We start from the raw sequence: 57,671 nt of genomic DNA on the forward strand, positions 1-57,671 counted from the left end.
GCAGCCAGCCCTGGTCAGCGGCCCGATCCTGCCTGGGTACGGTTTGGAACAAGCAGGTAGATTCCAGGTACCTTCTAGGTACATCATAGGTACCTCATAGGTGTAAACACATACGAAGTACCTGGAAGGTACCACTGAGGTCCGAATGATCTGCTAATGCATACCAAACCACAATCCCCCTCCAATACTGTTCTGCAGCTATCCACAAAAACCAAATACGCATAAGATCTTAACCTGCACATCATCCTCACATCCTTTTACACCTTGCCCACAGATCTTTTACAAAAAGACCATTACCTATCGCTGTGCGTTGAAAGAAGTGTGGATAAGGTGTGAAGAGTAGTATATATACATATGCTACCCCTTAATACAAAAAAGCCCCTGCAGTAAAAACTACAAGGGCATATCCAAAATTAAAACTGAGTATTAAAAGTTAAAATAAGATTTAGCATTGTTATAACAGATATCCTGAACAACTTGTCCAATCCACTCCGTATTATCAGGCAGCTCCCCTTTCTCTACATCCTCACCAAACAGATTACATAAAATACGTCTGAAATATTCATGACGAGGGTAAGACAGGAAACTTCTGGAGTCGGTAAGCATACCTACAAAACGGCTCAACAGCCCCATGTTAGACAAGGTATTGATCTGTTTGATCATCCCATCCTTCTGATCAAGAAACCACCATCCTGACCCCCACTGTACTTTACCAGCAACAGTTCCGTCGTTATAGTTTCCGATCATCGTAGCCATTAACTCATTATCTGCCGGGTTCAGATTATATAAAATGGTTTTCGCTAAACGGTTCTGCGAATCCAGATTGTTTAAGAACCTGGAAAGCTGCTTAGCCTGACTAAAGTCACCGATCGAATCAAAGCCTGTATCTGGTCCAAGCTGACTCAACAATCTATTGTTATTGTTTCTTAAAGCACCCAGGTGATATTGCTGTACCCAACCTTTTTCGTGATCCCAAAGTGCAAATTCAAATAGCATTGCCGATTTAAACTTCAAAACCTCTTCCAAAGTCAATACTGCATTACCTCTTATTTTCGTAAAAATTTCTTTTACTTCTTCAAAAGTATAGTCCTCCGCATAAATTTGCTCCAAACCATGATCTGAAACTGTACATCCATTTGCAGCAAAAAAATCATGACGGGATTTAAGTGCTGATAAGTACCCATCCAAATCATTGATCATTGTTCCTGTCAATTCCGCAAGTTTATTGATGTATGCATTTAATCCAGCTACGTCATCTGCATTCATCGCTTTATCCGGTCTGAAAGCTGGTAATACTTTAATGTCTACTCCATCATTTTTAATTTTCTGATGGAATTCAAGACTATCCAAAGGATCGTCTGTAGTACATAAAGTCTCCACCTTCATTTTACGCAAAAGGTTCTGCACTGAATACTCCGGTGTTTGCAACTTTGCGGTACACTCATGATATATACGTTCTGCATTATCAGCTGACAATACTTCATGTATATCAAAATAACGCTGAAGCTCCAGATGTGTCCAATGATATAATGGATTTCTTAATGTATAAGGTACTGTTTCTGCCCATTTTTTAAATTTCTCCAGATCGGTAGCACCACCAGTGATGTAATATTCATCAACACCATTTGCACGCATAGCACGCCATTTGTAATGGTCTCCATATAACCACACCTGTGTTATATTTTCAAAATTGATGTCATTTGCAATTTGCTCTGGAATCAAGTGATTGTGATAATCTATCACAGGCATATGTTTCGCATATTCATGAAACAGCTTCTCTGCCGTTTTCGTCTCTAAAAGGAAGTTCTCGTCTAAAAAATTCTTCATCTAATGCTATTTTATATATAGTATATATGTCTCAATATTTATCAATAGTGTCTTATAAAGACACCCCTCTTTTCCATGGAATAAAATCATCTTGAATATGACGCACCGCACTTACCGTAGTTGTACCACTTGCCACTCCAATTACATATTCTAAAATACGGCTTCCTGCCTCCTTAATGGTTTCATCACCCTCAATAATAGGTCCTGTATCCAGATCAATAATGTCGCTCATTTTATTAAACAACTTCGTATTGCTCGAAATTTTAATTACCGGAGCAATAGGGTTTCCTGTTGGCGTACCTAATCCTGTAGTAAAAAGCACTACGTTGGCACCCGAACCTACCTCAGCAGTAGTAGATTCTACGTCATTACCCGGTGTGCACAACAAGTTCAGCCCAGGTTTAGACACCTTCTCAGGATAATCCAATACTGCAACTACAGGCGACGTACCACCTTTTTTAGCTGCCCCTGCAGATTTAATGGCATCTGTAATCAATCCATCTTTAATATTTCCAGGAGAAGGGTTCATATCGAACCCTGATCCCGCTTCCGTAGCTCTTTTGCTATACGTCTTCATCAGGTACTCAAAACGCTCAGCATCTTCTTTATCCACACAACGGTCGCTCAGGTTCTGTTCAACGCCACAAAGTTCAGGGAATTCAGCAAGAATTACTGATCCACCAAGGGCGACTAACAAATCAGAAGCATAACCAATTGCCGGATTTGCCGATATACCAGAGAAACCATCTGACCCACCACATTCCAATCCGATACACAAATTGCTTAATGGCGCCGGTTTTCTTTCATTTGCATTAGCTTGAATCAAACCAGCAAAAGTTTGTTTAATGGCCTGTCCCAGTAATTCAGATTCTTTGCCTATTGTTTGCTGATCAAGGATGTAAAGCGGTTTATCAAAGTTTCGGCTCCTCTTTTCAATCTCTTCTTTAAGAATACTCACCTGTGCATTCTGACAACCTAAACTTAAAACCGTTGCCCCTGCTACATTAGAGTGGGTAATATAACCAGCAAGCAGGCCACAAAGTGTTTCAGAATCCTGACGTGTACCACCGCAGCCACCTGTATGTGTCAAGAACTTAATTCCATCTACATTTGGGAACATACGGTTCTGCTTTGTAGCATTCTCCGAATAAGTAAGCTGAGCATTTAAAATATCATTTACACTGGCTCCTTTTTCATAAAGTGCCATTAGTTCTTTAGCCTGCGACTGGTAAGTTTCATTTCTTCCATACCCCAGGTTATTCATCAATGCTTCCTGCAATACTTCAAGATTTCTGTTTTCACAAAATACCATAGGTATAACCAACCAGTAATTTGCAGTACCTACCTGTCCATCATTGCGATGAAAACCGTTAAAGGTTTTATCTTTCCATTCCGTGATGTCTGGTTTTTCCCAGTTGATATGCGCATCGGTAGTATTAAACTCTGTAGCCGCATGTTTGATATTACCAGTCGTAATAATTGAACCTACCGGAATATCTATCTGAGCCTTGCCTACTAAAACACCATACATAATCAGCTGATCGCCAACCACTAAATCTGTAGTTGTAAATTTATGTTTCGCAGGTACATTATCTGTTAACAGGTAAGATTTTCCTTCGTAAATAACTTCTTCCCCTTTCACAAGGTCCGTAAGCGCCACCAGCACATTATCCTTTGGGTGAACCTTTAATATTCTCTGTTTCATTATTTTGATACTTGTAAAGATTGATCGAAGGAAGCTAATGCGTCAGCCATTCCATTCTTCAATATATTGTTATAATTTTCTTTAACCGCTGCGTTAAAACCCTCAAGCTCATTTAGATCAGCAGTCCACAATCCACTGTCTGCCAACACTAAATCTACATAATCAGCTTCGTGATTAATTGCTTTATCATAAAAGTACGCGGCTTCGGCATCGGTAATTACATACTCATTGCCTTCATAATTACCGAAATACTGATTGCCTTCTTTTCTCGAAGCTTTCATAAACAAAAGGAATGCGGCAAAACCAAAGGCTATATGCGTTGGTACTTTAGCATTTAATTTATAATAGTTCAACAGCACCGGCAGCACGCGTATCTTCATCTTCATGGTGTACTGGAAAGTGATATTGATCCATAAATGCTCAATATTAGGATTTGCAAACCGGTCAATAACAGTATTCGCAAATGCTACAGCTTCTGCCTCATCAACAGGATAAGGGATTGCACCTACAATTTCCTGCATCATCAATTCTTTTACATATTTACGGGTTACTTCATTACTCATTGCTTTAGTAACCGTATCAATACCTGATAAATAGGCAATTCCAGAAGTAAGCGTATGCGATCCGTTCAGTAAACGTACTTTTAACTCTTTAAAGATTTCGATATCCGGCCTTACAATTACGCCGTGATCTGCAGCCTCTAAGCCCAGCAACGCCGAAACTTTTTCATCACCTTCAATTGCCCAAAGACGATAAGGCTCGGCCATGATGATCAATTCATCTGTATAACCTAGTGTCTTTTCCAGTTTAACCAAAGCCGCAACATCGGGTTTACCAGGGACAATACGGTCTACTAACGAATTGCAAAAACGGATATGACTACTTAACCATGTTGTAAATTCAGCTTCAAGTTCATTAAATGCGGCCAATTCAAGTACAATGGCTTCCAGCTTTTTTCCATTATCAGGAATCAATTCTGTAGCAATTACTGCTAGATCTGCTTGTTCATTTGTCCCTAAAGCTTTATAACGAGCGTATAAAACGGCGAGCAACTTTGCCGGAAAAGATAGCGGTGGCTTTTGATCAATACTTTCTTTTACCAGTTGTATTCCAACTTCTGTAGTGTTGGATACAATAATGTTTAGCTCGGGAGATGTGGCGATACCTAAAATCACCTCCCAATCCTGATCGGCAGTAAGAACGCGGCTGAGGGCAGATGAAATGATGTTTTCTTCGACTGCCTGCCCGTTCTCAATTCCCCTCACACATATCGTATATAAGCTATTCTGTTCATCGAACTCTTTTGTACCGCCTTTGCTGGTCGACTTTACAACGGCTACCCTACCATTAAAAAGACCGTTACGGTTTGCTTTATCGATAAAATAATCTGGAAGGCCACGCAAGAGCACTCCTGTTCCAAATTGCAATACTTTTTCAGGAAGGTTAAATAACGCTTCTTCAGGAATGATTAAGCCAACAGAATTGATGTCGCTTAAAGTATCTTTTGATAAGTTCATATTTAATTTTAATATGGTCGTGGAACAAGTCTACACAAATATTATAAGTTAAAAACGCAGTTTTAAGGTAATTATTTACGCAAACGTTATCGGTAACGATTGCGTTTAGTCTATACTTTTTTTAACCAGACCTGGTATTTCGTTACCAGTAAATTTGCCGGCCAAGTGCCATACCACGAATACCCCACTCGCCGCTCTTTTTCTATTTCCGCTACAGTTTTCACTTTTACACTATTTCTGCCGGAAAAAAAAGGTTCATTTGTATCAATATCATAAAATCTAGCCCATATTACGGAACCAGATTTAGCAATTAATACCTTATCTTTTTCTTTAGGATCTTTCGGATCTTCAACAAAAACAAATTCATAACCTTCTATCTTCGACTTCTTAAACCAATCAACAGCACTGTTGACTGCATTTTTTATTTCTTCAGATGGCTTTTCAATCCGCATCAGGAATTCAGTGATCCCTACAGATTCCATTCCACTTAAGGAGATCAGCTCAAATGCTCTTGCCTTTGCGGGCTTCAGGGTCTTTTCATCATATTGTGCGCACCAAACCGTTAACGTACCATTTACCGTTACCTGCGTTTTCAAAATACAGGAAATCCCTTTTTGAACTGCTAAGTGAGCTTTGTTTTTGTAAACATCATTGAGCTGATCAAAATCATTAGTTCCTTCCACAATGTCCTGTAAAATATTCAGCACATTGATCATGGCATTATCGTTATAGGTGATCTCTCCTCGATAAGTGCTGCGATCAGGATAATATTGAGACCATCCACCGTTACCATACTGAGCTTCCAGCAAATAGTCAACTCCTTTTTGTACCGCGGCCAGGTACCGGGGATCTGGATTGGCTTTAAAAGCTTTAATCAGATACCTGATTTCTTTTGATGTCGCCTTATTATCTATTGTAGCATCGCTACGCAAAGAATCTGCCTTAATTGCAGCTCTTTCGATTTCTGCAAGTGCCTTATCATAGTTTATAAGCTCCTTACCCACTGCTTTAGGCCAGCCACCGATACTTCGCTGGTAAGCCAGCATGTTTTCTGCAATGGGATCAATCGGGGAGTTCTTTTGATTCCTATCCAATTGCCCGCAAACACCCTTGTATAAAAACCCTAGCCCTGTGGTTAGAAAACAAATCAATAAGGTACTTGTCTTCATATAATTTTATTTATTATTTCTTTATTTTCAATACACCTGATGCCGCGCCATATCCAAATTCTGTTTGTGACTTTGCTTTTTTGGTGTCAGTTTCCGACAATTTAATATCTGCATTTTTATCGCCATTTATTTTGATCAGCAAATCGGCCTTATCATAACCTATATTACTCAGTCCAATAGATTTTCCATTTTGAATGTAAATTAAAGGTTTTGCATTTTTAACATCAAGATGCGCATTGGTGATCTGTATGTTTTTTGCTTCCTGAATATCAATCCCTTCTTTGGCTTTAATGGTTAAATTGTCCAGATAAATATCGGTAATATTCATTTCAGGTAACCCTCTTACAAAAACAGCCTTTTCTGCACCATCACAAACCACGTTGCTAATGTAAAACTTCCTGAAAACAGGTGTTCCATCAGTAACAGGTAACAATTCTACTTTTGGGGCTTCTCTTTTTTCTCCTGTTAATGGTACCGGATCAACAGCAGCATAATACATATCAAACAGAATCGCCTCTCCGGGGATGTCTTTCATATTGATATTCCTGGCATGAATATTTTCCACTACGCCACCACGTCCTCTTGTAGTTTTAAAACGCAAACCGATATCTGTTCCAATAAATGTACAGTCAGATATAAATATGTTTCTGGCTCCGCCAGACATTTCGCTACCGATTACAAAACCACCATGTGCATGATAAACGGTACTGTTACGAATGATTACATTTTCCGTTGGCATAGCGCGCTCACGACCCGCAGCATCACGTCCGGATTTGATACAAATTCCATCATCACCTACATCGAAGGTACTGCCTTCTACCAATACATTTTTGCAGGATTCCAAATCCAGACCATCACCGTTCTGCGCATACCATGGATTTTTAGCATAAACATTACGGATGGTTAAATCTTCGGTCATTAAAGGGTGCAGGTTCCATGCCGCTGAGTTCTGAAAAGTCACACCTTCCAATAAAACTCTTTTACAACGGGTCAATACCAATAAGTTAGGGCGTAAAAAGTCTTTAATCCCTTCATAAAAAGCAGCGTCTTTTTCTTTTGTGATTACACCGGCATCCTTAATTTCAGCACCTTTAAGTGCCTTTTCTGAAGGATACCATAACTTTTGATTCTCACTCAGTACACCTCCTGACGCTACCAACTTCCGCCATTGGCTTTCGGTAAGTTTTTCTTTTTTCACCATTCTCCAGGCGTCGCCGCCCCCATCTATGATGCCATAACCGGTAACCGCGATATTTTCCTGTTTAACAGCCCATATTGGCGACTGGTTACGCATTTGCGGCAATCCTTCCCAATTCCCTTCTACAATAGGATATTCATTAAAATCCTTAGTAAATTGTAATAAAGCATTTTTTGCCAAATGTAGGTTTACATTACTTTTTAATTCAATCGGCCCTGTCAGCCACAAACCTTCGGGAATCAATACGACCCCACCACCACGTTTATTGCAATCTGTTATGGCCTGATTAATCCCTTTGGTGTTTAAGGTTAATCCATCATTCTTCGCCCCGTATTTAAGAATACTGATGGTATCTGCTTTAAAAGAGGTTGCGGCAACTACCGGGAGGTTATCGAAAGAATAAACACTTTGGGTATTTTTATTTTGCGCAATGGAATTAAACGACAAGACAAACAGGGGCACGGCGAATATAGCAGAGGTTATCTTTTTCATATTTAAACGCATGATTTATATTTGATTATTATTCAACAAAAACAAGTCTACGCAGTTTTGCATAAGTTTAAAACTAAAAGGCTGAAAATAAATGTGCAATCGTTGCCAAAAACAAAATTAGAATGTGCTTTTCAGCCTCAATTTAGCATCATAGCCCCCAAATAGATCTCATCTATTTTGCGGGATCCCAACCGTTGAAAATCTTAATCGTTGTATAATTCGCAGCCTCTTCATCCGTTAGTTGATGTGACCAGTCCACTCTTTTTGAGGCTACTGCTCCTTTGCCCCTATTCTGATACTCTGCATAAAAAGCAGTCTTTTCATTGTTTTGGTTACTCCAATTATGCCAGCCTTCCGGCTTTACAACCGGACTGAGTTCACAATTTAAAAATACCGTCTTTGCGGTCGGGCGCCAGGGCCGACCAAGATAAACTGTTGCTTCCGGCGCTGAGCCTTCGATTTTGCAGTTTTTAAACACATACCCATATTTTGATGTGTCTGGTGTTGATGCTGCCGTAATGTAACCTGCCCGCTTACAATAAATGGTACAGTCTTCAAAAACCGCTGTTGCCGAGCCAAAAATAAAATCGACCGTACCACTGATATAGCATTTATAAAAGTATTGCCGGCTTCCTTTACCGTAGGTATACAGCGTGTCCTGAAATCCGAGCATTCTACAGTTAAAAAAACTTACCTTATCGCCAGCAATCCATAAAGCCACAGCTTGCCCAACCGGTCCTGCAGTATTTTCAAAGGTGATGTTTTCAGCTGAAAAACGATCGCCGTAAATATAAAATCCAGAGGAACCCGAAGTCCCCATTTCTTCACCAAACCGATTCTTCTTTTGTGCGTAGTCATCGTAAGTAATAATGGTTTGATCAAGACTCTCGCCCAGCATTTTCACCATTCGTTTAGAAGCCGAAAGATTCAGTTTTTCTTTGTAAACTCCATTTTTAATAAAAATAACAGTAACCTCGTTTCTAAAATCAGGAACTGCATTTATGGCTTCCTGTACAGTTTTAAAGTCTCCGCTGCCATCCTTTGCGACTACAATCCTGCTTCTTTCATCAGCAAATGCAGTATAAAAGAACAATACACTCATAACAGTTATTAACAAATGCTTCATCAAAATATTCGGTTTTTATGGCTAGGATAATCCTCAACAAATTACATTGTTTCCGGCATAAAATTTTGAAGCATACCTGTAAAATTTGTGCAATCGTTCCCAAGAAGCCGGTGACAGAGCGATATTTTATCTATAATAAGCTTATATTGCATCTTATTTTTGTTTTATGTTCGAGCCACCTACCTTAAAAGATATTGCCAATGCCTTAGGTCTTTCCACCTCTACTGTTTCCAGGGCTTTAAGAGATACTTATGAGATCAGTGCTAAAACAAAGAAACTCGTTTTTGATTACGCAGAAAAGATTAACTACCAGCCGAACCCCAATGCCTTAAGTCTAAAAGAACGCAGGAGTAAATCCATTGGCGTAGTCGTAAGTGAGGTGGCCAATCATTATTTCTCGCAGGCGATTAATGGGATAGAATCTATTGCGTACGACAAAGGTTATCATGTGATCATTACCCAAACTCATGAGTCTTATGACCGTGAAAAAATAAATGTCCAGCATCTTGCATCCCGATCTGTTGACGGGCTTCTGGTTTCGCTTTCAGCAGAAACAGCTGATACTGCACATTTAAAATATTTACATGAACGAGGCATGCCTATGGTATTTTTCGATCGTATACCGAACGACATCCATACGCATAAAATCACTGCGAACAACGAACAGGGGGCTTTTAATGCCACCACTCACCTGATACAATCAGGGCGTAGAAAAATTGCGCATCTAACCAGCTCCGATCATCTTTCTATTAGTATTGAGCGTTTACGTGGATACACGGAAGCCTTAAACAAACATGACATTAAACTCAATCCGGATTATATAAAACACTGTCCGCATGGCGGAATGTTTCCTGAAGAGACAGAGCAAGCGGTTTTAGAACTTCTGAATCTTAAAGATAAACCCGATGCCATATGTATTGCCGGTGATCGTTTATCTATTGGTTGCCTCGAAGTATTGAAAAAATTAAATGTTAAAGTTCCTAAACAAATTGCCCTCGCAGGCTTTAGTAACTCTGATGTATTGAATCTTTTTGAATATCCGATCAGCTCTGTGAGACAACCGGCATTTGAAATGGGAGAAACCGCAACTGAAATGCTGCTACAACTCATTGAGAGCAAATATCCGGTAACGGAGTTTCACAATAAAGTCATCGATACTCAATTATTTGTCAGGTAACCAGAAATATTAAAAGCTTACTGTAAAGGTATGCAGGTCCTCTATGTAATCGTACTGAATATCCCAGTTGTAACGTTTGCAAATTTCTTTAACTATTGAAAGTCCCAGACCACTTCCTGGGGTTTGGATAGCCGCGGAACTAAAGCGTTTAAATAGTTTTTCTGTTTCTAATGTAGAGGATCCGGTATTGGAAATAACCAGACGATCTGTTTTTAAGCTGATATTGATTTGCGCTTTCGGACCGGTATGCCTGATCGAATTCACAAGCAGATTGGTAAGCATAATTTCCACTAATATCCTATTGCCTTCTACAAAACAATCCTGGGAAAGGTCAAGGTATAGCAATTTATCTTCCAGCATATCAGAAAGCAATTCAAGGATCTCCTGAAGTGGCTCTGCCAGGTTAATTTTTTCTTTCTCTAAAAACTGTTGATTTTCAATTTTAGCAAGCAGCAACAGGTTTTTATTGATCCTTGAAATTCTGGAAAGGGCATTATTTGTCTCTTCTATAATGACAGATTGCTCCGCTGTAATTGCATCACTCTGAATGAGCAGATCAAGTTTTCCCTGCACTACCGCAAGTGGCGTTTGGAGTTCATGTGAAGCATTCTCAGTAAATTCTTTTTGCTGTCTAAACACCGCGACATTACTTTCAATCAGTTTATTGATACTGGTATTCATCACCTCAAATTCGGTAATATCACTCTTTTCAAACGGAATAGTTTGTTGCTGGTTAAGATCAAAGGCCTTAATCTTTTCCAATGTCTGGTAAAAAGGCATCCATAATTTTGCAGATATCCTTTTGTTCAGCTTAATGAAACCGATTAACAAAATGATAAAGAACAACACAGTTATGGCTGTTATTGCGGCTATCGTTTCATAACTTTCCTCTATATTCGTTTCTACTGTAAGACTATATGGCTTGCTACCAATATTAAAATAGGTAACCAATCCATGATAGCGGTCGTACCCCTTGTCGGGCATATAGGTATTTTCGCGATAAAGGTTATAGGTACTATCAGGCTTTAAGCCATTAACCTGCTGCAATTTAGTTTCTGGCTGCAGACTATTCCACAATTTAACAGACTCTTCCAACTGCTGTTCATTAAAATTCAATTTTAGCAGGTTCTTTTTAGTTGATTCCGCTACAATAAGGTTATGCTCGTTTATTTCGTGAATCCAGATCTTGTCTATGATAAAAAAATAGACTGGTATACTGCAAATCAGCACTACCAGTGCATAGGTTGCAAAGGCTTTAAGTGGTTTATCCAGCAGTTTCATATTTCCCATTTGTAACCGTTACCATAAAGCGTTTTCAGGTAATTGCCTGCTCCTGCTTCCTGCAATTTCTTTTTCAGGTTCTTGATATGCGCATATATAAAATCATGGTTATCGAGCATATCCGCCAGGTCGCCCGACAAATGTTCCGCCAAAGCGCTTTTTGAAATCACTTTATTCTTATTCCCAATAAAAAACACCAGCATATTGAACTCCTTTTTGGTAAGAATTACTCGCTCATCGTTCACAAAAACAGTTTTTGCCAGCAAATCAATTTTTATTTCATTCTGTTCAATGACATTTGAATTTCCGAAATTCCGTCGTCTGATAATGGAATATATTCTCGCAGCAAGTTCAGGCAGATGAAAAGGCTTTGCTAAATAGTCATCCGCACCCAGTTGAAGGCCCATAATCTTATCTTCCAGTGAATTCTTTGCTGAAATGATAATTACACCATCTTCTTTATTTTGTGCTTTTAATTCATCCAGTATCTTCATACCATTTCCACCTGGCAACATCAAATCAAGCAAAATGCAGTCGTAGGTATAAAAGTGAATCTTATCCAACGCCTCCTGATAATCAATGGCCAGTTCGCACAAATAGTTCTGATCAGAAAGATAGCTGATCATATTTTTTGCCAATTCTGGTTCATCTTCTATAATCAATACTTTCATTAGCTGATATATTTAAAATGATTTGATGAAGTAGTTAATGTATTAAAATTTATAACTGTATCCAAGTCTAAAAACCTGCGTTTCAAAATAATCTGTACTGATCAACTTAAAACCGTTTCCAATGATTTCCTTTTGGGGCCTCAAGGTGTTAAACAAGTCTGTTCCGTTCAAAAACAATTCGCCTTTCCCCTTTTGGATTTGTTTTTTCGCACCCATATCGACAGAAAATCTAGAACTGATTTTTCCTTGTGGAATGATATCAGGAGCCAGATAAACGGCAGAAATCTGAAACGTTGTATTTTTCGGCATTTTAAACATGCCATTAAATTTCGTATTCCAGGAGGTAACACTTTCTTCGGGCATCGTATAAACCGTTGGAACGGGGTATTTATTTTCTATCGTAAAGGCATCAATTACATTTCTGTATAAAGCGGCACTGGTATTAAAAGTAAACCAAGGAGTTAATTCTTGCTGAACTGTTATTTCTGTTCCAGTCTGGCGACTTTTATCCGCATTCTGAAAAATGTTATAAATCAATGTACTGCCAGGTACAACAGTGGCAATCCTGCTGATGGTGGCATCAATCATTTTATGATATAGTGCCGAGTACACGCTCCCTTTATCCCATGTTAGTTTATGTCCCAACTCTATGTTTTTAGTAAACTGTGGCCTCAGTGTTGGGTTACCAACCTTAATCACCTCAGGTTCATCATACTTAGGAAAAATACGGATATCGACCTCATTTGGCCTGTCTACCCTTTCATTGTAAAACAAAGAGATTTTATGTTGTCCATTCAATTTATAAGCCAATCGCAGGTTGGGAAATGGCCGGGTATAATCGTAACCGTCACTTTTATAAGTATTGTGATTTGGATTCACATCATAATTTACCTTTACATACTCCAATCTTACCCCAGCTTCAAGCTCAAACCTATTACTCTCAAATACATAATTACCATATAACGCAGGAATAGTTTCTTTATAATCTGCCCAACCGCCCGCATTTACGTCCAATGGCGAATTGAGCCCAGGGAAAAATTGCATATTGGTCGGAATAGTTCTTCTTCGGAATTTAACCCCTCCTTCTAACCTTCCATGTTTTAATGGTTTTACATAATCAATGTTTAGATCAGCCACATGCTCATCAGACAGCAGTTTAAAGGCATCTTCTCCGGTAAAAGTGAGCATAGTATTGGTAAAGAAATACTTTTCATCTTCCCTATGAAAAGTATAATTGAAACTCGCATTTAGTAAATGTCCGGGTTGTTTAAACTTGTGCTGATAAAGCGCTGCAGCAGTCGCAGTATATTTCACCTCATCTTCCAAAAACTGCCACAACCTGCTACGTACACTAAAATCTCCATTAAAATAAGGAATATCCCCTTTGTCTATGATTTTTTCCCTGTTTAAGTAAGCTGAAACCGTGAAGGAATTGTAATCATCCGGATTCCAATCAACTCCTGTTTTTATGGTAGAAAATGTAGTAGTCCTGTTTCTTTTTACCTGCTGATTAATCACCGTTCCATCATCATAAATCCGTTGTGCAAAGTCATTTCTATTGAGTGTTTGTGTATACAACCAATCTGCCTGCAGAAAAGTATTGACCTTGTTTTTTTTGTAGTTTAATGACAAAGAAGGGTTAAGCTTTGGCGTAGCCTGATATTGTGGCCTGATTCCGGGTAGATTTTCTTTTCTGATCCAAAGTGCGCCAAGTCCTGTTGTAAGACCAATTTTACCATTCAAACCCTCCTGCCTGCTTTTCTTATAAATAATGTTAATGATACCTGCATTTCCATTAGCATCATATTTAGCTGAGGGATTATTGATAATTTCTATACGTTCTATAGCCGATGCGGGGATATTATCGAGACCTGTCTGACTACCAAACCCCGTGATTGCATTCTGTTTTCCATCGATAAGCACGGCCACTTTATCATTCCCACGAAGCTGTACTTTTCCATCTTGTATCGTTACACCAGGCAGATTTTGCATAGCCTGCAATACTGAACCACCAGATTGGGCTACATTATTGGCCAGTGTAAAGGTTTTCTTATCCATTCTATCAGATATGCCATCTTTTCTCATTCCAGCAACCACCACCTCGTTCAGCAATTTAGCATCCTCTTTTAATTCAAAAATGCCTAAATCTAAAAATGGACTAAGCGTCCCTACGACATATTTTTGCAAATGGGTTTTAAAACCGATCATTGATATCTCAATCAGGTAATTTCCACTCTTTAAATTCGCTAATGTAAATCGTCCTTCATCATTAGTTACTGTTCCCAGTACAAAACTGCTATCTTTCTGTTTTTTCAGAACCACATTCACATAAGGTAGTGAGGATTTTTCAACGTTCTGAACCATTCCTGAAATGGTTGTACCAGGATTATTTTGAGCTATAGCAAATGAAGGGAATACTAATATCAAAAGGGCGGCTATTCTATACATGAAAATCATTTTTTTATCAAAGCTGTGTATCAAATTGGAAGAAATTTTGAATAAAAACTCAGAATGTCCCATTGAATGAAAATCCAAGACGATGTGCCTGGTAAGAAGGAACCAGATTAAAATTTGAATCTTCCTTACCAACAATAAGTCGCTTTATTTTTGGGTATAAAATGTAGGCAACTTTCGTTGACAATATTCCAAAACCAGCGCCAGCCACAACATCACTAAGCCAGTGTTTATTGTTATACATCCTCAACACACCAGTAGCTGTTGCCACTGTATATCCAGCATAACCATACCAGGGCGAAACATCTTTATATTCTTGTTTTAAAAATTCAGCAGCGGCAAAAGCGTTAGCCGTATGTCCGGACGGAAAAGAATTAAACCCAGAATGGTTAGGACGTTCCCGATGGGTAAGACTTTTCAAACTGGCTACTGTGCCACCCATGATCCCTTCAGATAACAAATATATTCCTGTAGCATCCAATAAGTTGTTTCTACCTTTTATCCCTGCTAAATGCAGACCATAAACAGCAACAGCAGGTGCGAACTGCATATAATCATCTACATGAGCAGCAAATAAGGGATGATCTTCCTGTAGCTCATTCATTGTTGTCCTATCCAGATCCCTACTTTTATTTTCGCCGAGAGAAACCAAACCATAGCCAATAAATGCTGTCGGGATGATGAATGCCGTAATTTTCGGTTTGTAATTAAGTGTGTCCCTGACTTGAGCATTACTTAGGGAAGGCGAGCCCAAATACAATCCTAAACACATTAATCCGATGAACTTTAATTTCATAGGTCAGAATTTTAAATCTAATCTCGCAATCAATTATGTAGAAATTCTGTTTTACCACTATATTTGATTAACCCATTCGATTTCAATATGTGGTGGATTTATGCTTTACTTTCAGCTTTTTTTGCCGCAGTTACTGCGGTACTGGCCAAAATAGGCATTAAAGGAATTGACGCGAACCTGGCAACAGCCATAAGAACTGTAGTTATTTTGTTACTGGCATGGGCCATTGTCTTTTTCAGGAACGACCAGCAGGGTATATCAGGTTTAACCAGACAAAACTGGATCTTTCTGGTTTTATCCGGACTAGCAACCGGGCTTTCCTGGATTTTTTATTTTAAGGCACTTCAGCTGGGAAAGGTTTCTCAGGTGGCCCCGGTTGATAAAGCAAGTGTAGCCATTGCGATTCTGTTATCCGTTATTTTTCTTGGCGAACCCCTGACCATTAAAACCGCAATTGCCGTGCTAATGATTATAGCAGGAACTATCATTCTTGTGTTTCAATAAAAGCTATTTAACAATGTAGGTACTTTATTCTATAAATTATTTTTCAAACTCAGTACAGTTTGCGGATGGCTTATAAGTCCCTCCACCCTGCTGATATACGACCGATGCCCCCAAATGGCCGCAGTACGATAAGGCTCCTGCTCCGGCCAGCATCAGCAATAATACCAGGCTCTGCAGTAGCATAGGCCTTCCTTTAATCAACCATTTGGATAAGATCCAGCAAAACAACGCTACTGAATAGATAATCACTGCTGTATATCCCCACCAATAGTGTTCTTGAAGCACCTCTGGATCACAGATTTGTCTTACCACAACATTGTAGGATAGTAAACCTGTGTAAATAGCTAACCAACCGGTGGGTACACCGATGCAAAGCATAACTGGAACCAGTTGCTTTAGGAAAATACTATTGCGCATAGAAAAGCATAAAAGCCCTGCTATTGTAGCCAATAGCAGGGTCACAACTGGAAAGTGAATCAGCATAGGATGCCAAAGTTCAGTTCTCCAGACAGATGGGATTTGTTCCATTAATTAGTCAAAATACTTACAGCAACAGGAACCAGTTTATTGCCTTTTTTCTCTACCTGAACTTCTACATTACCATCTTTTTTGATCTCTTCAAAAGGTACGATGGCACCATCCTTCGTAAGTTTTGTGCTGTCCGTAAAATAAAGCTCCAGCAATTTATTGTCTGCAGTTTTTACATATATTTCCTTTTCATCAGCTTCTACTTTTTGGGCAACGCCCTGATAAGTTCCACTTTCAACAACGTCAGTTTTTTCGTTCTCACCGCAAGATTGTAGCGTAACTATGCCTGACAGGGCTACGATACATGCGATTAATGCTTTTTTCATCAGAATTTGTTTAAGGTTAAGGTATAAAATTATTATAGTTTAAATTGTAATGTCATGTAATATCCCCGTGGATCAGAAGGTAAAATCCCTGGGCCTGGATAACCATCAGCTCTTCTTGTGAAGTATTTCTCATTCAACAGGTTATTAATACTTCCGGAAAGCGTAAACCATTTCCAGTTGTAACTGGCCGAAAAATCGACAATTTGATAGGCAGGTACAATACCGTCTACCGCTGTTGGCGTGCTTTCCGCGTTGGTAGCATCAGAAAAATGTTGTACTACATGAGCATATTGTAAACTGGTATTAAATGTTTTATTTCCGAACGATAGCCCTGTACGGAACAACAGTGGCGGCACAAACTCTACTTCTTTATCTTTTATTGCCGTATTATCTGTATTGATATACCGGGCATTTATTAATGAAAAATTGGTATAAGCCACCAGTTTATATTTACTCGCACCCTGGGAAAAAGCCTTTAATAAGTCAGCTTCAATCAAACTTTCGAAACCAATATTTCGACTATCAGCTACGTTTGTTCTTAAGCGGTATATCATATTACTGGCATCGGTAGTAAAAACAGAGCCAATCCTGTCGTTATATTTAAGGTAAAACACACTCAAATCATAATATAGCCAATCTTTTAAATTCCCTCGTACCCCACCGTCAGCAGTGTAGCCCCTTTCATCTTTCAATAACGAATCTACCCTTGCATTTTGGTTCTGCACCCTTAAATCAGTAAAATTGATGGACCTGTAATTTTGCGAAATATTGGCATAAAGCTCAATGGTTGGGTGTGGTTTATATGATGCACCTATACCAAATAGTATAAATGAACGTGGATTGCTTTTGTTATCGGTTTTTGTCAAATCTGGGACACCAAATTGAAATTGTGTGTAATTTCCTTTAGCGCCGGTATAGATATACTCGAACCTGGCACCGGGGGTGATGCTCAACTTACTGGTCATCTGAAAAATATTTTCGGCAAACAAAGCTAAATTTGTACCAGGAAACCGGAAATCGGACTTATTGGGCTGACTGTTTAAAAAATTAAAATCAGGTCCTAAGCCAGTATCCGCATCGCCCTGTTTTTTAAAAGTTAGCCCCTTATATGCCCTCGATCCTACAAGTAAACTGCTGGTCTGGTTGTTAATGAGCTTGTACTGATGCAATACCCTAAGCTCTGAGCCGTAGTTGTCATATCTATCGGCCATCAAATCCCTCGGCGTGCCTTCGCCCGGATCAGGGCGGTTGATGTAGCTTAAAACCCCTAAGGCTTCCCTTCCGGCATCCAAATGATAGTTTATCCAATTTAGCCTGGTATGCTCGCCTAGTTGGTAATCAAGGCTTAAGTTAAATAAATTCCATTTTACCTTAAACCAGTTTCTTGCCCTGACAGATACTGAAGGGTCTGCTTCAAACTGCTCATCGGTTAAACCTCCTGGTTGCTGCGCCAGATAATCCATATGGGTATATTCGGCAGTTAGTTTTAGTTTGCTGTTAAAGGCATAATCTAAATGGGCATAAGCAGTATTCTGGTCGAAGTGTCCGTTTGGTCGCCAGCTGTCGCCTTTTTTATATTGATAAAAAGCGTAATAATTTAGTTTTTTTACTTGTCCGCCAACGCTGTTAAAAGAGTTAAAAAAACCAAATGAACCAAGGGTTTGTCTGCTTGTAAATTCAAGTGGCTTATCTGTGGGGCCCTTTTTCATCTTAAAATTAATCATACCGCCAAATTGTGTACCGTATTGTAAGCTTGCGGCACCCCGTACAATTTCAATTCTATCTAAAGCTTCTGTTGGTGGTGTATAATAGCTTTCGGGATAACCCAATGCATCGGCACTAATGTCATATCCGTTTTGCCTCATATTAAAGTTTGATACCCTGCTGGGGTTTAAGCCGCGACCACCGATTCCCAATTGTAGCCCACCCCCATCATACTCCCAAATGTTTAAGCCTGCTACACGGGCATATACCTGCCTGGCGTTGTTGGTAGCTAAATTGGCATTTATATTTTTTAAGTTAATCACTTCGGTTTTTTTACCGGCATATATGGCGGTTCCTTCTACCTGGTTCAGCTTATCAGCAACTTTGTCGTTTATTCGTGTAATGTCTACAGCATCAAGCTGGATGGCGTTGTCTATTTCTAACTTAATATCTATCTGAGCATTGCCATTAATTATCTCGACTGTTTTTTTAACATCCTTAGCACCAATAAAAGAGATGGCTACAGTATATTTTCCGGCTGATAGATCTTTAAATACAAACTCGCCAAATGAATTGCTTTTTGTGCTTTTGGCATGGTTTTCTAAAATAATTGTTGCGCCTTCAACCGGTTTTCTCAATAGGGTTATTTTACCGGCTATTTCAAATTGCTGGGCTTTGGTAAAAACAGATATCAGGCAAAAAAACAAGATGCCGGTTATTCTCATAAGTCGTGATTTATATTAAATGGCAAAATCCATTTGTAATGTTTAAAACTAAGCTGCTGATTTGCAAGGTTAACCTTGCTATCAATAAAGGGAGCAGATCTCCTGCCATTCAGGGTTACATAAACTTCTCCGTAAACCTGAGGTTCTTTGATTCCTCGCCGGATATATACACCTGCAAGGTAATGTGCATACCTCAGGATCAGATCGGGCTGGGTACTCATCATTTTTTCCTGTTGCGTAGTCAGAAATTCTGAGTTATTAACTTCATAACTATTTCCTGTCTGGCTATCACGGATAGAAAAGATTGTTGTTCCGACCTTTTCCATCAACATCACCCGCCAGGAAAACCTGTACCCTTCTTCTGTCCAGAACAAAGGGCCTGGGTAAGCAAGATAGCGCATGGGCAAAACTATCTGGATAAGGAAAAACAAACCAAACATCCATAAGAGCCGATTTTGGTAAGCAGGCTTAAAGGAAGCAGATTTATTTTCAATACCGGAAAAGAGACGGTTAAAAAAACGGATAACTTTTAAATGGAAATCTCCACTAAAAAATACTAGTGTACAAACCATCATAATATAGGGGAACATGCCGATAGCCGGAAAAAATATAGCTGTAGCAATGTGAAATATCAATACGATCAGATACCCGATAAAACGGGTGCGGCGAACCAATAAAAAGAAAACAATAAAAAGGTCATAAACCGCTCCAAACCAACTAAAAAAATAAGCCACCCATTCCTCGTACATTAATGAACCAATCAACGGAAGGTGACTCTTTGTTGGCAACCATATTTTCATAGGCTGGGCTGCCAGCAACCAGTCTGAATTTAATTTTGCCAATCCGGCAAAAAAATAGACCAAGCCAAGTTGCAAACGGATAGATCCAACGGCCCATCTTGGAACCTCAGTAACCCTTAGTGCCGGATTAAATTTTACATCCAGAGAAAAAAAACGGCCTGCCGGAAGCCAGATCATTAAAAAACTGATTACGCTTATAAAGTAATAATGGTTAAGGTAATAGGTAACATCAATTAACTCTACATAGGTAAACAGCAGAAAAAACGTAACTATTGCGAACCTATAACAAAAGCCCAGTGCAATGAACAATGACGAAACTACGATGGAAAGGAATACCAGGTGCATGCCGACATTTCCCAATGGGCGAATCCAATCAAAACCCATAAACGTAAAATGAAATGCCGGATCAACATATTGAGTGGTAATCCATCCCCTTATCCAGAAACGAATGGTACTTAACAACATCATGACACCAAACAGCACCCTGAAAGTAACCAGAGGAGCAATAGATATTGGTGATTTTATCCATTTTATGGCTTTGTTAATCGCCGTCATTATCTACATAAGAAATCTGTACGCCTAATTTAGATACTGCATCGGTTTTTATTAACCTTAACAAAAGCTGTATTTCTTTGTTTGCATCTTCAATAGCCGGCTTATTGTTTGCCAATGCTGATGATAAAGGAGCCGGAATGGCTTTTAATTTAGCATCAACCACATTAAACTGGTTTAATATTTCGTCTTTTAACTGCTTATTGCCAAGCGCTGCCAGCAAATCGGAAATTCCTTTACCACTACTGCCACCGGTAAACATCTTTTTAAGACTGCTCATGTTCTCAATGGCCAAATCAAGAGACAGGCCAGAATAGTAAGCTTCGCAAAGCTCTGGAAATTGAACACCTCCAGATTGTGTACCAAAAGGCCAGCCAATGCGTGGACCTTTAAGCATATCCATTTCGTAGGCAAACTGGTTTAACATATAGCTAATTGGACTACCCGAGTTGCTTTGCGTGTTTGATATAAATTGCCCACGGTACGTATTTTTCCAGGTTGATAAAGTTTGATCTAAAAGAGACTTTATCCTGTTTAGTATGTCTTGCACATATTTTTTCCGGTTTGTACTGTTGGCATCTGCAAATTTTGCAATGGCACCATTAGAGAAAAACAAATAATCTAATGCCGGGAAACCTTGCTGATGTATGGCTGAGTTTTGGGCCAAATTCCAGCTGCCATTAGCTATATTCTCTTCCATTATTGCCAAATCGGTTTTTTCACCAACTTTTTTCATTGTGTTGGCAGGCAATGTATTGATAAAACCTATAAAAGAATTATCTCGTGAAGGACCAAATTCCAGTACAGAAATACGCTCAACCTGTAAATAGGTATCCTTAAAAACAGCTTTTAATGCAACTTGAGTAGTAGCATTTGGTGTAGCAAAAAAAACATTTACTGCAGTTTGTAACCCTGTTAATTTTTGCTGTGTCTGCTCGTACGCCGGTATAATTAAATTATCAGCGTAATTGGTTAACATTGCTGTTTTATCAAAGCCATTTGCAGCTTTATCGTCGGCAGGATTACTTTTTTTAGAACACGAATTGTAAAAAAGCATCAATAATATTGATAAAACAGAAATTCCCAGTTTGTTTATTCTACCCATCATATTTTTTTTAAAATTCAAAAACTCTCCGTACTTTATCGTACAGAGAGTTCTGATATAAGTATATTCTATTTAAATATTAAAGACCGTAAGTTGCTTTTAATATTCCTTGAGCTTCAACTAGTTTTGGATAGCCAGGCTCATTTAACAATGTATAAAAGTTGGTGTTAATGATATCATTCAACTTTGTGAAATTTGCTGCCGTAAGTTTACTGGTTGCCGGTCTGTATTTAAAACTAGCAATAAAGCCCCAGCCTTCTGATAAGGCATGCAACTTAGCCCCTGGAAATGTGCCTAAGCCAACATCTCCGGTAGTAGGAGAGGTAACATATGCTAATGCAGCAGCGGCAGCCAATTGTTCCCATTTTTCTAAAATAATCTGGATTTGTGCATCACGTACTTTAACATCTTTTGCACCAATTGCAGCTCTTCCTTTTAAAAATGCGTTAAAAATTACTTCTCCGGCTTTAATATCTTTACCGCGTTCGGCTAAATATCCGCCCCAGGCTAAAGGTCTTTCGGCTACAGGAAGTGTATTGGCATAAGTAGTATTAGGATTGTAATTTACAGGAACTGCTAAATAACCAAAAGCTTCGTCAAAATGTTGTTTTTGCAACGCTACAGTAGCGTCTGTTTTTACAGCAATTAACAAATCAACAGCTTGTTTAAACAATAAACTTCCCATTAAACCTTTTGCAATAGCCTGACTATATTCTACACCTTTCGCATCAACAGCTATTTTACCAGTTGCTGTACGATTAACAAAGCCTGCAGTTCCATTAGTAGCAGCAGTAGCTCCTAAAGACTGACTAGTGGCAACTAATCCATCAAAATAAGCTTTGTAAGTAGGACCATCGGTAATTTTTCCAGCTATATTTACTCCCGAAGTATTTAGGGCAGCATCGGTAAAAGGGTTGTTGGTATTATTCCAAAAATCATTCGCTTTTGCAGCAGTTAAAGCCGCAGCGCCAGAGTTACCAGTTCCTGCATAAGTATTTTGCTCTAACCACATTCTCACTCTACTAGTAGAGGTTGCATAACTAGCATCGCTAAAATTGTAAGTCGTAGGCACATCATAAGAAGGAATTTCCTCTGATTTATCTTTCTTACAAGAAGTCAAACCCACTACAGCCAGCGCAACAAACATTGAACTTTTAAGGTATCTATTTTTCATTTCTATTAGATTATGTGTTATTTTTAAATATTGTTTGTATTAAGTCTAAATAAGATCGTTATTTGCAACAAAGATTAAGATTGATTCTAAAGAAATTCTAAAGAATTGAAAAAAGTTAACAAACTAAACCAAACAGCTGTATGAAGCTATTATTCGTAGAGGATGAACCGGTACTGATAGAAGAAATGGAGAATTATTTCAGTTCACATGGTTTTATATGTGAGCAGGCCACTAGTTTCTCTATTGCAGAAGAAAAAATCAATAATTACAACTACGACATTATAGTACTCGACATCACGCTTCCAGATGGTGTTGGAATAGACCTGATTACCGATATACGTGAGCGAAACCTGGATACAGGTATTGTTATACTCTCAGCCAGGAATTCTTTGTCAGACAAGCTAACGGGTTTAAATCTTGGTGCGGATGATTACCTTACCAAACCTTTCTTCCTTGAAGAGTTAAGTGCACGGATCAATGCCCTTTACCGAAGAAAAACTTTAAAAGGAGCTGAAAATATCTGTTTTGATGATTTTAAAATTGATCCTGTATCGAAACGTTTCTTTTTTAACGAGGAACAAATCGGGCTTACACGCAAAGAATATGAGATGTTGTTATTTTTTGTTGTCAATAAAAACAGAGTGGTGAGCAAATCTTCTCTTGCAGAACACTTGTGGGGTGATCATTTTGACCAGAATGATAACTTCGACACCGTATATGTACACATGAAAAATCTACGCAAAAAGATCAGCTGTGCTTCTGGCAAAGATTATATAAAAACTGTATATGGTATGGGATATAAGTTTACTTTTTAATGCGGTTACTCACAAAAATCAGTTATTACCATTTTTGGCTTAGCGTTGTTGTATTGGGCATCACAGGTTTTATACTATTCTTATTTTTGCAGCGGGAAATCACAGCTGAAATTGAGGAGCAACTTGAGTTACAAACCGACATGGTGGTGGAGGAACTCAGGGAAGGTAAAAGTATTAATTTTCCGCTGGTTCAAATACGTTCCGGGAACAAAGACTTAATGAGCCTGCCAAAAGTATTTAAGGACACGCTTATATACGACAGGCTTCAAAATGAACACGAAGGCTACTATTATTTTGAAGAAAGTAAACTTGTCAACCATACCCCCTACCGAATCAGGGTAATGACCACTTATATTGGCTGGGGCAATTATTCAAAAACAATTAGCTACATTTTCATCACCATAGCCTGCATGTTGATCGTTCTTGGCACACTGGTAAATTACTTCATCAGTCGCAGTCTTTGGGCTCCATTTCTGATTAATCTGAAACGAATGAAAGGCTATTCTGTAAGTTCTAAGGAAGAACTGCAACTTGCAGTAACGGATGTGAAAGAATTTCAGGAAATGAACCAGGTACTCACTGATCTTGCAGAAAGGGGAAGAAAAGAGTACAATGCATTGAAAGAATTTACTGAGAATGCCTCTCACGAGATTCAAACACCGCTTAGCATTTTAAAAGTCAGGCTTGAAAGCATTAGTCAAATGAATATTGATGAACAACTGGCACGTTTACTCAATGATTCCAAACAGGCAGTAAGCAGACTGAGTAAAGTAAATAAAGGACTGCTCCTGCTCGCGAAACTAGAGAATAATGCTTTTACAGATCAACAAGACATATCTTTGGATGATGTATTGCAACGTAATTTCGATTTAATGGAGGATCTTTTCCAGCAAAAACAACTGAATGTGATGTGTGATATCCAGCAGAAGAAGATTTTTGCAAGCGCCTTTTTAATGGAAATATTAATTTCGAACCTACTGTCTAATGCCATAGCGTATACCCAGCCTACTGCTGAAGTTCGAATTATGCTAAATTCAGATTATTTCGAAATAAGTAATCAAGGCCAGCCATTAGATTTTGACTTATCCAGGCTCTTTACCCGTTTTGGCAAAGGTGCTCCAGGTTATGGGGGGAACGGACTAGGACTTTCCATTGTTAAACAAATCTGCGTATCCCATAACTGGGACATTAGCTATAATTACAGCAGTCAGACTCACGTCTTCAGGGTATCTTTTTAAAACAGTTGCGAGCTTAGTAATTCTGACCGGTTCATGTGATATTGCCTACCTTCTCCTACTCAATTCAGAGAGTTCTTTTATTAGTCAATTTTTGCTGCTCGAAGTCTTAGGGAATTCAAAATAACAGACACAGAACTAAAACTCATGGCTAACGCCGCGATCATGGGCGAAAGCAACATTCCGAAAACAGGATACAGCAGTCCTGCAGCTACAGGAATTCCAAGCACATTATACCCCAAAGCAAAAAACAGATTTCCTTTAATGTTTCCCATTACCTTATGACTTAATAAACGAGCTTTTGCAATTCCATTCAAATCGCCTTTTACCAATGTAATCCCCGCACTTTCGATCGCAACATCTGTTCCTGTTCCCATAGCAATCCCAATATCCGCTTGTGACAAAGCAGGTGCATCATTGATCCCATCCCCTGCCATTGCTACTTTTTTACCTTTGGCCTGTAATTTCTTTATCTCATTCAATTTATCTTCCGGCAGCATCTGCGCCTTAAAACCATCCAAATTCAATGTTTTACTTACTGCTCTGGCCGTATCTTCGTTATCACCCGTAAACATAATCACCTGCAGCCCTTCCTCCTGAAGTTTCTGAATAGCAGATGCACTGGATGTTTTTATTTTATCGGAGATCACGACAAAGCCAACTGCATTATTTCCTACAGCCAGATAAGAAACTGTTTTACCTTGTTTTTGTACAGCTTTAACCTGCTCGTCCAATTCAGGAGCGATACCAGCATGAACATGCTCCATTAATTTCCGGTTCCCTAATGCCAGCTGCTCTCCCTTTAACGTACCAATCACCCCTTTTCCTGTTACCGCTTCAAAATTAGTAATGGATTGAACCACTATACTGTTTTCTTCGCCATAACGTAGTGTTGCCTGCGCAAGTGGATGCTCACTACTATGGTTCAGGGCCACTATTCTTTGCAGTACGTCTTTTTCGGAAAAATCAGGATTTGCTGTAACTACCTTTTCCACTGATGGCTTCCCTTCAGTAACAGTCCCTGTTTTATCAATGATAACCACATCGATGGCATTCATTTTCTCTAAAGATTCTGCATTTTTAATAAGTATACCAGATTGAGCTCCTTTTCCAACACCTACCATAACAGACATAGGCGTAGCCAGTCCCAAGGCACAAGGGCATGCAATTATCAGTACCGCAATGGCATTTACAAATGCATATACATAAGCAGGTTCAGGTCCATAAATTGCCCAAACGATAAATGTAACTATGGCAATCAATACCACCACAGGCACAAAATACCCTGAAATCCTGTCCGCCATCTTTTGTATTGGCGCTTTAGAACGACTGGCAGAATTTACCATTTCAATGATCTGGGACAACAAGGTTTCAGAACCGACTTTTTCAGCAAGCATGACAAAAGTTTTAGTCCCGTTTATCGTACCAGAACTCACTTTATCGCCAGGTTTCTTTTCTACAGGAACAGGTTCACCAGTAATCATAGACTCATCAATTGTTACTTCTCCTATTTTGATACTTCCATCAACAGGTATTTTTTCGCCTGGTTTTACACGCAACAAATCTCCCTTTTGGATATCATCAATAGACACCAACATCTCTTTATCTCCCACAATTTTTGTGGCATTATTGGGCGCCAGTTTTAGGAGTTCTTTTATGGCACTATTTGTTCTTCCATGTGCTCTGGCTTCTAAAAGCTGTCCGAGTAATACCAGCGTAAGAATAACCGTTGCGGCTTCAAAATAAACATATACAGTACCGTGATGTGTTTTAAATTGATCTGGGAAGATACCAGGAAAGAACAAAGCTACCAGACTAAAAATCCAGGCTACGCCAGCGCCAATACCAATCAGTGTAAACATATTTAAATTCCAGGTTACGACAGACCTCCAGGCCCTTTCAAAGAACATCCAGGTCGCATAAAAAACTACAGGAATGGATAATATCAACTGCACCCAATTCCAATACTCAAGCCCCATCAATTTGAAAAGTGGATTATTTGGTACCATCTCGGTCATTGCAATGATAAAAATGGGAATAGTAAACGCTGCAGCTATTTTAAATTTGAACAGCAACTTTTCATACGTCTTGTCCTCTTCCTCCTCATTTGCCCCGATAGGTATCAGATCCATACCACATATCGGACAAGAACCAGGTTCGTCCCTGATAATTTCAGGATGCATCGGACAAGTATATTTTATATCTTTTTTTACAGAAGGTTGTTTTAATAAATCCATTCCACAAACAGGGCAGCTTCCTTGTTTGTCGTACATCTTATCACCCTCACAATGCATAGGACAGTAATATTTATCGCCTGGGTTATTATTTTCAGACCTAACCGGAGCCATCTTATGAGCATGATTACTATGAGTTTTCTGGTTTACCTTATCCATATCTTTTATAATATTTATTGAATATGCTTAATCCACTTTTTTAATAACCTTTTCTTCATCTAATTGTTTAGGGATAAACCATCCCTGGTATTTGATGCCAAAAATACCGTTGAACTGGTATAGTAATTTTATATAATTACAATATAAGTTTACATAATCCCTTCCGCATTCGATTCCGAATTACCCAAAGACAACAACTTTTAATTCACCAACACTTCAAAATCATCAGACATGTCTACATTATAAACCCTGAAACGAATCTGCCACTGGTCTTTTATCAATTCACCAATATATCCCCAGAATAGCTTTTTAAACCGATCAAAATCAATCCCCTCCTTACAAACAATTAAATACAAAGCGTCATTTTGGGTAATAACCTCAAGTACATACGACTCCCAGTGTTCCTTAATTTTAGCTGGCAATCTATTAAAATGCTGCTGTTCAATTAAATTAGCAATACCGGTAAGCAAACCATCAGGTACGCTACTCAGTGCATGCAAACTCCATAAACCTTCCTGTTTCTGCATACTTCCGATCACCTCATCCCCGTCTACGATCTGCCAAGGCTCCCCAGGATTAAACTGGATCACCTGATAAGCAGGAGCTCCACTTTGCTTTTCTGAAAAATAAATCAATTCAATCATAAAACTTCTATTTACTTAGGTTGTTGGTATACCATACTGCTTTAGGCATCCATCACAAAAATAAGCTAATTACATTGGCAACCCTAATTTAAAAACTAAAAATATTAGTATAAATAAATTAAAACAATAAATTTGTCTTATCAAATCAAATTTTAACCATGTATAGAAGCATTGAAGATTTTATAAAAGACTGGGATGCAGAATCAATAGGTTCTGTCAAAATATTTTCATCAATTACTGAAAGTACCAGAAACACTTTGGTTCATTCAAACGTACGCTCACTCGCACGCCTTGCATGGCACCTCAACCAAACAATCAGCGAAATGGGAAAGCGTGCCGGATTGTTTAATGAGGATACACTTGAACATTCAGAGATCCCCCCAACATTAGGCGAACTTCTGGAAACCTACAAAAAATATGCTGAGTTATTGAGCAAAACTGTTCGTTCTAAATGGACTGATTCCTCCTTACTAGACAAAATAGAAATGTATGGCCAACAATGGGAAAAAGGAAAAATATTACGCGTACTTATTGCTCACCAAACCCATCACCGTGGTCAGATGACGGTAATTATGCGAATGTTAGGACTTCCGGTAGCAGGACTTTATGGCCCGTCAAAAGAAGAGTGGGCAGAATTTGGTATGAGTGCGCCTGTATAACAACAAGTTAAAATCAACTTAGTATGATGTATTTGTAATATTTCTAATTGTTTAGTAAAACTAAACAAATATTTACCTACATTTAACTTCAAGAACAAATAACCATCATTCCAGCACCTATCTTGAGTCAGAATATATGGTTATCCATTCTTATAAAGACAAGTAAAGTTGGATTTTAAACAAAAAACACAAATGAAAAAATTAATTATTGTCTCCTGCCTGTTCTGCTTTGCAATGCAGCTTAATGCACAGGTAAAAAAAGTAAAACACATTGTTTTAATTGGATGTGATGGATTTGGTGCTTACGCAGTACCTGAGGCCAAAATGCCAAATCTTAGAAAACTAATGGAAACAGGCGCATGGTCTTTAAAAGCCAGGTCAGTACTTCCATCTTCAAGTGCCGTTAACTGGGCTTCAATGTTGATGGGCGCCGGCCCCACAGAACATGGTTATACTGAATGGGGAAGCAAAACTCCAGAAATACCTTCAGTAACTACTTCTAAATACGGTCTGTTTCCTTCAATTTTTAGTGTAATCAGAGATCAAAAGCCTGCTGCGAAAACTGCAGTAATTTTCAGCTGGCCAGGAATCGGGCCACTGGTAGAGAAAGATGCAATCAGCATATTCGTACCTGGTAATGATAATGATGATTTCTGTGCTGATACTGCTGCTGCTATTATTAAAAGAGATAAGCCTTACTTCACTTTTGTACATCTTGATGAACCAGATAATACAGGACATGCGATTGGACACAAAACGCCAGCATATTACGAGCAACTGCAAAAAGTTGACACAAGAATCGGAAAAATTGTACAGGCTATAAAAGATGCAGGGATTGAAAACGAAACCATTATTTTAATAACTGCTGATCACGGTGGAACAGGCAAAGGCCATGGGGGAAAATCTTTGGACGAAGTTGAGATTCCATGGGTAATAAATGGTGTCGGAGTCAAAAAGAACCATGAGATCAAAGATGTGATTATCACTTATGATACAGGTGCAACTATTGCATGGATACTAGGATTAAAAGCCCCTCAAAGCTGGAGAGGAAAAGCTGTTGCAGATAGTTTTCAATAAAAAACTTATTATAGTAACAATAAGAAAAATACCGATATCCAAAACGTGATCTTCATTAGAAATTTTGATTACTTTTGGATAAAATCCGAAACAATGGAAGACGACATCATCCTTAAGATCAGTTACAGAATAAAAGAAATACGTAAGGAAAAGAACATAACAATCCAGGAGCTGGCCGACAGAGCTGGTGTAAGTAAAGGTCTGATCTCGCAAATAGAGAACAATCGTACTATTCCATCATTACCTGTGTTAATGAATATTGTACATTCCCTAAAACTTGACTTAACAGGCTTCTTTAAAGACATCTCCCCTGCCGATCACCAGGAAAAAGTTTTTGTAATTCGTAAAAACGATTACAAACCACTAAAAAAAGAAGCAGCAAAGGGATTTAACTACCAACGTATTCTCGCCCGAAATATACACGGCGGCCCCGTGGATTTCGTATTACTCGAGCTAAAAAAAGGTGCCCGTCGTAATAAAATGGTAACTACTGACGCCTTTGAATACAAATACCTGATCAAAGGAAAGGTCGACTACCTGATTGAAGAAAAAAACTACATCCTTGAAGAAGGAGAATCAATTTTCTTCGATGGAAGGCTCGGCCACAACCTGTCTAATGTTGGTGATTCTGATGCGGTTATGCTGGTTGTTTATTACTTCATCACAAACGACTAATTCACAACACTCCTCGGTAAATTTTAGTTTACAAAAACTAAACACAAAACCAATAACTTTAATTTCAATTAAAGTTATTGGTTAATAATTACAAATAAAACACATTAATGGCGGATAAATTAACTTATCCGCCATTTTTAATTCAAATTATATATTTTCAAAGTTTAGCATTTATTAACAAATTCTTTATATAAAGTATTTACATTTGTATATACACTAAACAATAGTGTAGCCAAACTAAACTCTTTGAATTATGGAAATTTGTTGCTTACTAAAAAAAGCAAGCTGGATCACAGTAGTGATATCGCTGCTAACTTTGGGTATCACCTATGCCCAAAACACAATTACAGGATCTGTAGTTGACGAGAACAATCAACCTTTATCGGGCGCATCGATAAAGATTAAAGGAAGTAAAAATGGAACGACTAGCACCACAGAAGGCAAGTTTAACATTTCTGCCCCAACCAACAGCCTGCTGATCATCAGCTTTATTGGCTACAGAACGAAAGAAATTAGCATCGGAACTCAAAAAACATTAACAATACAGCTAGATCCGGATCCAGATGCACTAGATGAAGTCGTAGTAACTGCGCTTGGTATCAAAAAGGAAAAAAAACGCGTGGGTTACGCCGTACAAGAACTAAAAGGAGAATCACTGCAAAAAGCAATTGCCCCCAATGTACTGGAATCGATCACAGGACAGGTAGCCGGTTTAACAATCACCAACAATAGCGGTGATTTTTTCTCAACTCCAGGAATATACCTTCGTGGGCGCAAACCATTGTTAGTGATTGATGGAGTTCCTTCCGATACAGACATGTGGAACATCAGCTCTGACGACATAGAAAATGTAACTGTATTAAAATCGGCAGCAGCATCTGCACTATACGGCTCCCGAGGGATCAATGGCGCTATCCAGATCACCATGAAATCCGGAAAATCAATCGAGAAAGGAACGACTGTATCCTTAAATTCATCAACCACCTTTCAAGGTGATTTTATAAGAATCCCTCAGGCACAAAGTCAGTATGGCCCAGGAAATGCCGGACAATATGCTTTTGGTACCGGTGCTGCAGGCGGAGGAGGAACAAATGATTATGATTATTCTATCTGGGGTCCTAAGTTTGACGGCAGATTAATTGCTCAATTCGACTCCCCTATTGATCCGCAAACAGGCAAAAGAATCCCTACACCATGGGTTGCCAGATCAACAGATAACCTCCGTAACTTCATGGAAACCGGAATTGTCACTTCAAACAACATCTCTGTACAAAGTCAGGGCGAGCATGGCAACTTTATCATTTCCCATACTTACAAATACGCAAAAGCCTCTCAACCAGGCTCAAAACTAAACATCAACATCACCAGACTACATGGTAATTTAAAGATATCCAATCTATTGTCTCTTGAAGGCTCATTACAATATGACCATCAAGGCTCAAACAATCGTCTACGCGCAGTATATGGCCCTACCTCAGCTATCTATAACCTTGCTATATGGGGAGGTGCTCATTTTGATGTAAGACAATTAAAAGACTACTGGGTACCGGGCAAAGAAGGAGTTCAACAGTATTTTGTGGAAAACTGGAGATACAACAATCCTTACGCTTTGGCCTACGCATGGCAAAAACCCTATGAAAAAAATGACATACTTGGAAACTTAAAGCTGAATTTCAACATAAGCAGCAAGCTTAATGCATTCGTCAGAACCACACTAAACAGCTACTCGTTAACTGACGAGGAAAAAATAGCGGTGAGCATCTACAACTACGACATTGGAGACCGTGGAGGTCGCTACCGCTATAGTCATGATAAGATACTTGAATCTAATACCGACATTTTACTAAACTATTCAGATAACTTCCTCAATAAAGATCTAACCATTGAAGCCACATTAGGTGCCAACCAACGTTTTCATAATGCAGATTTTTATGATGCCTCAACCACACAGTTGGTAGTTCCGGGAATCTTTAAATTAAGTAATTCTGTAGACAAAGTAACCCCAACCAGCTCAAAGTATAGAAAAGGAGTATACAGCGCCTATGCATCAGTAGATTTAGGATACAAAAACTGGGCTTACCTAGGATTCACCGGCAGAGTAGATAAATCATCAACGTTACCAAAAGCAAACAGTTCCTTCTTTTATCCATCGGTATCAGTAAGCACCGTGTTAACCGATCTTTTCACTTTTCCAAAGGCCATTAATTTCCTAAAACTCAGGGCCTCTTATGCAAAAGTAGGCGGTGATTTTGACGTCTCAGATGGTACCTATAGATTCTACGAAGCAACCAACACCTACGAGACCGGAGACAGGTATAGAAACCTGCCAATAGCAAACTATCCGAATGTATTAGACAACCCCAACATCTCTCCTGAGTTTAACGTAGCATACGAATATGGAGCCGAAGCAAGATTCCTGAACAGCAGACTGGGACTTGAATTCTCTTATTATGAAAACAATTACGGCCCACAAATTTTCACGCAGGTTTTCTCACAAACATCAGGATATAGCGGAAAGAAACTAAATGGAAAAACTACTCAAAGGAGAGGAGCTGAAATTACACTGAACGCAATACCGATACGCACCGACAACTTCAGCTGGTCAACGCTTGTAAACTTCGACAAGGGAAACACTTACCTGAAGTCACTCCCCCCTTTACCTGATGGCACTCCTCAAACCCAGGACGGCAGAACGAAAGTAGGCGACATGTTAAACGATTACTGGTACAACGAATGGGAAAGATCTCCGGATGGCCAATTGGTTATTCAACCCAACGGCTTACCTAGAAGAACAGATGTACTTCGTTTGATTGGACACACACAGGGTGACTTTACATTGAGCATGGGAAATACGTTTGCCTACAAAGACTTCTCACTTAACTTCCTCATTGATGGCCGATTTGGCGGGATCACATACGACAGTTATGAAAGAGACTTATGGAGATCCGGCTCACATCCTGACGCTATACATCCTGAAAGAGAACTTTCAAACATCGCATACGCAAATGAAACCGATGCTAAGACAATGCAAATACCAGGCGTAAAAATAGTAAGCGGAGGAGTTACCTATGATCCGGAGGGAAATATCCTGACAGACACCAGAAAGTTTGAGGCCAGTACATATAAAGTAGATTATCAAAACTGGGCCGGCGGGTACAAAGGCGCATGGGAAAGCAATCTTATCGAAAAAACATTTGTAAAACTAAGAGAACTGACATTTACCTATACGCTTCCAGCTAAACTATTAAAACAAGGGCTTATTAAAAAAGCTTCAATATCCCTTGTTGGGAGAAATCTACTATACTGGACCAAAGATCATACATTTGGGGATTTAGATACCTACACATTGAGCGCAGGCGACACAGCGCTACAACATCCCGCCCAAAGGACATATGGTTTCAATTTAAACTTTAATTTCTAAAACTCTTGATTATGAAAAATTTTATAGCAAAATCAATAGTCGTATTGATCATTATAAATCTGGCGAGTGGTTGTAAGAATTTCGATGAACTTAGGGAAAATCCAAACAATCCCGGCAAGGTTCCACCAAATCTTTTATTTACATCAGTTATACCACAACCCGTATCTTCTTTTTCAGATGAATACCAAAACGCGCAGTACCACCTTTGGTCGGCTGTTGACAACGCTGCTTCGATAAGTTTTCGTTTTGGCAGCGGAACTTTCACCTATAATACACTACGCAACATCGACAAAATGGTACAGGAAGCCACAGCTACGAATGAACCAGTCTACGCTATTCTTGCCAAATTTCTTCGTGCCTACAATTATATAGAGATGACAACAAGAATGGGAGACATCCCACTCTCGGAAGCCATGAAAGGCGCCGAAATACCACAACCCAAGTACGACAGCCAGAAATCAGTTTACCTGCAATGTCTAAACTGGCTAAACGAGGCGAACAATGAGTTAGGCACCTACATCAGCACTCATCAAGGACAAAAAATAGCTGGAGATTTTTATTTCGAAGGGGATTTAAAAGGATGGCAAAAAGCAATTAATGCTTATACCATAAGAGTATTAATATCCCTAAGTAAAAAAGCAGATGACGCAGACCTGAAGGTAAAAGATCGTTTTGCAGCTATTGTAAACAATCCAGCTCAATATCCATTGATGACAGGCCTGGTTGACAATATGGAAATCACACATAGAGATGAAGATGGATTTAGAGGCGGTTACAACCCCAATTCGGCAGTCAGTCGGGCAAGCACAATCATGGTAGACACTTATATTGATATGCTAAAAAACTACATGGACCCACGTTTACAAAAAGTAGCCGACCCAACACCTGACGCATTAGCAGCCAATCCAACTAATGAAACAGCCGTAAGGGAAGACTTTAACTCCTATGAAGGCGCAGACATATCAGCAGAAGGGACTGTAAACGTCACCAGAAGGTTGGGTGGAGAAATATCTTACCCCAATGAGCGCCGCTATTGGAATTTTATCGGCCAGCCTTCTATTTTGATTGGTTATCCCGAACAAGAACTAAACATTGCAGAGGGAATTCACCTAGGATGGGCCGCTTCAGCTGCAAAAACCCATTATGACAATGGCGTAAAAGCATCCATGGAATTCTATGGTATTGATGGCGGCATTGCCAACACTTATTTAACGACTAACGCCCCCTATATGCCTGGCGCTGCCGGCTTAAAAAGAATACACGAACAGATGTACCTGGCACTTGCAGAAAATTCCGGACTACAATCCTTCTTTATGACACGCAGAACTGGTGTACCTACTTATAAATTCTCAGCAGAAAACAGTGTTACAAAAATCCCTGTTCGCTGGGCATATCCAACAGCAGAAGACACAGACAACAAACAAAATTACAGAGCAGCACTAAGAGCTCAATTTGGCAGCGAAGTAGACGACAGAGACCAGGTAATGTGGTTATTAAAATAAAAATTGGTTAGTAAATGGTTAAGGGCCGCATTTGGCGGCTCTTTTCACTAAATTTATATAAACCTATAAATTCTGCAAAACACACTAATAATATTACACAATCCGATACCTGAAAAATAAAAGCAATAAAAACAATATAATAATGAATAATATCTCAACTCAATCCTTTTCAGTCAATGGTAAAACGTATAACCCTTCAGCAAAACCCATTGTGGTAATTTGCATGGATGGTTCTGCAGATGAATACCTGGACACAACTATGGCTCACGATCGCATGCCCAATCTTAAAAAGATGGCCCTGCAAGGCTACAGAGGCATGGTACGTGGCGCACTCCCTTCCTTTACCAATGTAAACAACTCATCTATAGTTACAGGCGTCAGCCCTGCTGTGCACGGCATCTGTGGTAACTTCTTCTATGATACCCAAAAGGATCAGGAAGTGATGATGAACTCATCGGAATACCTTAGGGCCGAAACACTACTTGCGGCGGCTGCAAATGCAGGTCGTAAAGTAGCCGTGGTTACCGCTAAAGAAAAATTGCGCGATATCCTTTCCTACAAACTAAACGGCATCGCCTTCTCGGCCGAAAAAGCTGACCAGGCAAAACTGGACACGCACGGCATTGAAAATGCAGAACAAATTATTGGTCACAAAACCCCAGCTATTTACAGTGCGGAAGCAAGCCTATTTGTACTGCGCGCCGGTGTGGCCTTGATAGAAAAGGGCATGGCCGATTTCCTGTACTTGTCTTTAACTGACTACATGCAACATACTTACGCACCCGACACAGAAGAATCGTTAGCATTTTATGAGGCACAAGATACCGAATTAGGCAAAATGCTTGAGCTAGGGGCAATTATTGGCGCTACAGCAGATCATGGAATGAACGCAAAAGTTAAAGCCGATGGTACACCCAATGTATTATTTATCGAAACTATGCTTACCGAGAAATTTGGTAATGGATTTAGAGTGATTTGCCCTATTACAGATCCTTATGTAAAACACCATGGTGCTTTAGGCTCCTATGTAGCAGTTCACGTGGACGACACATCAAAGATTAATGAGATAAAAAACTGGCTGGCCGTACAACCAGGAGTAACAGAGGTTTACAACAAAGAAACGGGATGCCGCATACTGGAGCAACCTGAAGACAGAACCGGCGACTTATTCGTATTATCAGCACGTGACGTAGTTGTTGGAAAAACTGCTGCCCATCATGATTTAAAAGCATTAGACGGCACCCTTCGCTCACATGGCGGCAGATATGAAGAAATGGTCCCATTGGTCGTCTCCCACCCTTTAAATGCTATATACAAAATGAAAACACAAGGTGATCCTCGCAATTTTGACGTGTTTGATTTTACAGTTAACGGTACTCATTAAATAATCGTATTTACATTTTATACAGGAAAATGAAAGAAGTAGATATTATAAGCACACCCAAAGTTTTACAACTGGCATCCCTGATTGCCGGCAAACCTGTTTCGTCAGGTAATCACTTATCAGTACACAATCCTTACAATGGTGCATTGGTAGGGACTGTAGAAACAGCCGGGTTAAACGACACAAATAATGCCATTGAAGCCGCCCTAAAAGGGGGCGTTTCAATGAGTCGCTTCGAAAGATATAACATTCTTGACAAGGCACGAACCTTACTTTTAGAAAGAAAAGAGGAATTTGCCCAATTGATTACTGCTGAATCCGGCCTCTGTATTTCCGAAGGCAGATATGAAATTGGCAGAGCACATGATGTCCTTCTTTTTGCAGCCATAGAATGTCTTAAGGACAATGGTCAGATTTACTCATGCGACATTTCACCAAATGGTAAACGGCGCAAAATATTTACCCTTACCGAACCACTGAAACTTGCCGTAGCCATAACCCCTTTTAACCACCCGCTAAACCAGGTGGCACACAAAATTGCCCCGGCACTAGCTGCCGGAACCCCTGTAATTTTAAAACCTTCAGAAAAAACGCCATTAACAGCAATCCGTTTTGTAGAACTGCTGTATGAAGCAGGACTACCTCCATACATGTTAAGCGTTCTTTTAGGGGACACAAAATCTGTTTCCGAAATACTGGTTCAAGATCCAAGGATAGATATGGTTTCCTTTACAGGAAGCGTTGCTGTTGGCAAACTGATCGCCAGAACAGCAGGCTACAAAAAAGTAATCCTCGAACTTGGCGGCAACGACCCACTGATTATCCTCGAAGATGCCGATCTAAATCTGGCACTCGAGCTTGCAGCAGAAGGATCATTTAGAAACTCAGGTCAACGTTGCACCGCTGTAAAACGTATTCTGGTTCACGAAAATATAGCTAACGAATTCACCAGTCGCTTTGTTGAAAAAGCTAAAGAATACACAGTTGGTAATCCTGCCGACCCTGCCACAAGAGTAGGAACAGTTATAGACGAGCAATCAGCCATATACCTGGAAGATGTTGTTAAAAAAGCCGTAGCAAGCGGTGCAAAAGTCCTGTTGGGCGGCAAACGCACCGGAGCATTAATGGAACCTACAGTAATCACCAACGTCCCAAGAGACGCACAAATGGTAGTTCAGGAATCTTTTGGCCCCCTTGCTCCTATTTTAATCTTTAAGGATATAGAGGACGCAATTAAACTCTCAAATTCAACCGCTTTTGGTTTATCATCAGGAGTGGTAACTAAGAACATGGACCATGCCATCCGCTTTGTAAAAGAGCTTAAAGTAGGTACAGTAAATATTAATGAAGTACCTGGATACCGTATAGAAAATTCTCCATTTGGAGGAATCAAGGATTCAGGTTTAGGTATAAAAGAAGGAGTTATTGAGGCAATCAAGTGCTTCTCTTACATAAAAACGTTTTCAATGCCCTGGTAATTATGACAAAGAATATTCAATACGATTTAATAGTAGTAGGCTCAGGTATCCTGGGTACATTTCATGCAATACACGCTCTAAAGCTAGGCAAAACAGTCCTGCTTACAGAGAAAGACCAATACCCTGTAAATGCTACAGTCCGGAATTTCGGACAGGCAGTCGTATCAGGCATGCCCTCTGATTGGTTTGATTATGCAAGAAGATCAACTGAACTATATCAGCAAATCCAAAACGAGTCCGACATCAGTGTCCGCAACAATGGAACCGTTTATCTTTCATCAGACGATGAAGAAACTCAATTATTACATGAGTTAAAAGAACGGATGGACGCAGTAGATTACGAAGCTAATTTATTATCCGTAGACGACTGTTTAGCAAAATGGCCTTCGTTAAAAAGAGAATATTGCAAAGGTGGTTTATTTTTCCCTCAGGAGGTAAGCGTAGAACCAGAAAGATTGATTTACAGACTCCTGGAATATGCTGTTGCAAAATACCCCAACTTAACCTACATGCCCTCGACCGCAGTCTTAGATTGCTCCGTGGTAAATGACAGGATAGAGATCACAACTGCTGCCAGACAGGTATTTAAGGCAGAAAGAGCTGTAATCTGTAACGGAGGAGAATTCAAATTACTTTTTGCCGAGTTGTTTCGCCAAAGCGGAATCATCCTAAGTAAACTACAAATGATGAGAACTGTGCCAATGCCCGAAGTGCAACTGGAAGGAAATATACTGACAGGCTTATCTATCCGCAGGTACGAATCATTCCAGGAATGTCCATCTTACGCAGGAATTTCCAACCCCGACCGCTACGCTGAATGTAAAAAATGGGGTATCCACATCTTGTTCAAAAAAGCCGTTGACGGCTCCATTATTATAGGAGATTCACACGAATATGCCGATGTAAACCACACCGATGACCTTGGTTTTGGAATTAACAGTCATATTAACGAATTGATGCTACAGGCAGCCCAAGAGATTGTGAGCTTTGACGTAAGCAAAATAGCCTCAACATGGGCAGGCTTCTACCCTCAGCACGACACTAAACATGTTGTAGAATACGATATCGACAACCGTATACACATCCGCACTGCAGTTGGAGGAAAAGGCATGACATCCGCCGCGGGATATTCGGAAGCAAGTATAAAGAAGATTTACAGTTAGGCGAACCAGGATAAACACAACAATCAACCCACATGAAGCGAATAAACCATTTACTTACCAACTCGAAATTCTTTTTTATTATCTGGTGTATGGTTGCTGCCTTTGGAACTTACTTTTGCATGTACGCCTTCAGGAAACCTTTTACCAATGGGACCTACGTCGGACTAACCCTATGGAACCTTGATTACAAAGCAGTCCTAATCATTGCGCAACTGATGGGATACATGCTTTCAAAAGTCATGGGCATTAAAGTAATTTCAGAACTTAAGGCATCAGGCAGAAAGAAACTCATCATTTGCCTCATTCTTTTTGCAGAAGTTGCACTACTGCTTTTTGGAGTGGTACCTCAACCCTACAATTTCTTTTTTCTCTTTTTAAATGGCCTTCCTCTGGGTTTAGTTTGGGGAATCATATTTAGCTACCTGGAAGGCAGACGCTTTACAGAAACACTAGCAATGGGACTAAGCATCAGCCTGATTTTTTCATCCGGAATGATTAAAACGATTTATTTTATTGTACATGAATGGCTTCCATCGGTTTCTGAATTTTGGATGCCCGCATTAATGGGCGTAATTTTCTTTCCGCTGTTCTTAACCTTCGTCTGGATGCTATCGGTAATTCCGGAACCGACTGAAACCGACAAACTATTGCGCGTTGAACGTTTACCCATGAACGCAGAGGATAAACGCGCAGCAATGGCCGAGTTTGGTTTTGCGATTTTTGGAATCGGTCTGGTTTATATGATGCTAACAACTATGCGCGACTTTAGAGACAATTTCTCTGTTGAGATCTGGAATGAAATAGATATTCACTGGGACAAAGGAGTACTATCGTTAACAGAGACCATTTCAGGGATCATTGTACTGATCGCCATAGGAAGCCTTTCCACAATCCGCAATAACATACGCGGTTTCTGGGCCACTCAATACCTGATCATCCTAGGCTTACTGATCAGCGGCATGAGCACGTTGTTTTTCCAAATGCATATCATCAGCCCTTTTTGGTGGATGTTGCTGCTGGGAACAGGAATGTTTCTAGCTTATACACCCATTCAAATGGTACTGTTTGAGAGAATGATCGCTTTATTCAAAATAAAATCAAACGCTGGTTTTTTTGTCTACATCTGTGATTCTGCCGGATATATGGGCAGCGTATTCCTGCTACTATACAAAGAGTTCTTCATGAAAGATCTAAGCTGGTGCAATGTACTGATTAGATTTAGCTACATGCTCACTGTTGTCTCCATAATAGTAATGGCTTTAGTCTCCATATTTTTCAACCGAAAACTTGGCATTAAAGGCCCTATCACAGGAATATTAGACAGAAGAGCTTAAACACATTCTGAATCCCTTTTGAATACCAGATTCAAAGGGGATTCAGAAATCCTAACGAAACATAAAAAACACTATCCAGCCTGGGCAACAAAAAAATGCAGGTACACTTATGCGTACCTGCATTAAACCAACCTTAACCTTGTGCTTATCAGCGATCCCAGACCAAATTCACAATCTTAATTATTGATCCAGACCCGGCCATCGAGACCCCACTCAGGTTTTATCGGGATACGCAACCAGGAATAAACCTGTGCGGCAACATCAACTGTTTTGGGAACTTCAGATTGTATGACTTCACCACATAAGTTTTTCCCAACCTCTTCCCACTTAGGAGCCCCAAAAATCGTAAGGTTTTTATTTTTTAAACTATAGTCTTTCAGAATATCACCTTTCCCGTCCACACCTCTCCACCAACCCAGCAGGTTTTCGTAAAATGGATGATCAGGAGTAATTATAGTATCACATTTAGCATAAGCAGCTAAAGTAGCAGGGTCTATTTCAGCATTCCACATCCTAATATCTGCAACATTTGCTTTAACCGTATACCCCCAGGTATTCCTCGCCTTAAGCGTACCGTCGTCAAGAATAGCAAGCGTAGCTGGTTGTGTATTGTCCCAGGTTGTCACAGCCGAAACATTGATTTCACCATAAAAAACACCATCCTGATAACTTTTCGCAAGCCCCGCTTTATTAACGGTCACCGCAATATGATGCCACTTACCATCAGTTAAATCAGGTAATGCAGAAGGCGCAATATCTCTTCTGTTTCCCGATCCATCAGCAACATTAAATCTCCATTTCTGACCGGAAACAAATATCCCCCAACCCGCATTACCACCACTTCCCCAATCTTTATTTGAAGCCAGTGGCGGATCACTTGAAAGACCTCCATCAATTTTCACCCTCATTTCAAAAGTAAATTTTGGATATTTATTCAATTTATACAGATCAGAATTCGAATAAGCATACTGCAAGCCATCCACCTGATTTATCTTCAAAAATGTAGTACTGGTTTGGGGCTTCGTGATATTATTTGGGTTAAAATTCTTATTATAAAACATCGTAAAAATGTTTTGCGACTCATAATCACTACCTCCATGACCAGATAAATTTCCACCATGGTCTGAAGAAACAACAATCAACCAATCCTCCCTATCAATGGAATTTCGGGCATTTAATGCCGCTACCAACTCTCCAACATACGCATCCACAGTTGAAATAGCCTGCATATATTGAGGAATAGTCGTATCAAATCCATATTGGTCCCCAGCGATATCCACTCCTTTAAAGTCTACGAGCACTACATCCGACGTAGTATCTGCAAGTGAAATTATCGCCTCTTCTTTAACCGCCAAATCATCATTCTCAAAACTCTCTGCTACATCAGCATCCTTTACCAGAAACGTATTTAACGATGTTGCCGCAGCTACCGAAACAGTCTTCAACTGAGGATTAAACTGTTTGATCCGGGTAAAAATCATGGGATATTTATCAAATGCGTTACCAGCATAACTACTGCCGGTAACTCCGTGTTTCTTACCAGAAACACCAGTCAACAAAGATGACCATCCCGTTTCTTCCCAGGTTGGAGGTTCTGCAAGCGCATCAAAGCTAAAAATAGAATTAGCAAGCAGTTTAGTAATATTAGGAATCTCTGCTTTCTGAACAGCAGATCCCCGTACACCGCTAAGACCAATAAACAACACCTTTCTACGCTTGGCAGAAGGGTTATTATCATCTGTTTTGTCCACGAGATCATACCTGGGTTTATTACAGGACATCATAGCGAGCAGCAGGCTAAAAGCATAAAGACTACAGGTAGTCAGATTAGCTCGACTGTAAAATTTTCTCATATAAATAATTTTAATTTTAAGTAAATAAATCAGCATCTATAAGATATAAACGCAAGATAGTTAATATTATTAATAATTTAGTATTAGTAAACATAAAGAAAAAACAAAATCATCTTTAAATAATTAAAACCTTATTAAAACTACAAAAAACCTACTAAACAAACACTTAACACCACCTTAAAACTAAATTAACACCCGAATAAAGTTTACAAATATTAAAAATAAAATTTTATTTATTGCAATTTTTATTTTAGAATTGTAGTACAAACAACTGCTGAACTATTTTTTTATTTCATTATAAAGAAATAACCAACCCAAACCAACAACCAAATTAAGCCAACGAACTAACCAACTAAACAACCTAAAGACCAAATAACCAAACAAGCACCCGAGCAAGCGTAAAAGAATTCATTAAATAACAGTATGAGCAATACTTAAACACAGCTATATGCAACAACATTACCCATTATCTTCAGGAAAACTACTTACTATGGCCTTAGCCATAGGTTTTTCTATGCTTTGCAGTAACAGCTTTTCCCAAAATGTCAAGAGTACAGGGCTAGCTGCCGCCGCAGCCCCTGTAACAGATAGCCTCGGGAAATTTTCTGAAAAGAGAAAAGCTTCGGACCTGCAGATTACCAAAGCCCTTCAAACGCCTTTTTCGAACATAGGACAACTCCTTCAAAGCAACGTTGCAGGATTGGACTATCGTAGAACTACCGGAGAACCCGGAGTACCTTCATCCACTCTTATAAGGGGTACAGCAACCTGGTTTTTAAATGGAAAAAGCAGTTATTATTCACAACCCACTTATGTAATTGATGGAGTTCCGATAATTACCGATCATCCATTTGCTTTTAACATACAGGAGTATGATTATGAAAAAATAGGCCCCAATACTGATATAATGTCTATTCTGGACCTGAATGACATTGAATCTATCAGGGTTTTGAAAAACCACGGAGAAAGCGCAAAATATGGTCCTTTGGCCGCAAATGGAATTATAGAAATCACTACTAAACGACCTTATGCGAATAAAGGGAAAGTGCTTTTCAACTCCTATGGCGGATTTAGCCAGGCACCTGGTGTACAAACCATTAATGCTGCATTTGAGAATGACTTCAGAATGCCGTTTTATAATAAATACGCTTCCCAGGCCTTAAAAGATAACTACCCTGTTTATTTATCAGATTATTCTCAACCGGCATATTATGGTGCGGCAAACTGGGACGACACCTATTACAAAAACAATTACATTATTGGCAACTCCCTTTCAATTTCCGGGGGTAAACAGCGTGCAAATTTCTCTTTCGGTGTCGGACAGCAAAAAGATGCAGGGACTGTTGCAAACACAGGACTGGATAGATACAATGTTTACCTTAAAATCAACATCTTGCCGGTTAAAAACCTGGAAGTTTACACAAATCTGTCGGGCGCGCTGCTTAACAGGCAGCGTAACCAGTCGTTAACAAGCAGGTATGCAGAAGAAAGCTATCTGCCTTCCCTAACTACCCCACTGCCGCCAAATAAAGACTTTTTAAGTGTTTACAACGACAATCTGGAAAAGCTGTCGGATGTAAATAAAACAGCCTATCTACAAGGTCAGTTGATTGCCAAATATAATTTATCTGATAAAATCCAGATCAAGTCCCTTTTAGCAATGGTTGTAGGAGACTACACCAGAGAATTTTTTGTACCGGGCAGCCTGAACGAAGGCAATAGCTTCATCTCCTACTATACCGGTTTTAACAGAAGAATTTACGTAGACAATTCGATCACCTATAACAACACACTAAACGATACTCATCACTTCACATTTGGTCTTACACAAACCCTGAGACAAGACAAGTATAAGTATGATTATATCAAAGCCTATAAAGGCCCTTCAGATTTTATAAAAATCATTAAAACAAACGGCTACTACAATAACACCTTTGACAAAACGATGGTTTATGCCTATAAGGACTATGTTAACCAAAACATGAATTCTTTTGCAGCTAACTTTGGATATGATTATAAACAAAAATATGGTTTTGCGGGCAGCTTACGTACTGATGGAAGCTCAACACTTTATTCAACTGGTCTAAGCTGGTTCTTTTCTCCATCCGCCAGTATTTACTGGAACCTACACAACGAAGATTTCCTGAAGTCCTCAAAATTTATCAATAGTTTAAAACTTTTTGGGGGCTATGGCAGAATTGGACGTGAATTTTTAGACAACAACAATGGGTATGGCCCTGGTTATCTGGTAGACATAGGCTGGAGTGGCAGTCAGAATATACCTTCTTATGCCGGAATCCCTACTTTGAGTTTACCATTTACCAAAGGCTATACCGGTTTTGGAATTCAATGGCCGTATACCGAACAATTCAACTTAGGCTTCGACATCAACTTGTTCAACAACAGGCTCAACGCCAATGTTGAACTATATTCAAAAACAGATAAGCAACAGGCGATGCAAATCCCTGTACCCTCTGAATATGGTTTTAGCAACAAACTTGTAAATGGCATGGATGTAAGAAACCAGGGGATAGAAGTTACATTAAACGGCCTGGTTCTTAACAAAGAAGCTTTTAAATGGACTACCGGCATTATTTTACAAACCAACCGGAACAAACTAACTGCACTACCAGGTGACACCCGGACTGTTATCAGCAACAACAGAAAGATAACACTGGGCCAGCCGATTGACAATTATTGGTTACTACAAAATGAAGGTATTTACAATAGCGATTCCGAGGTTCCCGTAAATCCTTCAACAGGTGCAAAAATGAGCTATAACGGGATTCCGTTAAAGGCAGGAGATCCGATTTGGAAAGACACAAACGGCGATTTCATCATCGACGATAATGACAAAATCCTGAAAGGACATCTGACACCATCAGTTTCAGGAGGCTTTACCAACTCATTCACCTACAAAAACCTCTCCCTGAACGTATTAATTTCTTACGCTTTAGGCCGCGACATCATCAACTCCCGTATGGCAAGCCGTTTTGACTTTGCAAACAGAGAAGGTGCGGATAACCTGAACGGAATCAAGGAAATCACTTTCTGGACGAATATCGGTGATTATGCTAAGTATCCCGTTTATAATCCCTGGAGCTCTGTAAATCCATACCAGACAGACCAAACTCTTTTTCTTGAGAACGGATCTTATGCCAAATTGAGAACAGCCACATTAACCTATGACCTGAGCAATTTAGGATGGGTAAAAAAACGTGGAATATCCGGCATTAAGGTATACGCTACCGGCAATAACTTGTTTACCATCACCAAATACTCAGGTACAGACCCCGAACTGGTGAATTATATGGGTTACGATACCGGCTTAGGCATGGCAATACCAAGGACCTACACAATTGGCTTCAACCTAACGCTTTAAAAGACTAAAACATGAAAATAAAATTATTATTACTTGTAACCTGTCTAATCACTTTATCAGAGACCGGCTGTAAGAAATCTCTCGATATTAATTCAACAAACATGGTCAAGACAGACCAGATGTGGAAAGTGAAAAATGACGCAAGATCTGCAGTATTTGCAACCTATGGTTTGCTTCGTGCCGCTCTTTCCAATGAAAATGCCTTTTTTGCATATGGTGAATTAAGAGGCGGTGATTTCAGCGTAACCAATCGGCAAGACATCTCATCAGTTGTTAATCAGGACTTAAACGCAGATTATGGAGCCATGTCCGAATGGAAAGACTGGAGAAGGTTTTATGCTGTTATTGCACAGGCCAACCTTTGCCTGGAAAAACTTTCCCTGGTAACAAAAAATGATTTCCGTTACCGTGAAGAAGACTTGAAACTTGATATGGCCAACGTAAGGTTTTTAAGGGCCTTATCTTATTTCTACATAGCCCGGATCTGGGGTAACGCACCATTAATCAGGTCGAACACTGAAGGTAGTTTCACAGAGAAAACCCAGGCTTCTGAAGCAGATTTACTTTCCTTCGCTGCAGCAGAAACAGCAGATGCAGCTAAAGATTTACCATGGAGGTATGATGGAAAGGGACCTGAGCAATTAGGCTTGTACTATGGACAGACATCCGCTCAATTACAATCCATTATTGCAACCAAAGCAGCTGCTTATGCACTCGCTGCACATATAGCAGCCTGGCAAGGAGATTACGCCACTACTGAAAAGAACTGTGAGCTGGTTATCGACAATAACGCAAATGGAGGTTACAACACCACATCAACAGGCAACCTTACTTCTTCAAGCGGGATTTTTTCCGGTCAGGGCTTTAGTGTAATTTTCTCCATAAATTTCGCTGCAAAAAATCAGGAAGCGTCTATAAAGGGACATGTAGAAGACTGGACCTTAAGCGAACCATTTATCGCGAAAAAAACTCCGGATATCTATATACCGAAGGACAGCATTCTGAAAATTTTCAACGAATCCAATGATGCCCGCTTCTCATTAGCTGCTGACGGATCAACTGTAGGTAGTTACTTTACCAATTTCAGCAATTCAATTCCGATGTTTTCCAAAATCAAAAACCTAAGCGTTTCGCAGACACCGGTTTTTAGAAGCTATCAGTCGGCCATCGTTATTTTCAGACTGGAAGAGATCATGTTGTTGCGCGCTGAAGCAAAAGTCTTCTTGAATTACAAAGCTGATGCAGTTACCTATCTGAATCAGGTAAGAACCATAAGAGGCCTTTCAGAATTCGCATCCACAGATGGTAATACTATCCTCGAAACTATTTTTAAAGAAAGAAGAAGAGAATTACTTGGTGAAGGATGGAGATGGTATGATCTGATACGGTTAAAAAAAGTTAAAGCTTTCACCAAACTTACTGATGCCGACATTGCAATGGGGGCGACAAAGTGGCCGATATCAAAAAGTGCACTAAACAACAACGGCAAATTAGTTCAAAATAAATTCTGGCATTAATTAAATCACGCATAATGTTACGTAAGCAATTATTATTAATAACCACCGTAATTCTGACAGCCTGTGCAGTCCTGCAGAGTTGTAAAAAAACGGACAACAGTTACCGGAACAGTACTCCGGATAACAAGACTGACCTAAATATGTACGACTATATGCGCAGCAAAAAAGGAACTTTTGATACGCTACTGTATATTATTGAGAGGGCAAACCTGACTGACACCATCAAAAATTCAAAAATCACCTTTTTTGCACCTACAGATCTCAGTATACTAACTGCCCTGGATAACTTAAATGCAAACAGACGAGCTTCAAATCTGGAACCACTGGATATAGCTGAAGTAGATCCTTTCGTATGGAGGACGCTTCTGATGAGGTACATGATCCCCGGAAAACTCACCAGTGATAAATTTATGCTGGCAGATGGTCTGGATGTAGTTACACTGAATAAAAGAAGGCTTCATGTAAATGCAGTTGCAACTACAACACAGGGAAGCATACGCACAGGCAGTTTATTACTTCAATACAGCGACTTAAATGGATCCCGCTTCACCAAAGACTGGATTTTCTCTTATGTAACCACCAGCAACCTGGAAACCAATAACGGAATCCTAAACATCCTCGAACCGAGCCATGTTTTTGGTTTCAAATCATTTGTCACGTTCGCAAGCACTTTACAAAACCCGTATTCCGATCGCTTTAATACCTCATCAGGCGCAATCGTGCTTCCTACTGCAACCCGGATCTGGATGGAGCTTAACAAAACACTGACCGCAATTGATCAGCATACTGTAGAAACTGATGCGGCCGACCTAAAAGCAAATGGGTTTTTCATGCGGTTAACTGTTAATCCGACGGACAATAGTGTTACTATAACCTCTGCTCCCACTTCGGCAAACCTTACTATCAGAAATAATGGAGACTGCCATTACGACCCTGTTAACCAGGAATTTGTACTTAAATACAAATATACTTCTGCGGGTGCCGATCGATTTATATCAGAACGAATAAAACTTAGAAACTACTAATGAAAAGGAAAATGCTAAAAAATAATCTTGTCTTAATAGTCATGACAAGTTTGATTATGTCTTTTATGCCGTCCTGTAAAAAGGCCCCTGCAGAAAAAGATTATCTCAGCAATAAGGCAACTTTTGCAGGTGTTGCCATTTACGAGCCGATTTTAGGCAGAACACTATTGTATAAAACCAGCTTCAATGCAGACGGATCAAGTTACCCTCTAAATTTTTCACTACAAAATATGCGTCATTTTGATGGTAGTCCGGCACCTGAACTTATGGAGTCCGGTCCCGTCCTGGAATGGACTGGCCTATACGATGGTACCGAAAAAACCTTGAAAGAAATAGAAAACAAAAGGAAATTGGTAAATAAACCGTTTTTCGAGATCAGACCAGGATCCGGTGATTTTATCTTTTACAGATCTGGCGCACAGATCGTAAGCTCCTACCCCAATGAAGGATATTTATTTGATATCAAAATCACAAATAAGGGGAACGAACGGGTGATACAAAATTTCCGGTTACGCCCGATTAAGGATATCCCATACGAACCATATGAATACGATCCGTATACAAGGTTAAGAAAATCAGAATCAAGATCAGACATCAATGGAAATGCCTACACTGCAGCTTTTGTAAATCACGCTGCCATGACAAATGTGTATGTTTCAAAGGATACTCTCATGCACGATAGCTTGAGCAGGGTTTATTTCAGAAAGGTTGGTGAGGGCAATACCCTGACCTTTAAATTCTTTGACAAAGATTCAGTTGTGATTGATCCTGCAAAATTCAATTTAACGAAATGGAATGAATTGGTACACGGGTTTAACATGAGTAAAACCAACACCCACGTACGCTATGATGTTGCTTATCCAATACCACTGACTAATCTGGATACAAAATATGCCATTTCAAATAAGGCAAAAATAAATATAGGATATACCAGGACTGGGTTTAATGCATTTAGAATTGATGCAAACCTACTTTTAAACTTCAGCATATATGAAAAAGGAGATTGGGAAATCATATTCAAATTTAAAAGAACACCACGTTTCCAGAACGAATAATGTCAATCTAACAATTTTAAAAACCAAACAACGATAATATGATGCCAAGATTTACAAAATTCCTGCTGCTAACCAAGGTATTGCTGTTGATACTGTCAGGAACGGCCTTTTCACAGGAGCTGATTACCGTAAAAGGTAAAGTGCAGGAAAATGGCCAGCCATTACCTGGCGTATCCATCTCACTTATACATGCAAATGGTAAAAAACAACCCATCGCAGGCACTGATAACGACGGTAACTTCTCCGTCAAAGTGAGCAAAACTGCTAAACTGGACTTTAATTACATAGGCTATACCAATAAAACCATAGATGTTAACGGACAGACTTACATCATTGTAAAAATGGTCGCTTCAACAAAAACCCTGGACGACATTGTGGTGGTAGGCTATCAGCGAAAAACAAAAGAGACCGTAACGGGATCCGTGACCAGAATTTCCTCTGACCAGATCAGGGACGTACCAGTATCAAGTGTTGAACAGCTTTTACAAGGTAAAGTTGCCGGTTTAAATATTCAGAACAATACCGGGGCACCTGGATTCAGGGGTTCTACCGCAATCAGAGGCTTATCTCAAATTGGGGTAAATGGCTCTGGGAATAATGCGTATTTAACCCCTTCATCTCCACTGTACGTTGTTGACGGGATACCTATTGATGCAAATTCAGGCTTCGAATACGGCTTTGAATCAAAAGGCCCCGGAACCAGCCCACTTGCCCTGATACCACCAGAAGATGTGGAATCCATTGATGTAATGAAAGATGCCGATGCAGCTTCATTGTATGGTTCAAAGGGAGCTAACGGTGTAATCGTAATCACTACCAAAAGAGGAAATTCTCCTGTTCCTGTTATCCGCTTAACCAGCAGTTTCTTCGCAAATACAATCCCTCAATTGCGCCAGACCATTGGGGGAAAAGAAGAACGTGACAACCTGATTAGCAGAATACTAAACACCAACGACTATGAAGAAATCTATAAAATCTCTATAAATCAGTTTTTAGCAGACAGTTTAAATGCATTTTACAACAATGCCACCGACTGGCAGGGTTTATATTACAAGCCTACATTTAATCAAACACACAACCTTTCAGTTAGTGGAGGGAATGTGGGATTAAATTATAAAACCAATTTAAATTATTACAATGAGCGCGGCGTAATTAAAAATACAGGCTTTGACCGATATTCATTGTCCTCACAAATTAATTACCAGCCCAATACCAAATTAAATTTAACCGGATCCGTAACTTTATCATTAGGAAACAAGCTTAAAGGTAGCGGAAACGGACTTACAGATGTTGGCGCCGGAGGCAGTCTGAGTTCATCATTATTACCAGGTCCATCCTATTTCTTAAATGATTCCAGGTTTACTGGTGCCCTGAATAATAAAAATGACTCCAAGACATATAGTATATCTTCTTATTTAGACGGGTCATACGAACTCCTCCCACAACTTAGGTTTGGTACAACACTGAGTATCTCTTACATACAAAACAACGAAGATACTTTTGTTCCGGCACTGGCAAACAATGAGCAGTCTAAAGTTTACGGTTATGTTGCGCGGACGACAAATTTATACAACAGAAGTTCCCTGAATTATTCCAAATCTTTCGGTGACGCCCATACCATATATGTTGGTGTATTTTCTGAAATTACAGCAAACCAGAATATCGCTCGCGAGGCAAACCTGATTAACGGGCCTAATGACAATTATTTCGGTCCACTTGGTTACTCTGCTTTATACAATGGTTTTATTGGTGTTACGCCAAATCTGAATTATGAAAATGACACAAATGATTATACTAAAGTTCATTCTGTTGGTGCTGGTGCAAATGCATCGTATGACTATAAGAAAAGGTATATCATCAACTTTAACTACCGCGCAGATGGTAATTCTTACGCCGGGGTGAAATCAAGATGGGCTAAAAGCCCTTCATTAGGGTTCAGATGGAACATTGAAAAAGAGGCTTTCGCGAAAAAGCTGGAATGGCTGGACTATGCATCCGCACGTTTATCCTACGGAATTAACTTAAGGCCCTCTACTAACGTATACGCCTCTTTAGGTTCATATAGTGTAGCCGGCAACTATAATAATGTACCACGTATCAGCCCGAAACTTGGCATCATGCCCAATCCTTATTTAAAACCTGAAAGAGTAGAGCAATACAATGCCGGTTTTGACGTCAGTGTATTTAAAAACAAAGCAGGTCTGACCTTAGATGTGTATCAAAAAGTTATTTCAGACATGTTATTCATCCAGGAGTTATCAACTTCAACGGGTTTCAACAAAGTTATCACTAACAGTGCATCCATGATGAACAAAGGAGTTGAGCTTTCGTTAAATTTCAGGCCCTTACCAACAAACTCCAAGATGTACTGGAACTTTAGTGTAAACGGGGCGATCAACAAAGATGTACTGTTATCCTTACCAGGTGGCGCAACCCAACTACTTTCAGATGGAGGTGCGATTATTACCAAAGTAGGCAGAAATACACTGAACAATTTCTTATACATTTCTGAAGGGGTTTATAAATATGACGTGCAAGTTCCTGTAGACCCAATTACAGGAAGAGCTTATAGAAACGCCGCAGGGGGTGACTACAAGGCAGGCGACATGATTTATAAAGATGTAGATGGCAATTACATCACTGACAAAAACGACCTTCAAATCGCCGGAAACCCAATGCCAAAAGTAACAGGAGGTTTCTATTCTGTAATGACCTACGGTAAATTCGGACTTACCTTAAGCGGCAGTTTTACATTAAAAAGAGATTTATTGAACAACGCTTTATCTTCAAGCTTAAGCAACAATTATAATCCTTTTGACTTGGACAAATCGACTATGGTTGACATTTCCCAATATAATTACTGGAAACAGCCGGGAGATAACGCAAAATATCCAAATCCGCTTAGATACCTGAGCAATACTGATCCATACAATTCATCCCAAACGTTATTTCAGGAAGACGGAACCTACTTTAAACTTAACTCCGCAACGTTCAGCTATACTCTTAAAAAAGAATTGCTAAGCAGATATGGAATTAATACCCTGAGATTTTATGCAACAGGAAATAATCTGTTCATCTTATCCAAATACTCAGGGCCGAATCCTGAAAACGTAACCGAATTAGGTCGCGACCGTATAGACTCTTATCCGAACTCCCCTTCCTATGTATTGGGGCTTAATCTTGAATTTTAAATTATCTACAGTTTATGAAACGAATAAAATACCTCATATTTTTTCTTGGCGCCTGCAGTTTAATGCTGACGGGCTCCTGCAAGAAATTTCTTAACGTAGAACCGATTGACAGACTTGGTTCAAATTCATTCTGGAAAACAAAATCAGATGTTGAATCAGCCGTAGCCGACTGCTATGGTCTAATCTATGACCGTCTGACCATAGGTCCTTACCATAACCTGAACGGTGACATCCGGGCTGGTGAATTTATTTGCCAGGGATTTCCTGTCTTCGTAGCAGTAGCTAAAAACGACCTGTCAAATAGTGCGCAGATAGCGAATCCAGATAGATACAAAGGCAGTTTACTCTCAGACTGGTATCCGTTTTACCAAACCATTGCAGCATGTAATATTGCACTGGACCGTTTGAATGATCTTACTTTTTTATCTGATTTAGAAAAAACCAGATACCAGGCGGAAGTAAAATATATCCGTTCCTTCACTTATTTTTACATATCCCGTATATATGGGGATGTTCCGTTGTACACCGAGGCTTATGATGCAACTGCAAGGCCCCGCACTAATTTTATTGAAGTACTTAAATTCTGTGTAAAAGAACTAGAAGAGTCAAAAGAAGCCTTGCCATGGCAATATGACGACCCGACCAACTGGGGCGTAAGAGCTTCCAGGGCTTCGTCTGAAACTTTAATCGCCAACTGCTATATGTGGATGGCTGGTTTTGACAAAGCAAATCAACGCACATATTGGCAAAAAACTGCTGACGCGGTTATGAATGTTAAAAACTCGGGTTATTTTCAATTGATGCCGATTGAAGATTTTAAAAAAATATTTAAAGGTAAAACAAGAGAAAGCATCTTTGAGTTTTCAGTGAATAAAAACTATGGATCAGAAACAAAATATGTATCCTTAGGTCAATGGACCACCCATGCTCCTATCGTTAATTATGGGGCTACCAGCGATGGCTATTTTCTAAGTACTTACATTCAAAAGCTATATCCATCTAATCTGCCGGATAAACGCCGCGACCTATGGTTCTACTTACCCTATATTAACAACGAAACTCAAATGTTTTTAAAATACTCCAATGTAACGGATGTCAACAATTTTCTGTTTGATGATAACATGATTATTTTCCGTTACTCAGGTACTTTGCTGTTAGGTGCAGAAGCATTGGCGAGCTTAGGAAAAGACAGTGAAGCTATTCCGTTACTAAACATGGTAAGAAATCGTGCTGGCGCTAATGAATATCTTGCATCAGAAGGTGCTTTGATTGATGCTGTTTTCATGGAAGAACAAAAAGAATTAATTGGTGAAGGTGTAAGATGGTACGACCTCGTACGCACCGGCCGTATTATGGACAACAACCAATGTGTTGATTTTTTAACACAAGAACAATTTAACCAGGGCGCATGGACATGGCCAATTGACGCTAAAGCAAGAGTAAATAATCCGGGAATTGTACTTAACCAATACTGGGTAAAATAATTTTAAAACGAAATTTTATGATAAGAATAAACAAATGGCTGATCATACTGGGCGTAATAGTCTGCATAAGTAATTACTCTTGTAAAAAAGAATATTTCAACGGAGGCAATTTACAAAAGGGTATTTTCAACATGAGTTCGTATGAATTCCTTAAAACCAAACCTTTTCTTTTCGACACTTTAACAATGGTGATTGAACAAGCTGGCTTAAAAGAAACCCTTGATAAAGAAAGCATCACCTTTTTCGCCCCTACAGATCATTCCGTAAAAAAGGTAATGGATATTATAAATTCCTCACGTTACTTTCAATCAAAAGATTCAATATTCATTAAAGACATACCTCAATCGATATGGAGGAAACACCTGGCCCAATATATCTTTAAAGATAAGTATCTACTGAAGGATATTGCCAGATATAGCCTCACTGAACCGAATATTTACCCCGGACAGTACATGACTTCCTACGATGGCTTTATCATGAACCTCGGCGTTCAGTTTTCAGACTATCAGGGAACAAAAGATGTTGGCCCAAGAGCTGTGTACATCACTAAGATTGGTGACCTCGGAAGCCCTATAAATGTCCCCGCTACAGTTGCAACTTCTGACTTACAAACTACGAATGGTGTAATTCATGTACTGGACGACCTTCATTACTTTTCATTCGATATCCAATCATTTTCAGCTGATGTACTCGAATATTTCCGATAAAAAAATGGTTACAAAACATTTTATACACAAACTACATGCTCATGATTTTGAATTTTAGACATAAAATAACGCAATTGTTTACCTGCCTCACTTTACTTATTTGTAGTTTGACGGCCTGTAAAAAGGATACTTACGTTGGGAAAGACCCCTATGGAGATGCGAAGCCGCAACTGGACTTAAAAGTTAATACACTTACAGCTAGCCCTGTAGAAGGCGCTATAGCTTCGACTGTAACACTAAGCGGCTCAGGGTTTCTGAAGTACAAGACCGATCTGAAAGTTCAATTTAATGGAGAGCAGGCAGAGATTCTCTCCGTAACAGATACCGAAGTCAAAGTAAAAGTGCCGGAATGGGCAAGCAGCGGACTGATCACTTATATGGTTGGCGCCCAGATTTTACCAGGCCCCAAATTTAGGGTAACCGGAACCTTACAAATTGACAAAACCTTCAATTCATACGTAGGGGCCAATGACGACATCTATAGCATTACAGCATTGCCCGACGGGCGTATGATTATTGCAGGTAACTTTACAGATTACAATAACGCCGGTATCCGTGCAGGCTATAGCAAACTTGCCATAATTTCCAGTCAGGGGGTTTTAGATAAGTCATATAAGCCGGGAAAAGGTTTTCCTTCAGGACATGTGTATAAATCGGTAGTTTTACAGGATGGAAAAATCCTTGTTGGTGGTAATTTCAACAGCTTTGACACCAGGAATAACCAAATTAGTAATATTGCTAAAATTTCATTAACTGGCGGAATCGACTCTACCGTGTACACCTACACAGACAGGTCGGGTGAAATCAAAAAAAGTGCTGCTCCTACATTTAAAGCATTTTTCAATAATGCGGTCGATGAATTATTGGTACAGCCCGATGGCAACATAATTGTCTCCGGCTCATTCAAATACTACATGACCAAAACCTACTATCCAAATCAAAAAGATACGATCATCACAGATTCAACACAGATCAACTACATGGCCAGAATCAAGCCTGATGGATCATTGGATAAAACCTACAATTTTAATACACAAACCAATAAAGCTAATGAAGGTTTTAATGGGTTCATCTACAAAAGCTATATGCAGGCAGATGGGAAGCTGATTGTGGCAGGTGGTTTCAGCAGTTATAACGGAGAAAATGTGAGCAAAATAGTTCGTCTCAATTTAGACGGCAGCCTTGATAAAAGTTTCAATCCTGGAACCGGTCCTAACGGGACAATTTCTTCTATTCAACCGTATCTTAACGGACAGATGTTGATTTCCGGGGAATTTTTAAGTTATAATGGAAAAAACAGGACAAGAGTCGCAATTATAAATGAGAACGGCAGTTTAGATGAAAGTTTTGATCCAGGTGTTAGTGCAAATGGTTCAATCTCGCGTGCTATTCGTCTGGGTAACGGAAAGATCCTTTTAACAGGAAACTTCCAGAAGTTCAATAACATTAACCGCTTTGGGCTTGCTGTTGTCGAGGCAAATGGGACACTGAGTCCAGCTTACAATACATTAGGAGGTTTCGTTTTCTCCAGCTTCATATTCAGATCTCCAGTTAATGAGATTATTAATGTTGACAATGGAGAAGCAGCAATTCTGGTGGGATCATTTAATTCTCTAGATTTACAGCAAAATACCAGGCTGGTTAAGATCAAATATTAGCCCATAACAACTACAGTCCAACATTTTTCGGGAAAAGTTGGACTGTAGTTCGTAAGCAAATGTGCATAACTACCCAATTGTGCAAAACATGTCTCAAACAATTTCATTCAATTTCATCTTTAACAGATATTAAACTTTCATATCTTATGCAGAAAAAAGAGAATAACATCAGTTCGGATTTACAGAAATTCATAGAAAAGTTTGAACCCAACAAATTTAAAATGTTGGCCAGAGGCATTGAAATCAGGGGCAATAGTGACCTGCACCGCAGTATTATTTTTGCTAAAGAATTAATTGAACGACTGAAGCTAAAACTAACCGTACATCATTCCGCTGAGATGGCGCTATATGGCGGATTCGAAGTTGTTTATGCTTAAATTATAAAAGAGCCTGTATCAAATCAGGCTCTTTTTACATCCATTGAACTCTTTTGTTTTCCCAGGCTAGCAAAGACTTTTAGTTTAAAAAAAGGTTTTTCTATCAGGTTCCAGGATAACATAGCCACTGCAATAGTTAAAACAGCATACAGTATATAACAACTGACCTGGGAGCTTAAGATATTAACAAATCTTGTCAGCCATTTTTCATTCCTGATAAAAAAATCTGGAAAGGAAGCATGCGACAGCGCATAAACTTTATCAAATAGCCTCCAAAAAAGGACAGGAACAAGTAAATGATATAGGTAAATCCCGTAACTGATCTGACCTATATATACCACAACCTTGTTCTGTAAAAACCGACCTAATTTCCCATTATACCCAAAAACAGCACCTTCAATTATTTTCATTGAAATAATTGAGTACAGCAAACCTCCGATCACAAACGAAAAATAATGTGATTCCATAACAAGAATGAATATAACAGCGGGAATAGCGAGATACAATAAACCGTTGATACACTTATTAATTATCCTGGTTTCGCTAGCTGGCCTGGTCACTTTATACGCCAGCAATGCGCCTATAGCAAAAGAATCTATACAGTATTGTGTAAGTATAAGTTGAGTAACCACATGCGAAGGCTGATAAAATATAACCCTAAGGATAATACCAAGAATAATGATCAACAAGAATGCTTTTGGTAAAAATCGTTGTGGAATAAACAAAATAACAAAGGGCCAAAATACGTAGAACTGTTCTTCAACAGCTAAAGTCCAAAGATGTGGAGTTACCCCCTGCCACGCCTGATCAT

At 39.4% G+C, this 57,671-nt stretch carries 42 protein-coding genes (1 of these 42 running past the window's edge); 22 read left to right on the forward strand and 20 right to left on the reverse strand.

Annotated elements, in window-relative coordinates:
- Window positions 1–426: 426 nt before the first annotated feature.
- The 6 genes from uxaC to R2Q84_RS14010 form a co-directional block, all read right to left on the reverse strand.
- Window positions 427–1,827 (reverse strand): glucuronate isomerase, encoded by a 1,401-nt coding sequence (uxaC, locus tag R2Q84_RS13985; RefSeq protein ID WP_316817182.1) that lies wholly within the window; start codon window positions 1,825–1,827, stop codon window positions 427–429.
- Window positions 1,828–1,879: 52 nt separating this feature from the next.
- On the reverse strand, window positions 1,880–3,532 hold the full coding sequence (locus tag R2Q84_RS13990) for an altronate dehydratase family protein (RefSeq protein WP_316817183.1): 1,653 nt from the start codon (window positions 3,530–3,532) through the stop codon (window positions 1,880–1,882).
- A complete protein-coding gene (locus R2Q84_RS13995; protein WP_316817184.1) occupies window positions 3,532–5,049 on the reverse strand; it encodes a tagaturonate reductase in 1,518 nt (505 codons plus the stop codon). Before R2Q84_RS13995 ends, R2Q84_RS13990 begins: the two co-directional genes overlap by 1 nt.
- Window positions 5,050–5,159: 110 nt before the next feature.
- Window positions 5,160–6,218, reverse strand: a complete 1,059-nt coding sequence (gene pelA, locus R2Q84_RS14000) for a pectate lyase (protein ID WP_316817185.1) — start codon at window positions 6,216–6,218, stop codon at window positions 5,160–5,162.
- Between the two features lie 13 nt (window positions 6,219–6,231).
- Complete coding sequence (locus R2Q84_RS14005; protein ID WP_316817187.1) at window positions 6,232–7,908, reverse strand: glycoside hydrolase family 28 protein; 1,677 nt, start codon at window positions 7,906–7,908, stop codon at window positions 6,232–6,234.
- A 172-nt stretch (window positions 7,909–8,080) separates the two neighbouring features.
- Entirely contained in the window at window positions 8,081–9,034 is a 954-nt protein-coding gene (locus R2Q84_RS14010; RefSeq protein WP_316817188.1) for a pectinesterase family protein, read from the reverse strand.
- Between the two features lie 166 nt (window positions 9,035–9,200).
- On the opposite strand from R2Q84_RS14010, the gene R2Q84_RS14015 reads away from it, so the two are divergent.
- Window positions 9,201–10,211: a LacI family DNA-binding transcriptional regulator gene (locus R2Q84_RS14015; RefSeq protein WP_316817189.1), complete on the forward strand. Its 1,011-nt coding sequence runs from the start codon at window positions 9,201–9,203 to the stop codon at window positions 10,209–10,211.
- A 9-nt stretch (window positions 10,212–10,220) separates the two neighbouring features.
- On the opposite strand, the gene R2Q84_RS14020 is transcribed toward R2Q84_RS14015, so the two are convergent.
- From R2Q84_RS14020 to R2Q84_RS14035, 4 genes are read right to left on the reverse strand one after another with little or no spacing between them, the layout of a single operon-like run.
- Window positions 10,221–11,501 carry a HAMP domain-containing sensor histidine kinase gene (locus R2Q84_RS14020; protein ID WP_316817190.1) on the reverse strand — a complete coding sequence of 427 codons (1,281 nt, stop codon included), beginning with the start codon at window positions 11,499–11,501 and terminating at the stop codon, window positions 10,221–10,223.
- The gene (locus tag R2Q84_RS14025) at window positions 11,489–12,163 is read right to left on the reverse strand and encodes a response regulator transcription factor (RefSeq protein WP_316817191.1); all 675 of its coding nucleotides are present in this window, start codon (window positions 12,161–12,163) and stop codon (window positions 11,489–11,491) included. The genes R2Q84_RS14020 and R2Q84_RS14025 overlap by 13 nt, the downstream gene beginning before the upstream one ends.
- Before the next feature lie 42 nt (window positions 12,164–12,205).
- A complete protein-coding gene (locus tag R2Q84_RS14030) occupies window positions 12,206–14,611 on the reverse strand; it encodes a TonB-dependent receptor domain-containing protein (RefSeq protein WP_316817192.1) in 2,406 nt (801 codons plus the stop codon).
- Window positions 14,612–14,669: 58 nt separating this feature from the next.
- Window positions 14,670–15,413: a phosphatase PAP2 family protein gene (locus R2Q84_RS14035; protein ID WP_316817193.1), complete on the reverse strand. Its 744-nt coding sequence runs from the start codon at window positions 15,411–15,413 to the stop codon at window positions 14,670–14,672.
- Between the two features lie 87 nt (window positions 15,414–15,500).
- Here R2Q84_RS14035 and R2Q84_RS14040 point away from each other — a divergent pair, with 87 nt between their 5' ends.
- Entirely contained in the window at window positions 15,501–15,917 is a 417-nt protein-coding gene (locus R2Q84_RS14040; protein ID WP_410478427.1) for an EamA family transporter, read from the forward strand.
- A 36-nt stretch (window positions 15,918–15,953) separates the two neighbouring features.
- Here R2Q84_RS14040 and R2Q84_RS14045 read toward each other — a convergent pair whose 3' ends face one another.
- The 6 genes from R2Q84_RS14045 to R2Q84_RS14070 form a co-directional block, all read right to left on the reverse strand.
- Complete coding sequence (locus R2Q84_RS14045; protein ID WP_316817195.1) at window positions 15,954–16,445, reverse strand: DUF2231 domain-containing protein; 492 nt, start codon at window positions 16,443–16,445, stop codon at window positions 15,954–15,956.
- Window positions 16,445–16,771 (reverse strand): hypothetical protein, encoded by a 327-nt coding sequence (locus tag R2Q84_RS14050; RefSeq protein ID WP_316817196.1) that lies wholly within the window; start codon window positions 16,769–16,771, stop codon window positions 16,445–16,447. Before R2Q84_RS14050 ends, R2Q84_RS14045 begins: the two co-directional genes overlap by 1 nt.
- 32 nt (window positions 16,772–16,803) lie before the next feature.
- A complete protein-coding gene (locus R2Q84_RS14055) occupies window positions 16,804–19,200 on the reverse strand; it encodes a TonB-dependent receptor (RefSeq protein WP_316817197.1) in 2,397 nt (798 codons plus the stop codon).
- The gene (locus R2Q84_RS14060) at window positions 19,197–20,555 is read right to left on the reverse strand and encodes an HTTM domain-containing protein (protein ID WP_316817198.1); all 1,359 of its coding nucleotides are present in this window, start codon (window positions 20,553–20,555) and stop codon (window positions 19,197–19,199) included. Before R2Q84_RS14060 ends, R2Q84_RS14055 begins: the two co-directional genes overlap by 4 nt.
- Entirely contained in the window at window positions 20,542–21,660 is a 1,119-nt protein-coding gene (locus R2Q84_RS14065; protein WP_316817199.1) for an imelysin family protein, read from the reverse strand. Before R2Q84_RS14065 ends, R2Q84_RS14060 begins: the two co-directional genes overlap by 14 nt.
- A gap of 76 nt (window positions 21,661–21,736) precedes the next feature.
- Window positions 21,737–22,831: a DUF4856 domain-containing protein gene (locus R2Q84_RS14070; RefSeq protein ID WP_316817200.1), complete on the reverse strand. Its 1,095-nt coding sequence runs from the start codon at window positions 22,829–22,831 to the stop codon at window positions 21,737–21,739.
- A 140-nt stretch (window positions 22,832–22,971) separates the two neighbouring features.
- Between R2Q84_RS14070 and R2Q84_RS14075 the strand changes: the two genes are divergently transcribed.
- A complete protein-coding gene (locus tag R2Q84_RS14075; RefSeq protein ID WP_316817201.1) occupies window positions 22,972–23,646 on the forward strand; it encodes a response regulator transcription factor in 675 nt (224 codons plus the stop codon).
- The gene (locus tag R2Q84_RS14080) at window positions 23,646–24,884 is read left to right on the forward strand and encodes a HAMP domain-containing sensor histidine kinase (protein WP_316817202.1); all 1,239 of its coding nucleotides are present in this window, start codon (window positions 23,646–23,648) and stop codon (window positions 24,882–24,884) included. Before R2Q84_RS14075 ends, R2Q84_RS14080 begins: the two co-directional genes overlap by 1 nt.
- Before the next feature lie 80 nt (window positions 24,885–24,964).
- Here R2Q84_RS14080 and R2Q84_RS14085 read toward each other — a convergent pair whose 3' ends face one another.
- Both R2Q84_RS14085 and R2Q84_RS14090 read right to left on the reverse strand, forming a co-directional pair.
- Window positions 24,965–27,274: a copper-translocating P-type ATPase gene (locus tag R2Q84_RS14085; RefSeq protein WP_316817203.1), complete on the reverse strand. Its 2,310-nt coding sequence runs from the start codon at window positions 27,272–27,274 to the stop codon at window positions 24,965–24,967.
- Between the two features lie 200 nt (window positions 27,275–27,474).
- On the reverse strand, window positions 27,475–27,918 hold the full coding sequence (locus R2Q84_RS14090) for a hypothetical protein (RefSeq protein WP_316817204.1): 444 nt from the start codon (window positions 27,916–27,918) through the stop codon (window positions 27,475–27,477).
- Window positions 27,919–28,076: 158 nt separating this feature from the next.
- Between R2Q84_RS14090 and R2Q84_RS14095 the strand changes: the two genes are divergently transcribed.
- The 9 genes from R2Q84_RS14095 (at window position 28,077) to R2Q84_RS14135 (ending at window position 40,611) form a co-directional block, all read left to right on the forward strand.
- Window positions 28,077–28,577 (forward strand): DinB family protein, encoded by a 501-nt coding sequence (locus R2Q84_RS14095; RefSeq protein WP_316817205.1) that lies wholly within the window; start codon window positions 28,077–28,079, stop codon window positions 28,575–28,577.
- A 192-nt stretch (window positions 28,578–28,769) separates the two neighbouring features.
- Window positions 28,770–29,654 (forward strand): alkaline phosphatase, encoded by an 885-nt coding sequence (locus R2Q84_RS14100; protein WP_316817206.1) that lies wholly within the window; start codon window positions 28,770–28,772, stop codon window positions 29,652–29,654.
- A gap of 93 nt (window positions 29,655–29,747) precedes the next feature.
- Complete coding sequence (locus tag R2Q84_RS14105) at window positions 29,748–30,329, forward strand: XRE family transcriptional regulator (protein WP_316817207.1); 582 nt, start codon at window positions 29,748–29,750, stop codon at window positions 30,327–30,329.
- A 253-nt stretch (window positions 30,330–30,582) separates the two neighbouring features.
- Window positions 30,583–33,750, forward strand: coding sequence for a SusC/RagA family TonB-linked outer membrane protein (locus tag R2Q84_RS14110; protein WP_316817208.1), 3,168 nt, complete (start codon window positions 30,583–30,585; stop codon window positions 33,748–33,750).
- 11 nt (window positions 33,751–33,761) lie between these two features.
- Window positions 33,762–35,252 (forward strand): SusD/RagB family nutrient-binding outer membrane lipoprotein, encoded by a 1,491-nt coding sequence (locus R2Q84_RS14115; protein ID WP_316817209.1) that lies wholly within the window; start codon window positions 33,762–33,764, stop codon window positions 35,250–35,252.
- Window positions 35,253–35,394: 142 nt separating this feature from the next.
- Complete coding sequence (phnA, locus tag R2Q84_RS14120; protein ID WP_316817210.1) at window positions 35,395–36,636, forward strand: phosphonoacetate hydrolase; 1,242 nt, start codon at window positions 35,395–35,397, stop codon at window positions 36,634–36,636.
- A 29-nt stretch (window positions 36,637–36,665) separates the two neighbouring features.
- A complete protein-coding gene (gene phnY, locus R2Q84_RS14125; RefSeq protein ID WP_316817211.1) occupies window positions 36,666–38,114 on the forward strand; it encodes a phosphonoacetaldehyde dehydrogenase in 1,449 nt (482 codons plus the stop codon).
- 2 nt (window positions 38,115–38,116) lie between these two features.
- Window positions 38,117–39,277, forward strand: coding sequence for a TIGR03364 family FAD-dependent oxidoreductase (locus tag R2Q84_RS14130; RefSeq protein ID WP_316817212.1), 1,161 nt, complete (start codon window positions 38,117–38,119; stop codon window positions 39,275–39,277).
- Window positions 39,278–39,309: 32 nt separating this feature from the next.
- Entirely contained in the window at window positions 39,310–40,611 is a 1,302-nt protein-coding gene (locus R2Q84_RS14135; RefSeq protein ID WP_316817213.1) for a DUF5690 family protein, read from the forward strand.
- 176 nt (window positions 40,612–40,787) lie between these two features.
- Here the strand turns inward: R2Q84_RS14135 and R2Q84_RS14140 are convergent, their stop codons facing one another.
- A complete protein-coding gene (locus R2Q84_RS14140) occupies window positions 40,788–42,464 on the reverse strand; it encodes an alkaline phosphatase family protein (RefSeq protein ID WP_316817214.1) in 1,677 nt (558 codons plus the stop codon).
- Between the two features lie 448 nt (window positions 42,465–42,912).
- Between R2Q84_RS14140 and R2Q84_RS14145 the strand changes: the two genes are divergently transcribed.
- The 9 genes from R2Q84_RS14145 (at window position 42,913) to R2Q84_RS14185 (ending at window position 56,860) form a co-directional block, all read left to right on the forward strand.
- On the forward strand, window positions 42,913–45,846 hold the full coding sequence (locus tag R2Q84_RS14145) for a SusC/RagA family TonB-linked outer membrane protein (RefSeq protein ID WP_316817215.1): 2,934 nt from the start codon (window positions 42,913–42,915) through the stop codon (window positions 45,844–45,846).
- Between the two features lie 11 nt (window positions 45,847–45,857).
- On the forward strand, window positions 45,858–47,363 hold the full coding sequence (locus R2Q84_RS14150) for a RagB/SusD family nutrient uptake outer membrane protein (RefSeq protein WP_316817216.1): 1,506 nt from the start codon (window positions 45,858–45,860) through the stop codon (window positions 47,361–47,363).
- A gap of 14 nt (window positions 47,364–47,377) precedes the next feature.
- Window positions 47,378–48,388 carry a BT_3044 domain-containing protein gene (locus R2Q84_RS14155; protein ID WP_316817217.1) on the forward strand — a complete coding sequence of 337 codons (1,011 nt, stop codon included), beginning with the start codon at window positions 47,378–47,380 and terminating at the stop codon, window positions 48,386–48,388.
- Window positions 48,389–48,429: 41 nt separating this feature from the next.
- Window positions 48,430–49,443: a DUF5007 domain-containing protein gene (locus R2Q84_RS14160; protein WP_316817218.1), complete on the forward strand. Its 1,014-nt coding sequence runs from the start codon at window positions 48,430–48,432 to the stop codon at window positions 49,441–49,443.
- Between the two features lie 38 nt (window positions 49,444–49,481).
- Window positions 49,482–52,634 carry a SusC/RagA family TonB-linked outer membrane protein gene (locus R2Q84_RS14165; protein WP_316817219.1) on the forward strand — a complete coding sequence of 1,051 codons (3,153 nt, stop codon included), beginning with the start codon at window positions 49,482–49,484 and terminating at the stop codon, window positions 52,632–52,634.
- Window positions 52,635–52,648: 14 nt separating this feature from the next.
- Entirely contained in the window at window positions 52,649–54,118 is a 1,470-nt protein-coding gene (locus R2Q84_RS14170) for a RagB/SusD family nutrient uptake outer membrane protein (protein WP_316817220.1), read from the forward strand.
- A 17-nt stretch (window positions 54,119–54,135) separates the two neighbouring features.
- Entirely contained in the window at window positions 54,136–54,825 is a 690-nt protein-coding gene (locus tag R2Q84_RS14175; protein ID WP_316817221.1) for a fasciclin domain-containing protein, read from the forward strand.
- Between the two features lie 41 nt (window positions 54,826–54,866).
- The gene (locus R2Q84_RS14180) at window positions 54,867–56,483 is read left to right on the forward strand and encodes a DUF5008 domain-containing protein (protein ID WP_316817222.1); all 1,617 of its coding nucleotides are present in this window, start codon (window positions 54,867–54,869) and stop codon (window positions 56,481–56,483) included.
- Between the two features lie 146 nt (window positions 56,484–56,629).
- Window positions 56,630–56,860 (forward strand): hypothetical protein, encoded by a 231-nt coding sequence (locus tag R2Q84_RS14185; RefSeq protein ID WP_316817223.1) that lies wholly within the window; start codon window positions 56,630–56,632, stop codon window positions 56,858–56,860.
- Between the two features lie 23 nt (window positions 56,861–56,883).
- Here R2Q84_RS14185 and R2Q84_RS14190 read toward each other — a convergent pair whose 3' ends face one another.
- Window positions 56,884–57,671 carry the 3' portion of an acyltransferase gene (locus R2Q84_RS14190; RefSeq protein ID WP_316817224.1) on the reverse strand. It continues 442 nt past the right edge of the window, so only the last 788 of its 1,230 coding nucleotides appear in the window; the start codon falls outside the window, past its right edge — the gene reads right to left on this strand; its stop codon occupies window positions 56,884–56,886.

The sequence above is a fragment of the Pedobacter nyackensis genome (assembly GCF_032678475.1).
GTDB classification, from domain to species: domain Bacteria; phylum Bacteroidota; class Bacteroidia; order Sphingobacteriales; family Sphingobacteriaceae; genus Pedobacter; species Pedobacter nyackensis_A.

Excerpts from the sequence above, each read along its gene's own strand:
- R2Q84_RS14005 (WP_316817187.1), bottom strand. The coding sequence starts at position 7,908 with ATGAAAAAGATAACCTCTGCTATATTCGCCGTGCCCCTGTTTGTCTTG.
- R2Q84_RS14105 (WP_316817207.1), top strand. The coding sequence starts at position 29,748 with ATGGAAGACGACATCATCCTTAAGATCAGTTACAGAATAAAAGAAATA.
- R2Q84_RS14100 (WP_316817206.1), top strand. The coding sequence starts at position 28,770 with ATGAAAAAATTAATTATTGTCTCCTGCCTGTTCTGCTTTGCAATGCAG.
- R2Q84_RS14035 (WP_316817193.1), bottom strand. The coding sequence starts at position 15,413 with ATGAAATTAAAGTTCATCGGATTAATGTGTTTAGGATTGTATTTGGGC.
- R2Q84_RS14025 (WP_316817191.1), bottom strand. The coding sequence starts at position 12,163 with ATGAAAGTATTGATTATAGAAGATGAACCAGAATTGGCAAAAAATATG.
- R2Q84_RS14030 (WP_316817192.1), bottom strand. The coding sequence starts at position 14,611 with ATGTATAGAATAGCCGCCCTTTTGATATTAGTATTCCCTTCATTTGCT.
- R2Q84_RS14165 (WP_316817219.1), top strand. The coding sequence starts at position 49,482 with ATGATGCCAAGATTTACAAAATTCCTGCTGCTAACCAAGGTATTGCTG.
- R2Q84_RS14090 (WP_316817204.1), bottom strand. The coding sequence starts at position 27,918 with ATGATTGAATTGATTTATTTTTCAGAAAAGCAAAGTGGAGCTCCTGCT.
- R2Q84_RS14170 (WP_316817220.1), top strand. The coding sequence starts at position 52,649 with ATGAAACGAATAAAATACCTCATATTTTTTCTTGGCGCCTGCAGTTTA.
- R2Q84_RS14015 (WP_316817189.1), top strand. The coding sequence starts at position 9,201 with ATGTTCGAGCCACCTACCTTAAAAGATATTGCCAATGCCTTAGGTCTT.
- R2Q84_RS14135 (WP_316817213.1), top strand. The coding sequence starts at position 39,310 with ATGAAGCGAATAAACCATTTACTTACCAACTCGAAATTCTTTTTTATT.
- R2Q84_RS14060 (WP_316817198.1), bottom strand. The coding sequence starts at position 20,555 with ATGACGGCGATTAACAAAGCCATAAAATGGATAAAATCACCAATATCT.
- R2Q84_RS14095 (WP_316817205.1), top strand. The coding sequence starts at position 28,077 with ATGTATAGAAGCATTGAAGATTTTATAAAAGACTGGGATGCAGAATCA.
- R2Q84_RS14175 (WP_316817221.1), top strand. The coding sequence starts at position 54,136 with ATGATAAGAATAAACAAATGGCTGATCATACTGGGCGTAATAGTCTGC.
- R2Q84_RS14080 (WP_316817202.1), top strand. The coding sequence starts at position 23,646 with ATGCGGTTACTCACAAAAATCAGTTATTACCATTTTTGGCTTAGCGTT.
- R2Q84_RS14085 (WP_316817203.1), bottom strand. The coding sequence starts at position 27,274 with ATGGATAAGGTAAACCAGAAAACTCATAGTAATCATGCTCATAAGATG.
- R2Q84_RS14180 (WP_316817222.1), top strand. The coding sequence starts at position 54,867 with ATGATTTTGAATTTTAGACATAAAATAACGCAATTGTTTACCTGCCTC.
- R2Q84_RS14145 (WP_316817215.1), top strand. The coding sequence starts at position 42,913 with ATGCAACAACATTACCCATTATCTTCAGGAAAACTACTTACTATGGCC.
- R2Q84_RS13995 (WP_316817184.1), bottom strand. The coding sequence starts at position 5,049 with ATGAACTTATCAAAAGATACTTTAAGCGACATCAATTCTGTTGGCTTA.
- R2Q84_RS14065 (WP_316817199.1), bottom strand. The coding sequence starts at position 21,660 with ATGATGGGTAGAATAAACAAACTGGGAATTTCTGTTTTATCAATATTA.
- R2Q84_RS14110 (WP_316817208.1), top strand. The coding sequence starts at position 30,583 with ATGGAAATTTGTTGCTTACTAAAAAAAGCAAGCTGGATCACAGTAGTG.
- R2Q84_RS14140 (WP_316817214.1), bottom strand. The coding sequence starts at position 42,464 with ATGAGAAAATTTTACAGTCGAGCTAATCTGACTACCTGTAGTCTTTAT.
- R2Q84_RS14155 (WP_316817217.1), top strand. The coding sequence starts at position 47,378 with ATGTTACGTAAGCAATTATTATTAATAACCACCGTAATTCTGACAGCC.
- R2Q84_RS14130 (WP_316817212.1), top strand. The coding sequence starts at position 38,117 with ATGACAAAGAATATTCAATACGATTTAATAGTAGTAGGCTCAGGTATC.
- uxaC (WP_316817182.1), bottom strand. The coding sequence starts at position 1,827 with ATGAAGAATTTTTTAGACGAGAACTTCCTTTTAGAGACGAAAACGGCA.
- R2Q84_RS14010 (WP_316817188.1), bottom strand. The coding sequence starts at position 9,034 with ATGAAGCATTTGTTAATAACTGTTATGAGTGTATTGTTCTTTTATACT.
- R2Q84_RS14020 (WP_316817190.1), bottom strand. The coding sequence starts at position 11,501 with ATGGGAAATATGAAACTGCTGGATAAACCACTTAAAGCCTTTGCAACC.
- R2Q84_RS14055 (WP_316817197.1), bottom strand. The coding sequence starts at position 19,200 with ATGAGAATAACCGGCATCTTGTTTTTTTGCCTGATATCTGTTTTTACC.
- R2Q84_RS14150 (WP_316817216.1), top strand. The coding sequence starts at position 45,858 with ATGAAAATAAAATTATTATTACTTGTAACCTGTCTAATCACTTTATCA.
- R2Q84_RS14050 (WP_316817196.1), bottom strand. The coding sequence starts at position 16,771 with ATGAAAAAAGCATTAATCGCATGTATCGTAGCCCTGTCAGGCATAGTT.
- R2Q84_RS14185 (WP_316817223.1), top strand. The coding sequence starts at position 56,630 with ATGCAGAAAAAAGAGAATAACATCAGTTCGGATTTACAGAAATTCATA.
- R2Q84_RS14160 (WP_316817218.1), top strand. The coding sequence starts at position 48,430 with ATGACAAGTTTGATTATGTCTTTTATGCCGTCCTGTAAAAAGGCCCCT.
- R2Q84_RS14045 (WP_316817195.1), bottom strand. The coding sequence starts at position 16,445 with ATGGAACAAATCCCATCTGTCTGGAGAACTGAACTTTGGCATCCTATG.
- R2Q84_RS14040 (WP_410478427.1), top strand. The coding sequence starts at position 15,501 with ATGTGGTGGATTTATGCTTTACTTTCAGCTTTTTTTGCCGCAGTTACT.
- phnY (WP_316817211.1), top strand. The coding sequence starts at position 36,666 with ATGAAAGAAGTAGATATTATAAGCACACCCAAAGTTTTACAACTGGCA.
- pelA (WP_316817185.1), bottom strand. The coding sequence starts at position 6,218 with ATGAAGACAAGTACCTTATTGATTTGTTTTCTAACCACAGGGCTAGGG.
- R2Q84_RS14070 (WP_316817200.1), bottom strand. The coding sequence starts at position 22,831 with ATGAAAAATAGATACCTTAAAAGTTCAATGTTTGTTGCGCTGGCTGTA.
- R2Q84_RS13990 (WP_316817183.1), bottom strand. The coding sequence starts at position 3,532 with ATGAAACAGAGAATATTAAAGGTTCACCCAAAGGATAATGTGCTGGTG.
- phnA (WP_316817210.1), top strand. The coding sequence starts at position 35,395 with ATGAATAATATCTCAACTCAATCCTTTTCAGTCAATGGTAAAACGTAT.
- R2Q84_RS14115 (WP_316817209.1), top strand. The coding sequence starts at position 33,762 with ATGAAAAATTTTATAGCAAAATCAATAGTCGTATTGATCATTATAAAT.
- R2Q84_RS14075 (WP_316817201.1), top strand. The coding sequence starts at position 22,972 with ATGAAGCTATTATTCGTAGAGGATGAACCGGTACTGATAGAAGAAATG.